This window comes from Paenibacillus sp. GP183 (genome assembly GCF_900104695.1).
In the GTDB taxonomy this organism is placed as follows: domain Bacteria; phylum Bacillota; class Bacilli; order Paenibacillales; family NBRC-103111; genus Paenibacillus_AI.
The window spans coordinates 2,537,548-2,595,218 of sequence record NZ_FNSW01000001.1; the positions used below are offsets into that span (position 1 = coordinate 2,537,548).

50 protein-coding genes and 4 pseudogenes (1 of these 54 running past the window's edge) are annotated in these 57,671 nt (G+C 43.3%); 8 read left to right on the forward strand and 46 right to left on the reverse strand.

Going from position 1 to position 57,671, the window contains the following annotated elements; genetic code table 11:
• Window positions 1-47: 47 nt before the first annotated feature.
• The 19 genes from rpoN to BLV33_RS12695 form a co-directional block, all read right to left on the reverse strand.
• Window positions 48-1,349 (reverse strand): RNA polymerase factor sigma-54, encoded by a 1,302-nt coding sequence (rpoN, locus tag BLV33_RS12610; RefSeq protein ID WP_171909132.1) that lies wholly within the window; start codon window positions 1,347-1,349, stop codon window positions 48-50.
• A gap of 108 nt (window positions 1,350-1,457) precedes the next feature.
• On the reverse strand, window positions 1,458-1,979 hold the full coding sequence (locus BLV33_RS12615) for a DUF2179 domain-containing protein (protein WP_090791752.1): 522 nt from the start codon (window positions 1,977-1,979) through the stop codon (window positions 1,458-1,460).
• The gene (locus tag BLV33_RS12620) at window positions 1,976-3,145 is read right to left on the reverse strand and encodes an iron-containing alcohol dehydrogenase (protein WP_090791754.1); all 1,170 of its coding nucleotides are present in this window, start codon (window positions 3,143-3,145) and stop codon (window positions 1,976-1,978) included. The genes BLV33_RS12615 and BLV33_RS12620 overlap by 4 nt, the downstream gene beginning before the upstream one ends.
• Window positions 3,142-4,266 carry a Zn-dependent alcohol dehydrogenase gene (locus tag BLV33_RS12625; RefSeq protein ID WP_090791757.1) on the reverse strand — a complete coding sequence of 375 codons (1,125 nt, stop codon included), beginning with the start codon at window positions 4,264-4,266 and terminating at the stop codon, window positions 3,142-3,144. The genes BLV33_RS12620 and BLV33_RS12625 overlap by 4 nt, the downstream gene beginning before the upstream one ends.
• A 97-nt stretch (window positions 4,267-4,363) precedes the next feature.
• Window positions 4,364-5,860, reverse strand: a complete 1,497-nt coding sequence (locus BLV33_RS12630) for an aldehyde dehydrogenase family protein (protein ID WP_090791759.1) — start codon at window positions 5,858-5,860, stop codon at window positions 4,364-4,366.
• A complete protein-coding gene (locus BLV33_RS12635) occupies window positions 5,853-7,151 on the reverse strand; it encodes a lyase family protein (RefSeq protein WP_090791762.1) in 1,299 nt (432 codons plus the stop codon). Before BLV33_RS12635 ends, BLV33_RS12630 begins: the two co-directional genes overlap by 8 nt.
• Window positions 7,138-8,121 (reverse strand): ABC transporter ATP-binding protein, encoded by a 984-nt coding sequence (locus tag BLV33_RS12640; protein ID WP_090791765.1) that lies wholly within the window; start codon window positions 8,119-8,121, stop codon window positions 7,138-7,140. Before BLV33_RS12640 ends, BLV33_RS12635 begins: the two co-directional genes overlap by 14 nt.
• A 15-nt stretch (window positions 8,122-8,136) precedes the next feature.
• Window positions 8,137-9,582, reverse strand: coding sequence for an NAD-dependent succinate-semialdehyde dehydrogenase (locus BLV33_RS12645; protein WP_253187052.1), 1,446 nt, complete (start codon window positions 9,580-9,582; stop codon window positions 8,137-8,139).
• 13 nt (window positions 9,583-9,595) lie between these two features.
• Window positions 9,596-10,513: an ABC transporter substrate-binding protein gene (locus BLV33_RS12650; RefSeq protein WP_171909133.1), complete on the reverse strand. Its 918-nt coding sequence runs from the start codon at window positions 10,511-10,513 to the stop codon at window positions 9,596-9,598.
• Between the two features lie 67 nt (window positions 10,514-10,580).
• Window positions 10,581-11,213, reverse strand: a complete 633-nt coding sequence (locus tag BLV33_RS12655) for an ABC transporter permease (protein WP_090791773.1) — start codon at window positions 11,211-11,213, stop codon at window positions 10,581-10,583.
• A 60-nt stretch (window positions 11,214-11,273) separates the two neighbouring features.
• Complete coding sequence (locus tag BLV33_RS12660) at window positions 11,274-11,894, reverse strand: ABC transporter permease (protein ID WP_090791776.1); 621 nt, start codon at window positions 11,892-11,894, stop codon at window positions 11,274-11,276.
• The gene (locus BLV33_RS12665) at window positions 11,894-13,024 is read right to left on the reverse strand and encodes a mandelate racemase/muconate lactonizing enzyme family protein (protein ID WP_090791780.1); all 1,131 of its coding nucleotides are present in this window, start codon (window positions 13,022-13,024) and stop codon (window positions 11,894-11,896) included. Before BLV33_RS12665 ends, BLV33_RS12660 begins: the two co-directional genes overlap by 1 nt.
• 243 nt (window positions 13,025-13,267) lie before the next feature.
• Complete coding sequence (locus tag BLV33_RS12670; RefSeq protein WP_090791783.1) at window positions 13,268-18,007, reverse strand: poly(ethylene terephthalate) hydrolase family protein; 4,740 nt, start codon at window positions 18,005-18,007, stop codon at window positions 13,268-13,270.
• Between the two features lie 170 nt (window positions 18,008-18,177).
• A complete protein-coding gene (locus BLV33_RS29340) occupies window positions 18,178-18,324 on the reverse strand; it encodes a hypothetical protein (protein WP_171908948.1) in 147 nt (48 codons plus the stop codon).
• A gap of 198 nt (window positions 18,325-18,522) precedes the next feature.
• Window positions 18,523-19,113: a hypothetical protein gene (locus tag BLV33_RS12675; RefSeq protein ID WP_090788281.1), complete on the reverse strand. Its 591-nt coding sequence runs from the start codon at window positions 19,111-19,113 to the stop codon at window positions 18,523-18,525.
• Window position 19,114: 1 nt separating this feature from the next.
• Window positions 19,115-20,161, reverse strand: coding sequence for an ogr/Delta-like zinc finger family protein (locus BLV33_RS12680; protein WP_253187053.1), 1,047 nt, complete (start codon window positions 20,159-20,161; stop codon window positions 19,115-19,117).
• Between the two features lie 114 nt (window positions 20,162-20,275).
• Entirely contained in the window at window positions 20,276-21,220 is a 945-nt protein-coding gene (locus BLV33_RS12685; protein ID WP_090791789.1) for an ABC transporter substrate-binding protein, read from the reverse strand.
• Window positions 21,217-22,527: a sigma-54-dependent transcriptional regulator gene (locus BLV33_RS12690; protein WP_090791792.1), complete on the reverse strand. Its 1,311-nt coding sequence runs from the start codon at window positions 22,525-22,527 to the stop codon at window positions 21,217-21,219. The genes BLV33_RS12685 and BLV33_RS12690 overlap by 4 nt, the downstream gene beginning before the upstream one ends.
• 11 nt (window positions 22,528-22,538) lie before the next feature.
• The gene (locus tag BLV33_RS12695; RefSeq protein ID WP_090791795.1) at window positions 22,539-24,602 is read right to left on the reverse strand and encodes a PAS domain-containing sensor histidine kinase; all 2,064 of its coding nucleotides are present in this window, start codon (window positions 24,600-24,602) and stop codon (window positions 22,539-22,541) included.
• A gap of 102 nt (window positions 24,603-24,704) precedes the next feature.
• On the opposite strand from BLV33_RS12695, the gene BLV33_RS30005 reads away from it, so the two are divergent.
• Window positions 24,705-24,881, forward strand: a complete 177-nt coding sequence (locus BLV33_RS30005; protein ID WP_253187054.1) for a hypothetical protein — start codon at window positions 24,705-24,707, stop codon at window positions 24,879-24,881.
• 36 nt (window positions 24,882-24,917) lie between these two features.
• On the opposite strand, the gene BLV33_RS12700 is transcribed toward BLV33_RS30005, so the two are convergent.
• Window positions 24,918-25,454: a DNA/RNA helicase domain-containing protein gene (locus BLV33_RS12700; protein WP_090791798.1), complete on the reverse strand. Its 537-nt coding sequence runs from the start codon at window positions 25,452-25,454 to the stop codon at window positions 24,918-24,920.
• Window positions 25,455-25,549: 95 nt separating this feature from the next.
• On the opposite strand from BLV33_RS12700, the gene BLV33_RS12705 reads away from it, so the two are divergent.
• Window positions 25,550-26,618 (forward strand): IS630 family transposase gene (locus BLV33_RS12705; protein ID WP_253187010.1). Its coding sequence is split into 2 segments (ribosomal slippage): window positions 25,550-26,059 and window positions 26,061-26,618, totalling 1,068 coding nucleotides; the frame shifts between segments, so codons are not numbered across the junction.
• A 6-nt stretch (window positions 26,619-26,624) separates the two neighbouring features.
• Here the strand turns inward: BLV33_RS12705 and BLV33_RS12710 are convergent.
• The 6 genes from BLV33_RS12710 to BLV33_RS12735 form a co-directional block, all read right to left on the reverse strand.
• Window positions 26,625-28,046 carry a DNA/RNA helicase domain-containing protein gene (locus BLV33_RS12710; protein ID WP_090791802.1) on the reverse strand — a complete coding sequence of 474 codons (1,422 nt, stop codon included), beginning with the start codon at window positions 28,044-28,046 and terminating at the stop codon, window positions 26,625-26,627.
• Window positions 28,047-28,065: 19 nt separating this feature from the next.
• A complete protein-coding gene (locus BLV33_RS12715; RefSeq protein ID WP_090791806.1) occupies window positions 28,066-28,395 on the reverse strand; it encodes a nucleotide pyrophosphohydrolase in 330 nt (109 codons plus the stop codon).
• Between the two features lie 158 nt (window positions 28,396-28,553).
• Window positions 28,554-29,423 carry a phosphorothioated DNA-binding restriction endonuclease gene (locus tag BLV33_RS12720; protein ID WP_090791809.1) on the reverse strand — a complete coding sequence of 290 codons (870 nt, stop codon included), beginning with the start codon at window positions 29,421-29,423 and terminating at the stop codon, window positions 28,554-28,556.
• A 311-nt stretch (window positions 29,424-29,734) separates the two neighbouring features.
• Window positions 29,735-30,667 (reverse strand): HNH endonuclease, encoded by a 933-nt coding sequence (locus tag BLV33_RS12725; RefSeq protein ID WP_090791813.1) that lies wholly within the window; start codon window positions 30,665-30,667, stop codon window positions 29,735-29,737.
• 349 nt (window positions 30,668-31,016) lie between these two features.
• Window positions 31,017-31,313, reverse strand: coding sequence for a hypothetical protein (locus BLV33_RS12730; RefSeq protein ID WP_139305734.1), 297 nt, complete (start codon window positions 31,311-31,313; stop codon window positions 31,017-31,019).
• Between the two features lie 435 nt (window positions 31,314-31,748).
• Complete coding sequence (locus BLV33_RS12735) at window positions 31,749-32,732, reverse strand: NERD domain-containing protein (protein ID WP_090791818.1); 984 nt, start codon at window positions 32,730-32,732, stop codon at window positions 31,749-31,751.
• Window positions 32,733-32,922: 190 nt separating this feature from the next.
• Here BLV33_RS12735 and BLV33_RS12740 point away from each other — a divergent pair, with 190 nt between their 5' ends.
• Window positions 32,923-34,116, forward strand: a complete 1,194-nt coding sequence (locus BLV33_RS12740; RefSeq protein WP_090787168.1) for an IS4 family transposase — start codon at window positions 32,923-32,925, stop codon at window positions 34,114-34,116.
• 288 nt (window positions 34,117-34,404) lie between these two features.
• Here the strand turns inward: BLV33_RS12740 and BLV33_RS12745 are convergent, their stop codons facing one another.
• Entirely contained in the window at window positions 34,405-34,986 is a 582-nt protein-coding gene (locus tag BLV33_RS12745; RefSeq protein WP_090790221.1) for a hypothetical protein, read from the reverse strand.
• Window positions 34,967-36,070 (reverse strand): ogr/Delta-like zinc finger family protein, encoded by a 1,104-nt coding sequence (locus tag BLV33_RS12750; RefSeq protein ID WP_253187008.1) that lies wholly within the window; start codon window positions 36,068-36,070, stop codon window positions 34,967-34,969. The genes BLV33_RS12745 and BLV33_RS12750 overlap by 20 nt, the downstream gene beginning before the upstream one ends.
• A 235-nt stretch (window positions 36,071-36,305) precedes the next feature.
• Between BLV33_RS12750 and BLV33_RS30695 the strand changes: the two genes are divergently transcribed.
• Genes BLV33_RS30695 through BLV33_RS30705 form a run of 3 tightly spaced genes read left to right on the forward strand, consistent with a single transcriptional unit; the run spans window position 36,306 to window position 37,305 of the window.
• Complete coding sequence (locus BLV33_RS30695) at window positions 36,306-36,752, forward strand: transposase (RefSeq protein WP_366414808.1); 447 nt, start codon at window positions 36,306-36,308, stop codon at window positions 36,750-36,752.
• Window positions 36,727-37,068: a transposase gene (locus tag BLV33_RS30700; RefSeq protein ID WP_366414809.1), complete on the forward strand. Its 342-nt coding sequence runs from the start codon at window positions 36,727-36,729 to the stop codon at window positions 37,066-37,068. Before BLV33_RS30695 ends, BLV33_RS30700 begins: the two co-directional genes overlap by 26 nt.
• Window positions 37,069-37,080: 12 nt before the next feature.
• Window positions 37,081-37,305 (forward strand): hypothetical protein, encoded by a 225-nt coding sequence (locus BLV33_RS30705; protein WP_366414810.1) that lies wholly within the window; start codon window positions 37,081-37,083, stop codon window positions 37,303-37,305.
• A gap of 109 nt (window positions 37,306-37,414) precedes the next feature.
• Here the strand turns inward: BLV33_RS30705 and BLV33_RS12760 are convergent, their stop codons facing one another.
• The 3 genes from BLV33_RS12760 to BLV33_RS12770 form a co-directional block, all read right to left on the reverse strand.
• Entirely contained in the window at window positions 37,415-39,598 is a 2,184-nt protein-coding gene (locus tag BLV33_RS12760; protein ID WP_090791821.1) for an S-layer homology domain-containing protein, read from the reverse strand.
• Window positions 39,595-40,083, reverse strand: a complete 489-nt coding sequence (locus tag BLV33_RS12765) for an RCC1 domain-containing protein (RefSeq protein WP_090791824.1) — start codon at window positions 40,081-40,083, stop codon at window positions 39,595-39,597. The genes BLV33_RS12760 and BLV33_RS12765 overlap by 4 nt, the downstream gene beginning before the upstream one ends.
• Before the next feature lie 77 nt (window positions 40,084-40,160).
• Window positions 40,161-40,541, reverse strand: coding sequence for an RCC1 domain-containing protein (locus tag BLV33_RS12770; protein WP_090791828.1), 381 nt, complete (start codon window positions 40,539-40,541; stop codon window positions 40,161-40,163).
• A 466-nt stretch (window positions 40,542-41,007) separates the two neighbouring features.
• Between BLV33_RS12770 and BLV33_RS12775 the strand changes: the two are divergent.
• Window positions 41,008-41,349 (forward strand): annotated as a pseudogene (locus BLV33_RS12775) (tyrosine-type recombinase/integrase); the annotation flags it as partial.
• Between the two features lie 6 nt (window positions 41,350-41,355).
• On the opposite strand, the pseudogene BLV33_RS12780 reads toward BLV33_RS12775, so the two are convergent.
• The 9 genes and pseudogenes from BLV33_RS12780 to BLV33_RS12820 all read right to left on the reverse strand — a co-directional run bounded on the left by BLV33_RS12780 (window position 41,356) and on the right by BLV33_RS12820 (window position 52,472).
• Window positions 41,356-41,886 (reverse strand): annotated as a pseudogene (locus BLV33_RS12780) (DinB family protein).
• A 362-nt stretch (window positions 41,887-42,248) separates the two neighbouring features.
• A pseudogene (acnA, locus tag BLV33_RS12785) lies at window positions 42,249-44,968 on the reverse strand (aconitate hydratase AcnA).
• A 194-nt stretch (window positions 44,969-45,162) separates the two neighbouring features.
• Window positions 45,163-46,425 carry a nickel-dependent lactate racemase family protein gene (gene larA, locus BLV33_RS12790; protein WP_090791835.1) on the reverse strand — a complete coding sequence of 421 codons (1,263 nt, stop codon included), beginning with the start codon at window positions 46,423-46,425 and terminating at the stop codon, window positions 45,163-45,165.
• A 52-nt stretch (window positions 46,426-46,477) separates the two neighbouring features.
• Window positions 46,478-47,806: an MFS transporter gene (locus BLV33_RS12795; RefSeq protein WP_090791839.1), complete on the reverse strand. Its 1,329-nt coding sequence runs from the start codon at window positions 47,804-47,806 to the stop codon at window positions 46,478-46,480.
• A gap of 174 nt (window positions 47,807-47,980) precedes the next feature.
• On the reverse strand, window positions 47,981-48,532 hold the full coding sequence (locus BLV33_RS12800) for an HD domain-containing protein (RefSeq protein ID WP_090791844.1): 552 nt from the start codon (window positions 48,530-48,532) through the stop codon (window positions 47,981-47,983).
• A 19-nt stretch (window positions 48,533-48,551) separates the two neighbouring features.
• Window positions 48,552-49,640 carry an isocitrate/isopropylmalate dehydrogenase family protein gene (locus BLV33_RS12805; RefSeq protein WP_253187055.1) on the reverse strand — a complete coding sequence of 363 codons (1,089 nt, stop codon included), beginning with the start codon at window positions 49,638-49,640 and terminating at the stop codon, window positions 48,552-48,554.
• A gap of 27 nt (window positions 49,641-49,667) precedes the next feature.
• Window positions 49,668-50,348 (reverse strand): GntR family transcriptional regulator, encoded by a 681-nt coding sequence (locus BLV33_RS12810; protein ID WP_090791848.1) that lies wholly within the window; start codon window positions 50,346-50,348, stop codon window positions 49,668-49,670.
• A 201-nt stretch (window positions 50,349-50,549) separates the two neighbouring features.
• On the reverse strand, window positions 50,550-51,305 hold the full coding sequence (locus BLV33_RS12815; protein ID WP_090791853.1) for a sulfite exporter TauE/SafE family protein: 756 nt from the start codon (window positions 51,303-51,305) through the stop codon (window positions 50,550-50,552).
• Between the two features lie 573 nt (window positions 51,306-51,878).
• On the reverse strand, window positions 51,879-52,472 hold the full coding sequence (locus BLV33_RS12820) for a nuclease-related domain-containing protein (protein WP_253187056.1): 594 nt from the start codon (window positions 52,470-52,472) through the stop codon (window positions 51,879-51,881).
• A gap of 536 nt (window positions 52,473-53,008) precedes the next feature.
• On the opposite strand from BLV33_RS12820, the pseudogene BLV33_RS30010 reads away from it, so the two are divergent.
• Window positions 53,009-53,194 (forward strand): annotated as a pseudogene (locus BLV33_RS30010) (IS3 family transposase); the annotation flags it as partial.
• Window positions 53,195-53,276: 82 nt separating this feature from the next.
• Here the strand turns inward: BLV33_RS30010 and BLV33_RS12825 are convergent.
• The 6 genes in view from BLV33_RS12825 to BLV33_RS12850 are tightly spaced (at most 28 nt apart) and all read right to left on the reverse strand, a layout consistent with a single transcriptional unit that may run on beyond the window.
• Window positions 53,277-53,882, reverse strand: a complete 606-nt coding sequence (locus BLV33_RS12825; RefSeq protein ID WP_090791856.1) for a fumarate hydratase C-terminal domain-containing protein — start codon at window positions 53,880-53,882, stop codon at window positions 53,277-53,279.
• Window positions 53,883-53,897: 15 nt separating this feature from the next.
• Complete coding sequence (locus tag BLV33_RS12830) at window positions 53,898-54,803, reverse strand: fumarate hydratase (protein ID WP_090791859.1); 906 nt, start codon at window positions 54,801-54,803, stop codon at window positions 53,898-53,900.
• Between the two features lie 22 nt (window positions 54,804-54,825).
• Window positions 54,826-55,188 (reverse strand): succinate dehydrogenase/fumarate reductase transmembrane subunit, encoded by a 363-nt coding sequence (locus BLV33_RS12835; RefSeq protein WP_090791862.1) that lies wholly within the window; start codon window positions 55,186-55,188, stop codon window positions 54,826-54,828.
• 18 nt (window positions 55,189-55,206) lie between these two features.
• Window positions 55,207-55,620, reverse strand: a complete 414-nt coding sequence (gene sdhC / locus BLV33_RS12840) for a succinate dehydrogenase, cytochrome b556 subunit (protein ID WP_171909134.1) — start codon at window positions 55,618-55,620, stop codon at window positions 55,207-55,209.
• A 28-nt stretch (window positions 55,621-55,648) separates the two neighbouring features.
• Window positions 55,649-57,385 (reverse strand): FAD-binding protein, encoded by a 1,737-nt coding sequence (locus tag BLV33_RS12845; protein WP_090791870.1) that lies wholly within the window; start codon window positions 57,383-57,385, stop codon window positions 55,649-55,651.
• Window positions 57,385-57,671, reverse strand: partial view of a succinate dehydrogenase/fumarate reductase iron-sulfur subunit gene (locus BLV33_RS12850; protein ID WP_090791874.1) — the end only. The gene runs 436 nt beyond the window's last position; only the last 287 of its 723 coding nucleotides appear in the window; its start codon lies off the right edge, out of view — the gene reads right to left on this strand; the stop codon is at window positions 57,385-57,387. Before BLV33_RS12850 ends, BLV33_RS12845 begins: the two co-directional genes overlap by 1 nt.

The window sequence follows — 57,671 nt, forward strand, 5'->3', positions numbered from 1 at the left end:
TATACCATGTATTTCAATCCATCTACCGCGATTACCGTGAGGCAGCCCTAAGACCGCAGCCTAGAAGAGAGGATGTTTTTCTCCTCGCGGTACTTCATAACCGTACGCCTTGAGATTTGAATGCCTTCTTTAACCAGAAGGTCAGTAATTTGTTGGTCAGACAGCGGGTGTCTTTTATCCTCCAGATCCACAAGCCTTTTTATTGTTGATTTAATGCTTTCGGCAGAAGCATTCTCCCCTTCCACTGTCGACACACCGGATGGAAAGAAGTACTTTAGCTCGCACATGCCCTGTGGTGTTTGAATGAATTTACTTTGCACAGCACGGCTGATTGTAGATTCATGAAGGTCCAATTGTACGGCAATCGATTTCAGATTCAGCGGTTTCAAAAAAGAAACCCCGTGTTCCAGATATGCTTTCTGTTCCATCATGATGATTTCGATAACACGTCTAAGCGTCGTTCTCCTTTGTTCTAAACTCTTTAACAATTGCTGGGCATCCTGAGTGTGATTACGCAAATATAGCGATCCGTCACCAGACATATTCCCTGATAAATAGGAGATGTATTCCTCATTAACCGCAACCTTTGGCAGATAGGCATCCGTGATTACTAACACATAATCTCCCTGCTCCTTACGAATGATGGCGTCGGGGTGCCTGTAATTTTGTGGTAGATGGTCAAAAGCCAGCCCCGGGCGAGGATTTAAAGTGCGTACATAATCGAGTGTGACACGTAATGTATCCTCAGAAATATGCAGCTGAGCAGCCAGACGTTTTAATTTGCCGCAGGCAAGCTCCTGTAGATAGTTCTCAATGATGATCTCGGCCCATGGATCCGGGTTACTATCTCGGCAGATTTGCAGCAGTAGGCACTCTCTTAAATCACGAGCACCGATACCGGCCGGTTCCAAATTCTGAAGGTGCGACAGTGCCTCCAGGACTTCATCCTCGGTTGCACCGCATGCATGTGAAACTACTTCAAGCGGAACGTCCAAATACCCCGCCTCGTTGAGATTGCCTGCCAAATATTTAGCAATCGCATAGGTGCTTTTGGCAAGATTTCTAAGTCGAAGCTGAGATATCAACATTGTTTCGATCGTATCCTCAGGCTTTCTTATATTGTTTAATAAGCGATCTTTTGTGTCTACCCACGCGGATTTAGGAAATGTGCCTCCAAATCGAGTGGAAGGCCATTCTATGTCAAGCAGCGGATTTTCCACTGCTTTTATTTGCAAAAAGTCAGCGAGCTCCTCTGAAGAAAATTGCAGGATAAAGAGGGATTGCCTGAGCTCAGGTGTTAGATTCAATTGGGTAGTTTGTGTATTGGCTGTTGTAAGATTAATGTACAATTGGATGACACCCCCCCAAGAATAAGTTTATTCCAGGTTGCTGTGGAATGAAAGGGAATTTCAAAAGCAGACAGCCGCTGCCCCTAAGGAGCAACGGCAATCCTAGCTTCATTTAGCGGAATGATGACGTTTTTTAACTAAAAAACCGCCGTGAAATAAATTAGGTTCATACGATACAACGAATGCTTGCGGGTCGATAGCCAATATTTCCTGATAAAGCTGATGCTGCTCTTTTCGATGCAAGACAACGGAGATAATCCACCTGGAACCTTCCTTGCCTTCACCCTGCCATACAGTGACCCCGTAGCCTTTGGACCTCAGATCATCCGTCATATGTCCGAATTCGGCATTTGTCACCGCTTGTATAGTTACAAAACCAAGTGCCAACCGCTCCTCAATCTTAGTTCCAAGGAGAATGCCCAGCCCGTAGCTTAAGCAATAGACAATTAAATTGACAGGCTCATGCAAATGATCAAGAACTATTTTGAATCCGATGACGTAAATACCGATTTCCACCGCACTCATTAAAGCAGCAATATAGCGAAATCCCTTTACCATCAGTATGAAGCGAATCGTCAGCAGCGAAACATAAGTGACCTGCAGGGCGAGAATAAAGAGCAATGTGGTCATCGGGATAAAATAGTCTGGGCAAACTGCTCCAGCTCACTAACGGAAGAGCTGCGACAGTTGTTATTTCGCATCGGAGCATTTTCCTCAGACTGCATAATGTCGGCGAACCGCATCGCATCCGTTTGACTCAGGCCTTCACTTTGGAGTGAAAGCTTGAGACCGCTTTGTTCCACAAGCTCACGGTATCTGGATGCGCCTGCTTGAGCCAAGGCCAAGATGTTCTGCCCCTGGTCTGCAACGCCGAGGGCTCGGGCAATGTCGGCGTGAACCGGAACATTAGCCTCGATGTTCCAGTCGTAAGTTTCATAAAGCGCGATAGCTACAGCGCGTCCGTGGTGGACACGGCCTAGCGTACCTAGCGCATGGCCGATACAATGGGCGATACCCGTGCCGCCCTGCTCGATTGCCATGCCGGCGAGCATAGCGCCGAGGCTAAGATCGCCGCGCGCCTGAAGGTTGGCGGGTTCTTTCACGGCAATGAGCAGCGATTGCCCCAGCAAGCGAATCGCTTCGAAGCTGAACGCACTTATCATCGAATTGCTGCGTTTGCCAGCCACGGCCTCTATCGCGTGCACGATCGCATCGAGTCCGGTTGCTGCCGTCAAATGCGGAGGCAATGCTATCGTCAGGGTGGGGTCGAGCACTGCCAGATCCGGACCCATATCTGCGTCCCAGCCCCATACTTTGCGCTTCTCCGTTGTAGAGAATACCACGGTGCTGGTCACTTCTGCTCCGGTTCCGGACGTTGTCGGAATCATGATCGAAGCGATCCGCTTAGGCTCAAACGGATTGGCCATCAATGCATAATGCTCAGCTGGATGCTCAGCTCCCGCTACGAGTGCAGCCATCTTCGCCACATCCATCGCCGAACCGCCGCCGAGTCCAATCACACAGTCTGCACCTGTTTGTCGGATAATGGCGGCTGCTTGGTCTATGGATGTACTTGAGGGATCGCTCTGCACATCGCTGAACAGATGCGCTTCGATACCTCCATCGCGCAGAGCCTGCAAAATGGGCTCTGGCACTCCGAGTTGTACCAACCCCGGGTCGGTAACAAGAACTGTCCTGACCCCTCTGCATAACCTCTTAACATCTTCTGCAATTTGTTTGGAGCGACCTTCGCCAAACGCTACTTTCGTGATTGCTTGAAATTCAAATCCATTCATGATGAGTTCCCTCCAAATTCGATAACCGTCCGTCCGACATTCACCGACGAATGATCATGGAAGCTTTCAAATGCATGATTAACCTCATCCAAGCCAATGCGGGAAAGCACCAATTCATTAAGCTCCAGCTTGCCGTCCAAATACAATTGGGCAATGATCGGGAAGTCGCGGAATGGATGCACATCTCCATAGAAGCTTCCTTTTAAGATTTTACCGATGCGATGGAAGCCGCCTGCAGGAAGCATCAGTTCCTTCTTCGGATTGAACGCCCCGATAACAACGGTCGTTCCACCTTTGCGTGTGCCCTGCCATGCCGAAGATGCGGCATTCGTATTTCCAGTACAGTCGATTGCATAATGGACACCGAATCCACCGGTTAGCTCCTTGAGTGCCTCGACGGCGTTGACCTCACCGACATTCACCGTGTGCGTGGCGCCAAACTTTTTGGCGATTTCGAGATTTTGCTCCTTCAAATCGCAGGCGATGATTTTGGAAGCCCCTGCTATTCGGGCTGCTTGAATGGCGTTTACACCAACGCCGCCAATGCCAAAAACGGCCACCGTTGAGCCGGGCGTCACTTCTGCTGCACGGACAACGGCTCCATAACCGGTGGCTACGCCGCATCCGATTAAGGATGCCTGCGCAAACGGCATTTCATCAGGCAGTTTGATGCAGCTCATCTCCGGGACTACTGTATACTCAGCGAAGGTAGACAATAGCGAGTTATGGTATACTTTGCGGCCATCTTTGCTAAGCCGTGACGTTCCATCCAGAAGTGTGCCTTCAAACATAGGGCCAAAGGCGGATTCACATAGATTCACCTTGCCCGTCTGGCAAAACTCACATGTGCCGCAAAAGGGTACCCAGCTTAGAGCCACCTTGTCTCCCGGTTTAACCGTTTTGACGTTTGGACCTACCTCCATAACAATACCTGCACCTTCATGGCCCAAAACAGTGGGGATGGGCGTCGTTTCATCAAAGAGGGCATTATAATCGCTGTGACAAACGCCGGTCGCTTCAATCTTAACCAGTACCTCGTTTGCCTGGGGAGCGGCAAGATCCACTTCCGTAACGATCAGAGGTTTACCGATTTCAATCATTACGGCAGCTTTCATTTTCATAAATTGTTCCTCCTCAGAGTTTTGCTTTAGCAAAACTGACTTCGTAAGCATTCTCTTAGAGTTTTGCTTTAGCAAAACTGACTTCGTAAGCTCTTTTTTAATGAGCAATCCAAATTGCTTTTGTTTTTGTATAAGAGCTCAAGGAATGGATGGCGTATTCCTTGCCCCAGCCGCTTTGCTTAAAGCCGCCGAAGGGGCTCGAATAATCGTAACAGCCATATCGATTAACGAAAACTTGACCGGCGTCCAGCCTCTTGGCTACTCGATGGGCCCTAGCCACATCGTTCGTCCAAAGGCCTGCTGCCAATCCGTAAACGGAGTCATTGGCGAGTCGAACCGCTTCTTCTTCCGTGTCAAAAGGGATGACAACAAGTACGGGTCCAAAAATTTCCTCTTGTGCCACGATCATGTCATTCGTCACATCAGCCAGAATTGTTGGCCTTACAAAATAGCCCTGTTCATTATTGCCTTGAACGTCGCGATAACCTCCCGCTGCAATGCGGGCTCCCTGCTCCACGCCTTTTTGGATATATCCTAGGATGCTTTCCATATGCGACTTGGACACTTGCGGGCCTTGATCGACGTCCGGATCAAACGGGTCACCCAAACGGTAGCTCTCTGCGTACTCAGCAAGCTTATTGACGACCGATTCATAAACGGACTGTTCCACGAACAGCCTTGTCGGTGCGGAGCACTTCTCCCCTTTATGAGTGAACAAGCCGTAGAAGGATCGCTCGATGGCTGCGTCCAAATTGGGCGCATCAGCAAATATGATGTTTGGCGACTTCCCGCCAAGCTCCAGCGTCACCGGCTTTAAATTGGAATCGGCCGAATCATGAACAAGCTGCTTACCCACTCCGGTGCTGCCGGTAAAAGAAACCTTGTCCACGCCCATATGGCGAGTAATATAAGAACCGATCCGGCCCTCACCGAGGATCAGATTGATGGTCCCCTTCGGGAGCAGACCCGAATCATGAATGATTTCAAATAATCGGATGATCGAATAACTCGTTGAGCTCGAAGGCTTGAATACGACTGTATTGCCCATAGACAGCGCTGGTGCCAGCTTCCAGACTCCCATCACAATCGGGAAGTTCCACGGTACGATTTGACCGCAGACGCCGATCGGATCCTTCGTTGTAAAACTGGTGAAATTGCCCTCTACCGGATTGACCTCACCGTACAATTTATCGACCCAGCCTCCATAATACTCGAAGAGCTCGGCTGCTTCCGTCACATCATCGATATAAGATTCTTTGTACAATTTTCCGTTATCCAAGGACTCCAATGTAGCCAGTTCCGTATGGTGCTCGCGGATGAGCGCGGCGATTTGCCACATCACACGACCCCGCTCTTTGCGGGACATGGTCTTCCACTCGCCTTCCTCAAACGCTTGTCGGGCGGCAGCAACAGCTGCATTCACATCTTCTTCATTTGCTCCAATGAAGGTCCCCAGCACCTGCCCGTTTACAGGATTGATGGAGCTTAGAATCGAGCCTCCGCCTTTCGTCCATTCCCCGCCGATGTAAAGGGATTTCGTTGTCTTCAACCACTCTTGGGCCCATTCCAATTGGGCCGGATGGATCTTACTCATGCTTCTCACTCCTCCCAATCTTTTCTCTGATTTGCTCCGGTCCCCATTGTTTCAGCCACAAAGAGACCTGTTCATACCCATATGTTTCCTTCAAATCGACAATAAACGGAATGGAGCTGTCCGCATACTGCCTGCAGATATCTTCATTTACGGTAATGCCAGACAAACATCTGGATTCAAAATGATCAACCGTTCGTGTGAGCATCTGCAAATTATCCATCAGCAAAGTGCCCATCAAACCGTCGGCCAGATTCAAATGCACTTCGCCAAGCTCAACAGCCGCTTGGATGGTGTAATCGTTGCCATTGATCAACAATCCGCACTGGATGACGGTTTCCGGAATAACCGGATTCACTTTGCCGGGAAAAAAGGAAGATCCAGCCTGCACAGCCGGAAGCACCAACTCGGAAAGACCAGCTTCCGGTCCCGAGGCTAACAGCCGTAAATCCTTGGCCAGCTTAACTAGCACAGCCGAAGTAAGTCGAACCTCAGAAGACAGGCGCCCCAAGTCGTCCGGGTACTGCGCCGCATCAAAAAGATCCGGTCGAAGCTGCAAGGGAAGTCCCGCAACCTCCGTCAAAATTGGAATAACAGCCTCGCGGTATTCCCTGCTTGCTCCAACACCTGAGCCGATCACGGTGCCTCCCAAATTGATGCGGTGAATGCTGTGTACCGCCTGAACTACGTGTTCCATGCGGCGATTTAGAGCAGAAGCTGCAGCCCGAAATACCACTCCCGCCGATACCCGCATGCCATCCTGCCAGCATGTTCGCGCGATCGTCGGCACAAGCTCCAGCTCATCCGCTTTTAGCTCCAATGTCCGGATAATCCGAAGCAATCCTTGCTCCAACGACTTTGCCGTTTCAATCAGCGCAATACGAATTGCTGAATGGCACACATCTGCCGTAGACTGAGAAGCATTCACATGTTCTGTTGGATGCACATGATCCCCCGCCAAGGTGGCAACCACTTCATTGATGTTCATATTGATACCTATGCTGCCGCCCCCATGGAAAGCGTCAACAGGAAATTGTTCCAAGTATTTTCCTGCGATTAATTCATCGCAAGCAGTTATAATCGAGTCGCAGACGAACTCATCGATCACACCGGCCTTTGCATTGGCGAGTGCCGCTGCCTTCTTTACTGCAGCAAGAGAACGGATGTAGACCGGATACTGCGACAGGCTGTGACCGGAAAAACTCATATTTACAACGGTACGAGCCGTTTGCACCCCATACAGGGCGTTATCCGGAAGCTCCAGTATGCCGAATATATCTTCAACTTTTCGCATAGTTACGTCCGTGCTCTTCCATTTGATCCAGAATGGTTTCAATGTTGATAATTCCGACCCGGCAGTTCATCTGATTAACCACAATCAGCTCCTTGCTTCTTGTTTCCACCAATCGTGTAAACACGTCTTTCACCGATTCAGTCAGATGCACGACAGGATTAGTACTGACAAAAGCCCCTTTATCCTCGTCTCTAACCACTATAATGTCGCTGATTTTCAACAGGTTCATACGGCGGTAGATATCGCGGTCACCCACCAACTGGCTGACAAAATCGTTCGCCGGGTTCGTAATGATGGCATAAGGAGTATCGTATTGGACAATTTTCCCGCTTTGCATAACAACAATTTGGTCTGCAAGACGGAACGCCTCATCAACGTCATGGGTAACAAAAAGAATTGTTTTCTTGGTCCGCCGCTGAATGCTCAGCAGTTCATCCTGCAGGCTCAAGCGGGTAATGGCATCAATCGCCCCGAAGGGTTCATCCATAAGCAGAATATTGGGATCGGCCGCGAGTGCACGCGCAATACCGACTCTTTGCTGCTGTCCGCCTGACAGCTGACTGGGAAGTCGCTTACGAAAAGACTTGGGATCTAGACGCACCATTTCAAGAAGCTCATCAATCCGGTCTGAAATCACTTTTTCATTCCATTCCAGAAGGCGCGGCACGACGGCAATATTATCTTCGATACGCATATGTGGAAACAGCCCATTTTGCTGGATGACGTAACCAATCCGACGGCGCAATATCTCCGGCTGCATGTTGGAAATGTCAATGCCATCGATCTCAATTGTCCCCGATGTTGGATCATACAATCGATTGGTCATCTTAAGCAAAGTTGTTTTACCGCAGCCCGAAGGACCCAGGAAAACGATAAGCTCGCCTTCCTTGATCGATAAGCTCACCTTGTCTACAGCTGGAACCGGAACACCTGGGTACTGCTTGAGGACATGCTTGTATTCAATGCTCATCTGCGGCTCACCTCACTAGAAATTCAGATTCACATATTTGTATTCCAGGAAATCATCGACACCGTGTTGGCCGCCTTCGCGACCCATTCCGCTTTGCTTGATGCCTCCGAATGGGGCTTGAACATAGCCAAGTGCGGATTCATTAATACCGATCATGCCATACTCCAGAGCATCGGCGACCCGCATCGTCCGCGCCAGATTTGTTGAATAAAAGTAAGAGGCCAAACCATAGGGTGTTTTGTTGGCGAGCTCGATCGCTTCTTCTTCAGTTTCAAAAGTAATAAAAGGAGCCACAGGCCCAAATGTTTCATCATTAAAAATTTGCATGTCCGTAGTAACATCCGCCAGCACCGTGGGAGCAAAAAAGCTGCCTTTGCCAAAATCCCCTTCTGTTAAAGGGTGCCCTCCGTAAACAAGCGTCGCTCCTTTATCCAATGCGTCCCGCACATGCTCCTGGACCTTGGCCACCGCCTGTGCATGAATAAGCGGACCCATTTGTACACCAGGCTCCATCCCGTTGCCGATACGCAGCTTTTTGATGTGAGCCGTGAACTTTTCGATAAATGCTTTTTTAACTGATGCCTGCACCAGGATACGGTTTGCGCAGATACAGGTTTGTCCTCCGTTTTGAAACTTGTTGTACATCAATCCCTCAACCGCTGCATCGAGATCAGCATCATCAAAAACGATATACGGCGCGTGGCCGCCAAGCTCCAAAGATACCTTTTTCAACTGTTTGGCTGATTGCTCAAGCAAGAATTTCCCGACCTGTGTGGAGCCTGTAAAGCTGATTTTACGAACTTTTTCATTGTCCAAAAACTCGCGCCCAATGGCTTTCGCATCACCGAGAACCAAGTTGACGACTCCTTTGGGCAAGCCAATTTGATCAAATAGTTCAAACAATGCAATAGCCGAAAGCGGTGTGTCTGGTGCAGGCTTGATGATTGTCGTGCAGCCTGCGGCCAATGCCGGAGCCAGCTTGCGGGTAATCATTGAAGTTGGAAAGTTCCACGGCGTAATAGCTGCGACAACACCAATGGGCTGCCTCTGAACAAGTATCTTTTGTGTCGTGCGTGAGGACGGAATGATCTCACCGTTGATCCTCTTCGCTTCTTCGGAATACCAAAGCAGAAACTCCGCGCCCCAAAGCACTTCACCCTTGGCTTCTTCGAGCGGTTTCCCTTGCTCCAGCGTCATGATTTCCGCCAAACGGTCGGCACTCGCCACAACGGCGTCGTACATTTTGCGCAGCCAGACCGAACGCACTTCTGCTGCTGTTGTGGACCAGATAGGAAAAGCTCGGTATGCCGCTTCTACAGCAAGCCGCGCATCTTCCTGTCCGCCATGGGCAACTTCCGTCAGTACTTCTCCCGTTGCCGGATTATAGACAGGAGAGAGGAGGCCGGATTCGGCCTCCGTCCACTCTCCATCCAGGTAAAGCTTTGTTTGTATCGATAGCATAGAGCCCTCCATGTTATTTGATGAGTTTATTGTCTTTGAGGAATGCTTTGGCTACATCCTTGATTTCTTTTTTATCCGGACCGTCTACCTGCCAGTTCATTTTTTGAACGGCTTCGTCGGTGAGCAGCTTGGATAATGCATTCAGGCGATCTTTAATGGCTGGAGTTTTCGTCAACGCATCTGATCTAATCAGCGGAGCAACGTGATATATCGGGAAGAAGCCGATGTCATCCTTGAGCAGCTTGAGGCCCATACCTGCAATTTGTCCGTCTGTGCCTACCGATACGGTTACGTCTGATTGCCCATCTTTCAATGGATTATAACGAAGACTGTAATCGATTTGGAATTGCTTTTTGAATTTGAAGCCGCCCTTATCCTTATAAGCTTTCTGCAGACCCGGTAAAGAATCATCACGTACGTCAAATTCTTGCGGGTAGGAAAGGGTCATCTCACTGCTGTGTGCAGCCAAGTCTGAAATGGTTTCCAGCTTTAGTTTGGTTGCTGTATCCATCTTGGTGGCAAAGCCATAAGTGGCATTTTCCGGAGCCGAATCCAGCCATTCCAGATTCCATTGCTTGAAACCGTCTTTTAAAGTCTGCTCAACCTTCTTCTGATCTTTCTCTACTGGCTGCTTCAGCATTACCGTCAAACCTGTTCCGGTATATTCCGGGTAAATGTCCAAATCGCCCTTCTTCAAAGCTTCAAAGGTAGGTGCCGTACCGCCGAGACTCAGCTTGCGCGTTACCTTCATACCCATGTCCTCGAAAATGTCCGCATACATTTCACCAATCAGATGGTTTTCCGTGTTATCTTTGGATCCAACCGTTAGCGATGCACTCGATTTCCCCGAAGATGCTACGCTGCCGCACCCTGCCAAAACTACTGCTGCTGAAATTGCAAAAACAGATAATGCGAAAAAACGTTTTTTCATGTGAAAATATCCCCTTTTCATTGGATTAAGATATATCAATCGCCCTTAAGGCAAGATTGAACATGGATCAGTTATAGCTCAGTCGTTTTTGAATATAAGCGAATATGAATTCGCTCATAATGGCTAATATAGCTACCGGTACTGCGCCTATGAGCAGGTAGCTTTTGGACATCATGCTGACACCATTGATGATGTAGCTGCCCAGACCTTGGCCGCCGATCAATACGGCTAATGTCGCACTGGATATCACCTCAACGGAAGCGGTTCGAACACCCGCCAGCATGACCGGCAGCGCCAACGGAAACTCCACCTTGAGCACCATCTGCAGCGGCGTCATACCCATTCCTTTCGCCGCCTCCTTAATGCCGGCATCAATTTCCCGAAATGCAACATAGGTGTTGATGATAATAGGCGGACAAGCCAGTACGGTTAAGGCAAGCAAGGCAGGTTTAAACCCAACCCCCAAGATCGGCATGGCCAAAGCCAGGATGGCCAAGCTTGGCACAACACGGAACATGTTAATGCCGTTAATGATGTAGTTGGCTATAGCAAGCCTCCGTGAGATCCAGATACCTAAAGGCACGCACAAGATTAGGGCAACACCGATGGCAGCGAGGCTAAGCTGTATGTGGCTGAATAAGTTGCTCCAAAAGACAGGTGCATTCGCATGAAAATACGTTTGAATTTCATTCCAAACCAATGGGGATCACCTCCTAAGAGTTTTCCGAAGGAAAACTTTCTTCGTAAGCATGAGCTGGCATTACGCTATTTTTGGACGAAGCAGCCATTCTATAAAACGGAACAAGACATCCGCTGCAACAGCCAAAATGGTGATTGCAATCGTTCCCGCGATAATTTTACCGGTATGCTGGTGATTTAAGCCTTGGAAAATCAATGTACCCAGTCCACCGCCGCCGATCCACGCTGCAATAGTTCCAATGGAGATTATGGAAACGGTTGCAATTCGAATTCCTGCCAGGATGACAGGAACGGATAACGGCAGCTCGATCTTCCAGACGATTTGCCATTTTCCCATGCCCATGCCCTTGGCTGCTTCCAGCATCAGGGGGTCAATTCCTTGAATGGCTGCGACAATATTTCGCACCAAGATCATCTGCGCGTAGGCGACAAGCCCTATCATAGCAGTCTTCACGCCTAGGCCTGTATATGGAATCAGCGTCGCATAAAGCGCCATACTGGGAATCGTATAAATGATGCCCAGTACACCTGTAATTGGGGTGTAGAGCTGCCGGTAATTGGCTACCAAAAATCCGATTGGTACCGCGAACAACAAGGCAATTCCGAGAGAAGTAAACGTAAGCATCACGTGCTGTCCAAACAACGCTCCTACATCACTGAGGTTATTGAACAAGTAGCTCATCAGCTTTCACCTACATACACATGCTTATAAGCGTATCGATCAAGCGCTTCTTCATCGAGTTCAATACCCAGTCCAGGCGCATTTGAGAGCTTCAGATACCCATCGGAATCGACCTCTAATTTGTTAGCCATCACGAAGTCTCGGCGATCGGCTGTCCAAGAAGGCGGATCATAAGGGAATTCGAGATACGGACATAGGCTGACGGCTGCGGCCAAATGAAGATTCGCCAGAACGCCGATGCCATTTGTCCACGTGTGAGGGCTGAACCAGGCGCCGTCGGCCTGAACAAGATCGGCGATCTTCTTCGTGTAGGTGATGCCGCCGGATAGGGCTGCATCCGGCTGGTACACATCAAGCGCCCCAAGGCGGTTCAGCTCGACGAAATCATGCATGCGGCGGTTCATCTCTCCGCCAGCGATACGGATGCCCGTCATCTCGCGAAGCTTGGCCAGACCGCGGAAATCGTGATGCGGCAGCGGCTCCTCGAGCCAGAACACGCCTAGCTGCTCCAATTCCTTAGCCACTTGATAGGCTTTCTTTAAGTCCCATGTACCTTCTGTGTCCCAGGGCATTTTCCAGCCTTGGTTGGCATCGATCATAATTTCAATCCGGTCTCCAACCGCTTTGCGCACTTGCTCGACAACTTTAATGTCATCACGAACATCTTCATGATGAAAGCGGATCTTCATCGCTTTATAACCCATCCCGATAAACATCTGAGCTCTTTCTGCGCGTACGGCCGGTTCAACGATTTCGCCATTGGAGGCGTATGCAAGAAGTTTGTTATTACGACCTCCCAACAGCTTGTAAACAGGCTGCCCGGCTGCTTTGCCCATCAAGTCCCACAAAGCGAGATCAAGACTCCAGCACCGTCCATAATGAAAATCGATATTATATATTACTTGCGCATGCCGTTCAATTTCAAATGGATCTTTGCCGATAAATAAATGCTCATGCCCTTCAAAACCAGTCATTAAATCTCCGGAACCGATTCCCGTAATCCCTTCGTCGGTATGAACCTTAACAATGGTGGATGCGAATTTCTTTCTCGGGTTAGGATCCCATGCCGCCTTAAATGGCGGATCCAGGGGAAGTAGATAATGTTTGATATCAATTGCTGTAATTTTCATCTCTTCACCTCTTTTGGCTTATAGTTATTTATAAAGCAATAATCGTGCCAATTGATAAAAGGCAATGAAATCAACAAATATCTCTCCACGTATTTTAAAAAAGAAAGCGATTGCACAAAATATTTACGGTAAATTGTAAAACTACTGCGCAATTCCCTTCACTAAATTAGCTAAAAAAAAGAACAAGGCGTCAGCCGTGTTCTCTTATCTTTTTAAAATATGCTTTTGCAACATAGTTGTTTATTATTGTACAGAAACCGTAATGACGTTGGAATTGCCTGCACGGCTTCCGCCTGTGACCGCCAGCATGAACTGGTAAGTGCCAGTATTCAGGTCGGTTACAGTCGCTGACGTAGAAGCTTCGGTCAATGCTTCAGTCTTCGAAGGTACCCATTTTTTACCATTATCACTTGACTGCATCAACACTATGGAGGTAGCACCGATTGGTTTTCCGAAAGTCAAACTAGCGGTGGTACTTGTGATTTTTGACGATTTTAAGTCGATAATTGGAGCTGACAGTACTTCTGGAGACTCACCATTATAAGTGCCTTCTTTGACTCGAAGCTTGAATTGGTAAACTGTGCCTGGAAGCAGTCCTGTTATTGTAGCGGTCGTTGAAGCGGCGGTTAGTTTCCCAGTATTTGCAGTTCGCCACGTTAAGCCGCCGTCTATGGAACTAACGACCTCTACTTGGGTGGCACCCGTGGGTGCAGTGAAGCTAAAGCTTGCCGTGTCGGGTGTTTTTGCAGTTTGAACAAAGTCAAGAATGCCGCCTTGTCCTGTGACTCGTTTATGAAGCTCAATTCCACTTAATCCATAGTTTTTGAAGCCCTTCCAGCCGGATCCGGTTGCGCCCCACTCGTTGAGTGCCTGCTCGTTTCCAATAGGTTTAGGCACATCTAGAAAAGCCTGCTTTGTCGTATCATTTTTGAGATATAAGTCAAGGAATGCGGTTACAAAGTGCTCGTTGATATTGTTGGTGTGTGCATTTTCCCAAACCGGTTCATAGTAGAACATATAGTCACGCCAGGTTTGCCAAGCTATTTTCTGTTCTTCTGGACTTTCCGGTCTGACGGGGCTGTTGGTATAAACATTTGTATAGGTAATCCACGGCTTGATACTGCTGCCAACCTCGTGGTCACCGTTCTGATAGACTAACATGTATCGGTCGGCATTTCTGGTGCCTTCGAACATTCGCTTAACATTGTTGAACGGAGCTGTTTGGTCTGCAGTTCCTGTGATAAACAGTGTCGGCAGGGTTAAGCCTAGCAAACTCTGATTATCGAAAACCTCTTCTGAAGAGCCTGCCCAAGGTGAAATAGCAACAACGGATTTGATACGCGGGTCAAGAGTCTTTGCGTAATTCGGATACGTACGTTTTCGGTCATCGCCAAATGATCCCGGAATTTTGACAAAGGAAGGATTAAGTCCTACGCCTGTCAGATTAAGTACCCCATATCCACCCATGGAGTAACCGACTACCGCAGTACGATCCACATTGACAATGCCGCTTAGAAAGCTTGATGATGTATTGCCCATTCTTTCCATTGTGTCTATGGCAAACCGGTCGTCTAACGGTCTGTTTAATAAGGTTTCAACCGAATTGTTATCCAGCTTTGTTGAGCCTGTATGTTCGATACTTACAACCACATAGCCTTTGGAGGCGAGGTTTTCCCCAAGGTAGGACAGCAGTAATCTTGAACCTCCCGCACCGTGCGACAATACCACCAGCGGAAATTTGCCGCCAGAAATATCGGGTGATGCCTCTCTTAATGCCCGGCCTGTACGTTCAAACGGAACATTGGGTCTCGTAGGATCAGGATACATTCCGGTCGTATCATAATAGGTAGTAACCTCCTTTTTGCCTTCAGGTATGATTGCTGGATACCAAACCTCCATTTTGAGAGGTCTGTTGTAAATGGGTTTCGGATTGGATGCTTTGTCAAATTTGCGAATATCAATCTGATCCAGATTAATGGTATTGATAGTCCGCACGCCTACACCATACTTGCCTCTATAAGCCAACTCAGGTGCATCGGTTCTTGGATCACCGAACATAAAGTTAGGCCCATAAATGGAGGAATTGAGGTATCCATTTGCCTGTGGGACGAAGTTTTGTATGGCAGGTGTATCTTTGAAACCGGTCATACTGTTGGCTGTATGGCTAAGATCCTTTTTACCATCATAAACAGGAATTAAAGGCTTTACCGCATCTGAATGGTACAGTTCCAGACCTGCATTGGTCCAAGGTTGAAAACCCTTCCAATTAGGGCTGGCAAGTCCATACAGTGAATTGATTGTCGATATGGGATAAGGTACATTCAAGTAGTCCCGTTTTGCTTTGTCACCCTTCATGTAAAGGTCAAGGAAAGCTGTCACAAAATGCTGATTGATATTGTTCATGTGCTGCTGATCCCACGTTGGCTCATTATAATAGATGAACTCTCTCCACTTTTGCCATTCGTCTTGAAGCTGAGGAGGAACAGCAGAACGGGTTGTGCTATTAACATAGACGTCTGAATAAGTCGTATATGGCGGTGGGTTAACGGGGATTTCATGGTTCCCGTTTTGATAAACAAGGAAATAACGATCAGAGTTTACAAAATTATTGTATTTGGTTTTTATAGTATTAAAATTTGCTGTATCATCCATAGTGCCTGCAACGGTTAATGAGGGTATAGTCAGCTTTGCTTCATTTTCCGGCTTCGATTCGCCATAAGGTGCGAAGGCTACCAAGGCTTTAACTCTTGGGTCAGAAGAAATGGTATCATCAATTCCTGCTGCTCTAAGTACCCCTTGCCCGCCGAAAGAGTATCCAATAAGAGCCGTATGGGATGCATCAACAACACCATTTAAGAAGCTGCCTGGTTCCTTGCCTGCGGCCTCCAAACAATCAATGACAAAAACATCATCTCGCGGGCGTTGATCCGCCATGTTTCTTTGATCGAACTTGGTATTTCCTGTATGCTCAATTGCAACGACAACATATCCCTTAGAAGCAAGGTTCTCCGTTAAGTTGGTCATCATTGTTCTTGTGCCAGGAAATCCATGAGAAACGATTACCAGCGGCAACTTGCCAGCAGATGAATCCGGTGCGGCATTACGCAGCGCTCGGCCGACAAAGGTAAAGGGTTTTACCGGTCTGTTAGGGTCACTGCTAATTCCAGTAAAGTCTGTATACCATGTCATTTCCTTCATGCCACTGGGAATAACTGCAGGATACCATATTTCAAGTGGAAGCGGTCTCTGACCTTGTGCAGGGTCTGTTACCGTGATGGTACGTACTCCCACACCAAATTTGCCTCTATGTGCTAATTCCGGAGCATCTGTACGCGGATCGCCGACAACAAAGTCAGGTCCATACTCCATCGAATTTGAAAATTGACCTTGATTGTTCTTTGCTCTGACATTAACTGTACAGATATTAGACAAGGTTCCATCATCAGAATAGGCCAAAATGATGGCTGTTCCAATCGACATTGCTGTCACCAAACCACTTCTGGATACCGTTGCAACACGTGTATCGGAAGAATACCAGTAGATGTTTTGGCTTTCTGTACCGGCTGTTTTAATTGCCGGCATCAAGGTCTCTACTTGGTCTACGGGTAAGTTCAAAGACGGTGTAATAGCAATTTCGCTAAACGATACCGAGGTATTTTCTTTATTGGAATCTCCTACGGGTTTAACGGTTTGACCGGCAATGCTTGCCCCGTTTACTACGCTCTGAGCGATGATTGTTTGAGAAGGCGTTTGCTCCGTTTTAATCCCTTCGGCGTTCACTTCAAGCTTTCTTATCGAACCCAATCCTGTGATTTCTGTCCGTGCGTTGGTCCTGATACCGCCTATAGTGGATCCGTTAGCGACAGCAATCGTTGTTGTGCCGGCGCCGGGTTGTACCAACACATGATCTATGGTTCCGCCTGATAACCGAAGAGAAACTTGGGTAAAAATACCAATATTGTTAACATTTCCTATAACATTCAAGGAAGTGTTCGACCCGGTGTCTGAAGAAACGGTGACGTCTCCAAAACCTGTGCCATCTAAAATAGCGTCTGTTTTCAATTCGATGAAAGGAACTTTACTGTTGTCGGAGGCAGTTATATGTACCTTGTTGATAACGGTTAATTTACCATTAACACTGGAATTAATAAGCTTAATGGAGCTCTCGCCACCGCCGCGCACAACAATGCGCCCACTAACAGTGACACCCTCAAGGGTGACTACTCCTGTACCGACCCCATCACCAATAATCAGGTCACCGGCTATAGTCATATTCTTAAGAACAGTTCCAGGCGCGGTGATCATTATATTTCCTGTGGGTGCAGAAGAAGATGTCGTGGCTGTTTTATAATAAGCTGCTACAAGTTTGTCAATGATAACGGCCAATTCACCTAGCGTTATTTTATCTTTAGGATAGATCTTGTCGTTTGAACCGATAATGTAGCCAGCTGCTGTAAGGGCAGCCATGCCGGGTTCAGCCCACTCATCGATAGCTGTTGAATCACTGAATTTTTTTAGTGGAGATATATCGGTTGTGTGTAAGCTGAACGCACGTGCAAGAATTGTGAAAGCTTCTTCACGGGTAATAGCATCCATCGGACGTATTTTTCCATTTTCACCATTTATGACGCCCATTTTCAGAGCTTTCGCGATGTCTGATGCATATGGACTCCCCTTCGGCACATCCGAATAATCCGTCAGATCAGCGGATTCTGAGGCACTGAATATACGATTCATTACAGCGGACATTTCGGCGCGACTTACTTCCCTAGTTGAATCCATTGCTGTAAGGCCTTCTTGAAAGACACCGTTTTCAACTGCTTTTTTCATGGAATCCTTGAACCAATCTCCCGTTGTATCGGAGTTCCCCATTGCAAAACCGGGGAGAGACAACGATAAGATCATTACAATTGACAGTACAACTGCTATTAGTGTTTTGACGAACCCAGCTTCAAAAAAGTGACCAGTTTTCTTTTCAGGCATTCATCTTACCTCCTTCATCTTGTTTAGTATGTACAAACGTTCATTACGCTCGCTTTGTGACAGTCCCCCATTCGTTCACCTACTCGAGTACGCTTGTAGTATAAACATTGCGAACTTTCAAAACCACCCCGACGATTTCGCCATTGGAAGCGTATACAAGAAATTTGTTATTACGACCTCCCAACAGCTTGTAAACAGGCTGCCCGCTGCTTTGCCCAGGATGCGAATTTCTTTCTTGGGTTAGGATCCCACGCCGCCTTAAATGGCGGATCCAGGGGAAGCAGATAATGTTTGATATCAATAGCTGTAATTTTCATCTCTTCACCTCATTTGGCTTATAGTTATTTATAAAGCAATAATCGTGCCAATTGATAAGAGGCAATGAAATCAACAAATATCTCTCCACGTATTTTAAAAAGAAAGCGATTGCACAAAATATTTACGGTAAATTGTAAAACTACTGCGCAATTTCCTTCACTAAATTAGCAAAAAAAAAACTACGACAGCATAATCAACTAACTGTTCAATAAATTCCATTTATGCTCTAAGTCGTTGAGGTAGCCTTCGGTATTGCGATTAAACTTTTTACGTAATATGACACAGGTTAAACGCTGGTCCCACTGTGCTTTCCGTGCTTTATAACGACTAAAGGAAACGGAACGCAGTCGTGAAATCACATGCTCTTGACGAAGCGCATCGTTCACCAATACGATCATTTCACCATTGCGTACGATGTAGCTGTTCCAGTTACGAAGTCCTGTAATTCGACGGTGACTAGCCTTCGTCTGTCGAAAGAATTGCTCCAAGTCATTATTTGTTCTTGGAATGTAATAATGATCATAACAAGTGAATAGACCTCTCCAAAACCCTTTGGAAAAGTTGAGTAAATTGTTAACCATGAGTTCGTCATTCTCAAGCGTGTAGGTTTGTTTTACCCAATTCAGTAACATTGATAGCTCCCATTCAACCGTCTCGCTAGTTTTATCTTCACCAGGGGTAAGGATAATGGCGATATAATCCATCGGTTTCATTAGCCGCGATACGGCTTCATAAACAGGATTCATTTCATCTATTTTGCTGAATATTCTGATAATATTTTGAAGCAAACTAGGCTCTTTTTTTACTCAAGCATCTTTGTAAAGAAGCCTGAATCGCTTGTGCACGTTCATAAATCATTAATCCAGGAAGCTCCAATGGTGGATCTCCGTCTTCTAGGAGCAAGGCTCGGACAGCTGCCACATATCCCTTGGCAATCTGCGCTTCGGTAATTTCAGCAGTTTCCGAATCTGGCTGTTCCGTTTTCCCCGTCTCGGATGCTTGGATCTCAGCCTGTTCTATTTTTCGTTCGATGTCCCGAATCCCGCGCATGCTTTTTTTGAGTTCCATTTTTAATTTACGATCGGCTTCGATAATGGGTTTGGCTATGTCCTTCAGATAATGGTACTGACAGTATTGGTAAGGCACATCCGGTAACAAGGTCTCAAATGCCAGCCGAATGGATTTTTGCCCGTCACTTACAATACCTACAATTGGATAGCCCAACTCCATGATGGGTTCAATGAGCGTCTTCAGCTCTTCTGCCGTTCCGCTCTTCATGTTTTGTGCAGCGAGTACCGTGCCGCTGAATACTTCGCGTAGGACATATAGAGTTTCATTCCCTTTCTCAGGCTGAACGCCATCCATCGATAAGATGACGCCGCCATTTTGTTCGGTAGTCTCTGCAAGTACTTTGTTTACATGATCATCCAAACTCGCAGAAAGCAACGTCTGATAGCGTTCGTACAAATTTTGAGCATGCCTTTCACTCGTTGGAATACCTCGTTCATTCAACGCATCAGCAACTTCTTTAACTGTTCGATGCTGCTTAAAGCGCAGTTCTCCAACGAGAGCAAGCACATCATATCCATATGAGGAATGCTTCATGCTAAGCATCTCAGCTTCAGCAGATTTATACGCAACTCCTGTATGTGTACAATCTAGATTTTTGCAAGCATAAGCCATACTCCATGCATGGATGATTCCGTTTGTTGTGACAATCTTTTTCTCCCATGCTGTATGGGTTCTCCGCAATTTTGACTCACAGTGCGGACATTTTTTAAACTCAGGTCTGAAGTAAACTCTGGGCGCAGCACCCAATCTATTTTTCTCAAGCATTAAGGTCATCTCCTACAATAAATTCTGACCTTTATACTTTCGATAAAAGATTGGAAATTCCTGCTAGTCAATCTTGCTGTCGTAGAAAAAAAACAAGGCGTCAGCCTCGTTCTCTTATCTTTTTAAAATATGCTTTTGCAATAAAAACTCCCGTGCGGTTTGGGTAACATCCTTATGCTGGATATCGACCTTATACATCAAATCCCTCATATTGTCATTATTGATGACTTCCGCAATCGGTCCGATGATATCGCTGATTTCTTTATTAGATTCGAGTGTTTTCTTTAAAATAACCGGAGCTGCATGATAGGGCGCAAACAAATGGCGGTCATCCTCAACAATCACCAGATGGTGATCCTTAATTCGGGAATCCGAAGCGAGCCCGACCGCAACTTCAACACGTGATTCCTTGACGGCTTGCGGCAGCAGGCTTGTGTCCATAGCAACCATTTGAGTTTTGGGAATGACGAAATTATAAATATCCTGAAGTCGTTTAATGCCGTCTTCTCTTTGCTGGTATTCATCATTGGTGGCAAATTTCATGGATGGACGTTTTTCCTTGAAAACGCGGGTTAGATCCGATATGGTGCGTATCCCCAATTGATGAGCCAGATCCTCCCGCATAAGCAGTGCCCAGCTGCTGTTAAATTCACTCCTTGGCAGCCAAATTATGCCTTTGCTCGCATCCGCTGCCGAAACTGCACGGTACACTTCATCCGGATCAAAAATAGGTGTCTGCTTCTGATAGTACTCCCTGGCCGTCGTTGTATATTCCCAGTAAAGGTCGATAACCCCAGCTTCCATGGCGGATCGAACCGCATCGCTATCGAGTGTTACCATCTCATTCACAGGGTATCCGTGCTCTCGCAGCACCAGTGAAGTCATCTTCAATAGCAAATATTGCTCTGTCATCGACTTGGATCCAACCGTTATTTTCGTTTTATTCAGCGGAAGCGGTTGATTCAGATCGCTTGGCTTTTCCAATGTTCCCGAGGAACATGACGTTAGCAGTATCATGATGAACCCAATGAATATCCAAGTCCATTTACGTTTCATCATCGTTTGATCTTCTTCATTTTGTGAATTAATGTGTTTCGGGAGATACCAAGCAGATCTGCGGCCTTAGTCTGATTTCCTTTGGAACGAATCAGAGCATCCTCGATCATTTTTTCCTCAACCTCCTCGAGAACATCCTGCAGCTTGCCTGCAGGCGTTTCTAGTGGTTTACGATCCGCTTGCACGGACAAGTTATTGGGGAGATCTCCGATATGTAAATGCCCCGTATTTTTAAGAATATGCATTCTTTCAAGCACATTGAATAGCTCACGAATGTTCCCCTGCCATGGAAGGGATTCGAATGCTTTCTTAAGCTCCTCGCTGGCGGTAACGGATTTACCGTATTTCATATTGAGATCCTGCAGCTTTTGCCCGACAAGCACGGCAATGTCTTCCTTGCGCTGACGCAATGGAGGGATCACAATTTCCACCAGATTTAGGCGGTAGTATAAATCCTCACGGAATTTCCCAACACGGACGAATTCCCCAATATTCCGATTCGTTGCTGCAATGATGCGGACATCCACATAGCGCTCCTGATGGCTGCCCAGCCTTATGATCCGCTTTTCCTCAATCACGTGCAGCAGCTTCGCCTGCGTAGCCAGAGACATCTCGCCAATTTCATCAAGGAAAATGGTCCCCTGATTGGCCGCTTCGAATTTACCAATGCGTGTATCGGCAGCACCGGTGAAGGCACCCTTCTCGTAGCCGAACAATTCACTCTCGATCAAATTCTCCGGAATTGCCGCGCAATTCAGCGAGATAAACGGATGCTCAGACCGGTGGCTCTCTTGATGTATCCACTTTGCCAATGCTGTTTTCCCGACACCGCTTTCTCCAAGCAGCAGGATGCTTGCTTCCGTTTGGTTGACCCGCTCCAGCATCTCTCGAATCTGCTTCATCTGATCGCTCACGAAAGATATCGTACCTACGACTTCATCCGTTCCCGTTAAAGGCAGTGCGGTTTCGATTTTCTCGGCGAGCAGCTTTAATTCTATGGGTTTGTTTAGATAATCAACGGCGCCCAGCTTCATGGCCATCACTGCATTTTCTACATTCCCATATGCCGTAAGCATGAATATCAGCAACGAAGGATGTCCTTGTTTAATGGCCTGAAGTACATCCAATCCGGTCATATCCGTCAACATATAGTCCAAAATAACCGCATCATAAGCCGTCCGTTCGCTCAATCCGATTGCCGTCTTCCCATCATAGGCGGTATCTACTTTATATCCGCGTCGTTCCAGCTTTATCGCAATGTTGCGGCAAAGCTTTACTTCATCATCCACTACCATTATTCGGTATGTCATGCTGCCACCCCCTATCGCCCCGTTGGAAATTTGCAAATTACGGTCGTCCCTTCGTGAAGCACGCTTTCGATCTGGATTTCTCCCCCATGCTCACGGATGATTTCACTTGCAATCGTCAAACCTATTCCCGTACCCTGTTCCTTAGTGGAAAAAAACGGATTGAACAACCACTGCATATCGCTCTGGGAAATCCCTTCACCGGAATCTTCAATTCTGACCTCCAGATAAGGATCTTTCCCAAATATACTAATGGTCAAAACACCGCCGCCCGGCATGGCATCAATGCTGTTCAGAAAGAGATTGAGAAACAATTGAATCAACTTGTTGTATTTTCCCAAAATCAAAGGCAGCGGAGACACATATTTCTTATTCACCACTACCTTTGATTCATTAAATTTGATGCGCAATAGATGCAGAACACGATCGACAAGCTGATCAATTTCTATGGGGTTATCGTGCTCATCCTTTGCTTTGGCGAACGATAAGAATTGATTTACAATACCGCTCATTCGCGCAACCTCTTCGTCAATATCTGCCACCAGCGTGCGAACCAATGCGGGATCCTGCTGCTCTTCCATCATTTCATCCCGCAATAATTCTGAACTGCTGGCAAGTACGGCAAGCGGATTTTTTAACTCGTGTGCCACACCTGCCGTTATTTGACCCATCTGAGCAAGCTTTTCGCTCTGATTGAAGTGCTCTTCCAGCAGCTTGATTTGGGTCACATCCTGCAAAACAGCGAGAACTCCGTTTTGGAAGGGGGCCGTCACGATGCGAACTATATTCCTTTCTCCTCTTGAGCCAAGGATGGTAAGCACCGTTTCCCCTTGCAGCGATGAAATATCAGACAGCTCGGGAATGACGGCTATTTGCATTTTTGCGTGGTCGTTCCAGCTGATTTGAAACAATTGATAAAACTTTTCATTTGCATGTGTAACCAAGCCTTCATGATTGATGGTAACGAGCGCATAGGGGATTCCTTCAATCACGTCGCGAAGAAACCTCTCCTTGAAATCAAGCTCGCGTGTAAGTGCCTTCATTGTTCCAGTCAGCTCGCTCAGTTCATCTTTGGCTTCAATTCGGTCCGCCTGAACTGCTTCCAGCGTATGCTCCTGTCTGTATTTCTTGGCAAAACGGGTTAGATGAATGATCGGGTATAGCAAATCCCTCATTCCAAATAAAATAAGAAATAAAGTCAGCATGAAAATGGAAAAAAAACTGATGGTCAAAGCCATACCGAGCGTCTTGACCGGTTTAAAGGCAATCTCTTTGGGTATCCCCAATGCAAGTCCCCAATTATCCCTGATTTGCTGATAAGCGACGATGCTTTCTTGACCTTGATAAGAACTTGAGATGAGACCCGAATCGCCAATCATTAAACGTTGTCCAATAGCATCATGACCGAAATCTTTTCCAAGAATGGCAACATCGGAGGATGCTATGACTTGGCCGTTCAAATCGAGCAGATAGCTGAACCCCTCTCGTGTCGCGCTCATCGTACGCAGCATCTCCGACAAATAATCCCGGCTAAGTTCAGCCACCAGAGCTCCATGAAAGGTCCTGTCTTTATAATACACCGGCACTGCGATCGTCACTGTTGTTTCCTGGCGATTATTCTGAAGCAGCCCCGAAACCATGTAAGTATAGCTCCAGCGCACATGCTCAAGTCCCGGATAAGCATAGGTTACCGCTTGCATTTTTGGTGAAAAAGGCGCCTCAAACCTCATTTGCGAGCCGTTGTCCACATAATAAATGGAGTGAATCATAGAGCTTTTGGCAATCGTTTGCTTGGCGTTCTCGTACATCGTTATTTCATCCGTCGGCAATGCGAGATTCTGGCCGGCAATAAGCTGGAGCTGCAGCACAACGTTAGTGATTTCAGCATTCAAGCGTTTCACAATGGAATCCGCCCCAATTAAATTGTCTCGGGCAATCTGCCCTTCCATTACATTCTGTGCATAGCTCACAATCAAACGATATATGACAATTGTGGGTATGATCAGGACCAGCGAAAAAATCACTAAATATTTGCGGGTCAGCCTACTTGTAAACGCTTGCATCAAGAAGGCCATCATCTCTATCACCTCTCTTATGACAAAATCATCATATTCGAAGCTTTCTTAATCGTCAACTGGAAAGAGTTTACCATGCCTCTTATGCCGATAAGGAGGATGGATGTGTACGGGGGCGAGTCCGTGAAAATACTCCTGCTGTTTAAGAAGGTCGGGGATATCTCGAACTTTACCTATCGGAAGGACCTCAACATGGCGATCGTTTTGAATCATGTGTCATTGAACTATTCGTACTTTAGCCAGGCCTTCAAGGAATACACCAGCCAAAGCTTCGTTAACTAGCCTTTCCCTTGTCACTACTTTTGTTTAAGCTTAGCTTTACTCTTCATTTGTTACATAGTATGTAGCTGATTGTTCCGCAGCAATTGGTTGTTCTGAATATGGTATATAAACTAACTTACTCTTTCTAATCATTCTCTGAATAAGATACTTCTTCAAATCAGGGTCCATGCAATAAACGTAGCACCCCTTCATTCCTCGTGTCATTAATGTCCGATAGGTATTTTTAATGATTTGGTCAGCAATTCGAAGTGCCTCATCCTTGTTCTTCTTATAAAGCGATTTAAACCCTGTAAGTGATTTGTCAGTTTTTGCACGATTAAATGGGTCTGTCATGATTCGGCCATTCTCATAACGTAAATCTTCGCCTATAATGACACCAACATAATCGAATTCAAGCCCTTGAGATGTGTGAATGCAACCTGCTTGCTCTACTGATTCGGGATCAATGGCCCAAGTAGTTGTATTATTTAAATTCCAACTCATGAAAAAATCATGATCTGAAATGGAGATATCGTAAACATTGTTGTTTCCTTTTCCTTCTGTCTTCCAATCCCAGCAATACCCTGCAACAATTCTATATAAGTTGAACTAGACACTTTCCTTTTCTAATTGAAAGGATTTCTACCCATCAACCGTCGAATAAGTGAAGACCACTTAATGGACGGGTGATGACGATGGAAGCAGTTAAGTTACAGGAAGTTGAGAAACGGTTAAAACAAGAAAAGAACCGTCGAATGTTCGAGCGATACCAGACAGTTCGCTTACATTTACTGGGGCATGACAAGCAGCAAATTGCCACAATCATCGGGAGGTCGGAGCGTACGGTAAGAACGTATTTACAGCAATATCACGAATCCGGTTTAGATGGATTACAGATGAATTTCTCCCCTGGTCGCCGTGAGCGAATTACTAAAGAGCAGCAAGTGAAGCTTAAGAAGACAATCATAGAATCACTTCCTCATGAGGTTGGATTTACGGCAAAATTCAACTGGACGCTTCAACTGATCGGCGAGTATATCAAACGTGAGTTTGGCGAAAGTTACTCCATCCGGGGTGTGTCCAAGTTGATGCACCGTCTTGATATGAGCTATACCAAACCAACCTATACCTTAGCGGCAGCTGACGAAGAGAAGCAAAAAGAGTTTGTCGAAACAACCTTCCCAAGGTTAAAAAAATTACGAGAATGGCGAAATTGATCATTTATTGTTTGAAGATGAAGCCATGATCCGTGATTATCAAGCTCTTCAACGCACCTGGTTTGCTAAAGGCAAACAGCGAATCATAAAAACCACAGGCAAACATCGAGGCGTAAAGCTGTTTTCTACAGTTGATTACGGCACAGGCCAAATCGTATGGCAGGAAGATGAGGAATATACAGCTGAAAAGTTTCTGGTGTTTCTGCATCGAGTCGTTGATGCTTACCCCAAAGGCAAAATAACAATGGTATTGGACAATGCTCGAGCTCACCACGCAAAATTGCTTGAACCATTTTTTAAGGAGCAGCAAGGTCGGCTTAAACTTGTTTTTCTTCCTCCGTACAGCCCAGAACTTAATATCGTCGAGGGATTATGGAAATGGTTAAAGTCGGATGTGATTAATAATGTCTTCTATCACACCGTCGTCGAAATACGAGGAAACGTACATTCCTTCATGGAACAAATCATGAAAGATCCCTTAAACATCATCGATCGTCTATGCATTAGGATGGAATCAGGGGAGCTACCGGAAAACCAATAGTTCAACTTATATAGCTTTATTATTTATCTTATTTTTTTCAAATATTTGATTTCGAAGCTCATTAGGATCATCAAATATCTTGAAATCATATTCGAAATCGAATCCATCATAATTCGCAGTCTCACGTATGCCTATAACATCATCCAACCAAGCTAGATATCCATCCGAACCGTTGCAACGAAATTGTGATTCTAGCTCCATTTCAACAACTTCTGCATCAAACAACATCGCATAATGTTTAATCTGTTCTTTATTTCCAATATCATGCATCGAGATCTTCTGATACTCATCAATAAAGAATACTGAGAACTTTGATGCATATATGATTTCTTTCATTTGGTTTTCACCTTTATTTTTAAATAAACCCGATTTTTCATTTAATCGATGAGCCTCATCAACAATTAAAACATCAAACTCATTTTTCAACGCCTCATAAAAGACACCTGAACCCTTAAATAAATTATTAATATATGATTTTTTATAGTTTTTTTGTAATTTTTTTGTATAGACCTCTCTGGGAGCACTGTTTTTGGTTACATACTGGCAAACTAACTCTTTTGCGGTAAGTTGTACCAACAAATTAATTCCCAAAACTGATTTCCCAGTTCCAGGTCCACCCTCAACAATCAAAACTTGTTTTTTTCCACCATTTTGAGCCTTCTTTGCCATTGAAAGAGCGGTTTCATACACCACTTTTTGCTCGTCAATCATGATAAACTCTTCATTTCCGTCCAGCATTTTCATTAAAGCATCCTGCAAAGATTTTGAAGGTCTGATTTTCCCATGTTCAATAAGATAGAGTGATTTTTTTTGATCTGACTTCTTAATATATAAATGAATGAATCCCCTGAGCTTTAGAACATCGCCTTTAGTGAAGACGGGAGCTTTAGTTATGTAATTATTGTATAAATTATTTGTAAGAGGATCATTCTCCGTATGCATATAATTATGTAAATAAGCGCAGGGGCGCAACGAGATCTGATCATTCTGGACAGATTCGTTGTACTCAGAAATTAATTTCGCATATGACCAAGCTTGATAAGAGGGATGAGCCGTCTTAACAAGTCTTTTCCCAATAAAAGTGCGAACCATTCCATCCTCATCTTCTACCAGATCAAGCTTGTCCCATTGTTTCAGTTCAATAATAACTATTGAGTATTGGCCATTCTCATCTAGCCCGGATATGATAAAATCAATTCGTCTTGAATTTGCAGGCACTTTATATTCGATTGCAACAGAGATATCATCAGGTATCTGAGTTGTATTAAGAACTTTGTACATATAGTTCATAGAATTATTCCATGAATTAATTTCGCTTTTTGATGTACCGCCAATTTTCTCAACAAATGCCTGATGGATCTTCATGGCGATACTATCCTCAGTTACATGGTTCATAAATTCTTCTTTTGTGGCTTCATAGATGATCATCGAGATCAGACCCCAATCTTCAATTCTCTGAGTACTTCCTTGAACTTCCCTTGTATTTTTCTACAGAATACTTTGCCTCGTTAATCTTTAATTTATTAAGAATTATTGTCTCTACGTCGATCTCTAAATCATTTGCCATCATCAAGGCATAAATCAAGACATCAGCTAATTCGTTTTTAATCTCGTCCATATTTTCAATCAAAGCCGTTTTACTATCTTTCCATTGAAAGTTCTCAAGTAGTTCACTAGCTTCCAAAGATAAAGAAATTGCTAAGTCTTTAGGGTTATGGAACTGCTTCCAATCTCGTGCATCTCGGAACTCTATAATTGACTTGATTATGGCTTCCATGAACATCCTCCTACAACTAAATTAAACTCTTACATTTCAGTTAAGCCCTCAAAATTTCTGAACAATTCTATAGGTAAGAAAATAAGCTGATCCTTCGTTAGTTTATTGATCAATTGCTTGTACAAGCCTTGTTTCTTGTAGCACCTCGTCTGCATTTTTCATTTCACCAGATACCTTCCCGGTCCTCTAAACACTTCCCTAATATGCCATTCGAGAAAATTATCTTTGGGCTGATAAAGCGGATGGATCGGATACCGAATTCGCTTCCCATGGAACCGCATCAGCCACTCTTCGAAGCCGACAGTCCCATGCGCTTGCTCTGTAACGAGCAGCTCCCGTTCATCCGTGATTGTAAATACGCCGCGATCGAACAGTTTATGGTGCAGCGAGCATAACGCAATACCATTCTCTTCTATATCCGGTCCGCCTGCCTGATGCCATTGAATATGTGCCGCGTCGATGCCGACCAGATTATTGCCAAGCCTGACGTTGAAACCGCACACTGCACAGCTATATTCATAGGCCCGAAGAATGCGGTCTCTGAAGTTTGGATTACGGCGCATTTTTTGCTGGGAGGCAAATGAAAGACCAACCTCCTCAATAATATCCTGGTGAATCGTATCCGGAAAATGCTCATGAAGCAATTGCTCTGCAAGCTCCTGAATGAGCTGATCGTTATTCGATAATAGCGACAGGACTTCTGGAGTAAAACCACCTGCTACATCTTCCGCAACTAACTGTTTATCTGAGAACTTTCTTTTATCTAAGGCGTTGCTTAGTATCCATATCCCTTCTGTACTCAGCCGTACGAATGGCTCTTCCGGATGATAGGATTTTCTCACCGGACCGAATTCGATAAGCAGTCTCTTCAATTTTTCCCGCACTTGTTTATAGGGTAGAACCGTATCTCCCCGTTGAAGCTGAGCTAGGGCATAAAGGATCAATAGCGGCTTGTGTGGTGCTCGCTGCCCATTCTTTTTCCAGATGGTAAGATTTGTGAAGATCTCCTTCAGCTCGCTTGAAATCATATTGAGTAAGCCTCCAGTGTTCTCCACGTTACGACAATCTTTATATATTCTCGATAGCGCAGGAATTCTTTCCTTCTATTCCATGTGGAAGCAAATAGAAGAGCGATGCCATTTAAGGCATCGCTCAGATTGTCCATTCTGCTCGATTGGCCGGTATGTGAAAGCTATCTATACATAAAAGGTTAAAGGTTTTGGTTTTGATGAAATATCTATCACTGAGGAACAACAAGATCAGATTGCTCCATTGATTGAGAAACCATCAGAATTGTGATTCTCGATTTTCATTAATTATTTCTTTTAGCACTGATACTCTATGCTAGATATACATTCTCATTGTGCCATCTTAAAAACTGTGTGGATGGTCTTTCATTATGCTGTTCAGGAATCTCGGCTAGTCTCTTCCCATGAAATGCATAATACTCTTTACCGTTTCCATAATCCTCTTTAATTCTCTTACTTACTTCAATTTGGAGTTCTTCATTGATTGTTATATAGCCTCGATCAAATAACGTATGCATATCTTTCCTCAATAGCAAGCCATTAATGGTCAAATGTGGACCGTTTTGAGAATACGGTTTGATATGTGCAGCTTCCAAGACTGGCAAGGTTTTTTCTCCTGTTATTGCACAGCGGCGATGATAAGCTTCAGTCACTATAACCTTGAATGTGCCCTGACCTATTCTCGGATAAATAATTTGTCCCGAACCATAACGATTCGACTCGCCGATTTCCATTATGGACTCAGAATCTTTATATGACAATCGATTAAGCCTTTCATGAACATTTCCATATAGGGCAAGCCCGAGCTCTGTATCAGTGTCATACGTTTTACCTTGTACAATATTGGGCTTCCAGTCTACTGGCACAGGAATCCAATCACGTTTTTCAAAGAAAAATGGCAGTGCAAGTATGATGCAACCAATCGTTGGATCAGGCTCCGAGCGAAAATCACTCTTTCTGTATTTATGAATGCCATTTCTAAAACCTATATAATCAGCCATTCCATTTTTAATTCCGAAAGCTTCCCATGCCAGAGATACTGGTAAGAATGAATGTCTGACAAAAAAACCTCCACCGACAATAAAGTTATGTGGACTGTGTAGTTTAAACAAAAACAGATCATTCGTCTGTATGGCTTTAAACGTTTGTTTGCCACCTGGTTGCCAGAAGTTCACTTCATCCGGTTGTATATTCGACAAGTGATGAAACCAACTATGATCTGTAACTCCGATATAGAATTTCAAGCAACATCACTCCGATAATCCTATCATTTATAGTCCTTTAGACTTATTCCACAATCCAACTGGAAATTCCTTTATTCGACAGATTATTTCCATCATTATACACAACAGCAGAGACACTAATCTGTCAGCAAGCGTATGTTCACATGAAAAAACCTCCCAATTGAGAGGAGATTAGTAATTATTTTTCCTGAATAAATTATAAAGTTTTTATTGAATTAAAAATTTCTTCTACAAACATCGCATTTCTTGACTTTGGAAAATTCTAATGCCTCTAATAAATCAGATGTAAAAAAATATTGACCAGTTCCTCTTTGATTTTGTGTCACCTTCACTTTAAAATTAGATACTTCTAATGTTCTACAATTATTGATATGTACTTTATTGCCATTTGCCGAATCGGTGAATTTTGTAATTTCCCATTATAGATTTTACCTAAAAACTCATTCTGAATATTTTTTTGAAACTTATTTAATCGATCCATTGTTTCAAATGAATATGAATGAATCTGTCTCAATACTTCATTTATTTCAGGATCTGTTCTTCCAACTTTATCTGAATGCCAACTAATAAGAATATTTAATCGCAAAATAGTTTCTCCACCTAAACCGTAGAAAAAATCAACTTCTTCCTCAAACTTTTTAAGCACAATCTCTCTTTGTTTGAATTTGGCCATTAATAAAAAAGTGGTACTGTGTTGATCTTCTCTGCATTTCTCCAAATACTTATGTAATGATTCTAACGAAATTTTTCTGCGAGAAATAATTTGTATATCCCACCAATGCCCATTAATTCTCTGTAATTCTGTTTCACTAAGTTTAACGCTTCGATCATTTCGTCAGCTGCCTTTAAATTTAAGTCCCTAAGTATCAACCTACTCTAACTAGCCTATTTGATATTGCAAGAGCATTGAAAATGAAGCCATCAGATTTGGTTCACCTTGTGGAAATAGAGTTTGACAACCAAGAACCATTAGACCAACACAAAAAGACGCTCAGGATTAATCCTGAAGCGTCAGTTTTCATTGTATGCACAATCCTGCACTCATAGATATAATAAACATTTCATTATAGGCATCAAAAACTTAACCTGCAAATATATTCAATATCTCCTTACCATACTTCTCAACCTTTATTTTCCCGAATCCTTTAACTTCTAGCAGTTCTTCTTCTGATATGGGGTGTCTAGCTATGATTTCTTCCATCTCACTATTATTGAAGATGTAATATGCCTTAACATTTTCTTCCCTTGACGTTTTAAGCCTAAAAGCAGTCAGTTCTTCTCTTAGTTGTGCTTCGTCTTTTCTTTGAATTTGACTGTCATTACTTGAAAGTTGATACTTCGCTACAAAATCCATATCTATTGGAGTATTTAACTTAACAAGCAAATTAGCAATATCATTCATTTCCTTTTCCGCTAGATCATATGTATTTACCTTATCATTTTGGTATTTTTCCAGTGTAGATTTAAGTTGGTCATACTTAATAATACATCTATCAATCTCAGCTGGACATTTATATTTTTTGATTATAGTTTTGGGATTAGCCATAACTACTAAGGACAGTATGGGCATGTTATTGATTTTCAACTCTTTAGAAAGAACATGTCTGAGTATGTCAACGTGCCTTTTGTTTTGAGTAACAGGGCTATAGATGCCTTCTTTATAATCTTTTCCATATTTATTCTTCATTGTTCTTACGAAATTACCATCTGAGTCAATGGATATATTACCGCTTAATTTCTTCGTTTCCAATATACAAGCAAACTTGTTCGAAATCACAACAAAATCAAGTTGAGCAACATAATCACCATATTCCAACCTAACATCATGAAGGCAAAGTATAGGTAAGAATGAATTTTTCAATTCAAAGTAGACATTATTCTCGCCGTCAATTCCGTATTTAAGGAGTTTTATATCCTTCTCAATGTTGTCCTTCGGTTCGACTTCGACTACTTGGCTGTAAAGTTCATTCAGGGCTATGAGTTGATGATTATCCTTAGTGAAGTCTTTTACGAATGTTGGGCTTAGAATAGTTTTCTTCCCAAAAATCTTGTTTAAGATGGACATTACGTAACTCTCCTGACTTTTTTGTTAATTTATACACTAAGCTTGCATCAAACCTGACATGAAAATATTGTTCTCATTAATTCCTATTTATGGAATAAATTGATGTTATTTCGTGGATAAAAAACAAAAAAGCCCTTATTGTTGAATTGACGGCGTGTTATCCATCATTTCTCCAATAAGGAGCTTAACCATGGATAACGTTAAAGATATTCGCGTCATTTGTCAATGCCTACGTACTCTCAATGTTTCAGGTTATCGTTCTGTACTCGACGATCATCGAACCCAAAAGTTGTTTTCAGGTACGGCTATCGAGCTTCATGTGATCGCTCAATTGCTGCAGCTCCCTACGTATGATGTCATTACCGAACAATTGCGTGCGCATCCGCAATTGCAACAAGCGATCGGCCTGGAGTCCATCAGCAGCGCACAGCTTTCTCGCAAAACGAATAGCTTATGCACCCAAACCCTACAGCAGATCTTCTTTCAACTCATCAGCCAAATCGACCAGAAAACGAAGTCGGGGGCTGGAATTACGCCGAACATTGGGCGTCTGCATATCATCGATGCTACGGACATTTCCCTTCCCGCTTTATTAGGCAGTTGGGCTCGCTGTGGGTCGCGAAAAACAGGGGTTCGTCTTCATGTTCGTGTGGTTGTTGCAGATCCTGACACCGTATTCCCGGATAAGGTCATTGCTTCTACGGTCAATGTACGGGAAAATAAGGTCGTGCTAGATATGGTTGTGGAAGATGATGTCACCTATGTCATGGATCGGGGTTATGAAAGCCTCCCTAATTTCCAAACCTGGATAACGGACAATAAGCTTTTCGTGGTGCGTGTGCGGGATCGAACACATCTATATCCCATTAGCGGTAGTGAACGTAAGAGTGTGGCAAGCGTTGGGCCACTCCGGCTGCTTCAGGATGTGGATGTACTTACAAACAAGACCACAACTCCATTACGTCTGGTTGAATTTGAGGATGACAAGGGCCGCCGCTACCGGTTAATAACAAGTCGATGGGATTTAACTGCAAATGAGATTGCCTACATTTACAAGAATCGCTGGAAAATTGAGCTTTTCTTTAAATGGATGAAACAGCATTTGAAGCTAGTGAACCTGCATGGCTGCCAACCTGATTCAGTGTGGAACCAACTCTTTTTGTCCCTGATTGCTTTTGCTGTGAGTATGCTTGTAAAGCTAGCTTTGCAAACAGGAAAAAGTCAGTGGAACCTTTTACAACTGCTGCGAACGTACATGTACCACCCGTGGAAGGTGTTTAAGCAGGAGCTGAATCGACCACCCACGCGCCAGTCAAAAGGAAGACAAAAAGTGGACACGGCGGGAAGAGCCAAGCAAGAGTCGCAACGAATGATCTTACTTTAGGCCAAGATAAATGAATATTCCATTTTATGGAAATACGCGCTGTCTTAACTCCACTTTCCTTTTTTAGCTGTTACGGAAATTGAGTTACTGTAAAATTATTACTATTAAGTATTTTTTAATCAAAAACAAGCAAGTTAAGTGGTTAATGTGAAGTTTGATGCAAGCTTAGTGTAATTTATATCGTTATTCATTAGTTGGAATAATTGGCTTATTAGATAGACGAATTATACCATAGTTTACACTCACTATTGTTGCCTAAGAACCTTAAAAAAAACTACGACGGCACAATCAACAAACTACCACTTGATCCCATTGATTCTCCAGTTGTTGCAGAAAATTGTGGGGATTGCGATTAAACCGTCTTCGTTGAACGCTTTCGGATAGTCGTTCGCTCCATTGTGCTTTGCGCATTGTATAGGTTTCATAGCTCACGGTTCGTAAACGGGCGACGACGTGCTTCTGACGAAGCGCATCATCAACAAGTACAATCATTTCTCCGTTACGTATGATGTAACTATTCCAATTCCGAAGACCTGTGATCCGACGATGGCAAGATTTCGTCCGCCGAAAAAATTGCTCCAGATCGTTGTTCGTTCGCGGGAGGTAATAGTGGTCGTAGCAGGTAAACAACCCTTTCCAGAACCCGCGAGAGTAGCGGATCACATTGTCGACCATGGGAGCATCGGTCTCGTCGGAATACGTCTGTTTGAGCCAGTTCAGCACATGAGTCATTTCCCATTCAGCCGTTTCGCTGGTCTTGTCTACTTCCGGCTCCAACGCCGCCGCTATATGTGAAATCGGCTTTGCCCAGCGACATACGGTTTCATAAAGGACCCCAAGTTCGTCTAGTTTACTGAAAATTCTGACCATACCCTGAAGAAGATGAGGCTCTTTTTTTAGTCAAGCATCGCTGTAGCGACGCCTGTATGGCCTGGGCTCGTTCATAGATCAGCATACCGGGCAAATCAAGTGGTGGTTCGCCATCTTCCAGGAGTAAAGCGCGCACTGCAGCGGCATAACCCTTTGCCACCTGGGCCTCCTTGTACGAGGGCGCTTCTGGTGCATCGCTCAATGCAAGGGGACTCGCTTTTGCGCTTGCCTGTGCTTCCGTGATTGCTTTTTTCTCGGCTTGCTCGATTTTTCGCTCTATATCCCGCAGGCCGCGCATGCTCTTTTTCAGTTCCATTTTGAGTTTGCGATCGGCATCCACAACAGGCTTTGCGATGTCTTTCAGATAATGGTATTGGCAGTACTGATACGGTACATCAGGCAAGAGCGATTCGAAAGCCTGCCGGATGGAAACCTGCCCGTCGCTGACAATCCCTACGATGGGATAACCCAGTTCAATAATCGGATCGATAAGTGTCCGTAATTCGGCGGCGGCTCCGCTCTTCATGTTCTGAGCCGCTAGAATCGTGCCGCTAAATACTTCTCGGATGACGTATAACATCTCGTTTCCTTTTTCGGGTTGGACGCCATCCATGGAAAGGATGATGCCGCCATTCTGTGCTGTGGTTTCCGCCAAGATTTGTTTGACGTAATCGTCAAGGCTTGCAGCTAGCAGTGTTTGATACCGTTCATATAAGGTTTGTGCGTATCTTTCACTCGTCACTATACCGCGCTCATTTAGCGTATCCGCAATCTCCTTGCAGGTGCGATGCTGTTTGAAGCGCAGTTCGCCGACGAGACAGAGCACATCGTAACTGTATGAGGAGTGCTTCATACTCAGCGCTTCCGCTTCAGCCGATTTGTACGTGACACCAGCGTGCGGACAGTCTATGTTGGGACAGGCATAAGCCATGCTCCAAGCGTGAATGACGCCGCTGAGTGTTGAAATTTTCTTGTTCCATGCAGTGTGGGAACGCTTTAATCTGATCCCGCAATGCGGGCAGTTTTTCATTTCGGGTCTGAAGTAAATTTTCGGCGCGGCGCCGAGGCGATTTTTCGAAAGCAAAAGGGTCAACTCCTAGAGAAATTGTTGTCCCTTATGTATTCGACAAAAGAAAGGAAAATCCTGTTTGTTAATTGTGCTATCGTAGAAAAAAAATACATCCTATTGAAAATGAGCATTTTGCATTAACCTATGCCCTTGATACGCAAGGATTTTCAGGCATAAAAAAGGGACTTCACCCCAACTTGGAGAAGTTTTCAAATGACCAAACTAGAAAACCCAAGGGAGTGAAGTCACTTTGTATATTCTCCAAGAAAGTCTATTTTCCTTCGATGAACTGCTAAAAATGCAATCAAAAGATCGATTACCTTTCTTTTTTAGTGTTCTTGATTTAAGACCTTACGCCAAGAAATATTCACCCCGAGGCGCTGAGGGCCACTGTAGAGAAGGCATTTTACGTGCACTCTTAACTGCACCGCTTGAGCACATCCATACGTTTACCACCTTACATCACCGCTTGGACACGGATCTTCGGTTTCGCTATCAGTGCGGACTACCGCTCGACCGCGAAGCTCCGTCTATCTCCACGTTAAGCCGAGTCTTCGCCGAGTTGACCGAGAAAAACTTGGCCAAGCAGCTTTTTGAGGATTTGGTCAAACGCTGTCAGCAAGAAGGCATCATCGACGGCAGCCACGTCGCGATCGATAGCGCCGCCATTCATGCTTACGAGAAGAAGCAGCCCTAGCGCAAAAGCGAGCAAAATCGGCCATTCGAACTGGGGCGCAAAGTTCGACGCCTTCGGCAACAAAATCACTTGGTTCGGTTACAAGCTTCATCTGGCTGTTGACACTAAAAGTGAGCTTCCAATAGCTCTGGAAGTCACACCAGCGCATGTGAATGACGGGGAAATGGCGCCGGGTCTGATTGAGAAAGTAGCCACTAAATCAAACACGCGATTTTTTATGCTAGATGCGGGCTATGACCAAATGAAAGTTTACGAAGCCGCACGGAACGTGAAAGCACAGGCCATTATTCCCCTCAACCCTCGAGGAGAGAAATAACCTCCTGCTGGGATGACAACAAACGGAACGCCTTGCTGCTCGATGGGATTCGCGATGACCTACTGGGGTGTTGATGCCGATTACTTGAAGCTTCGTTGTCCGCACGCCACGGGCAAAGTGGATTGTCCACTAGGCATGGCCGCTTGTTCGTCTTACAACTATGGCATGGTCGTCAAAGTAGATGCAAAGGACGACCTCAATAATGATTTCTTTATTGATATTGACTTGAGATTGTAATTTATCTAGATTCAACCTCAAGGCAAAACCATTTTTTGTTATTTTTTTATTATCATTTAGAATAAAGAAAAAAGCTACCCTAGTTACGGATAGCTAAAAATTCAAGCACCTATTTCATTTGATCCAAAATAAATTTAATTTCTGGATTTAACTTCAATGCTCTTAAGATGACTGTTAAAGACTCAGCTCTCGTAGAAAATTCATTAGGTGCAAAAATTGAATTATCTCGACCCTCAATCAATCCCACTTCAGCCGAGGCTTTAATCTGTTGAACATTCCAAGTTCCTGTAACGTCTCCGAAGGTAACATTGTTTAACTTTTGTGTTGTGCTTAAGTCAATTATTCTAGAAAGAATTACAATGATTTCTGCGCGTGTAATACTATTGTCTGGTTTAAAACTTCCATCTTCGTAACCATTTATTATTCCGTGTGAAGCAAGTGCTTGAATTTCATCTTTAGCCCAATGACCTTTTACATCAGAAAGACTTAACGTATTTGAACTACCTTCAATATTAAAAATCTTAGAGATAATCGTCGCAAACTCTGCACGCGTAATTTTAGCATCAGGATGGAAACTGCCATCCTCATAACCTGATACAACTCCAAGTTTCACAAACACATTTATATTTTGACTTCCCCAATGAGTTTTAATATCAGTGAAAGCAGCTGATGATTCTTTTGCTGTGAGGAGATTTCCTTTTAATGAATTTATAACTTTCACAGTATCAACATTTTTTGTAAAGACATTTTTGGTTGTTGGCTTCGTAGGCTCGGTATTTACTGGCTTTCCTTCGGTAGGTATTTCTACAGCTGGAGTTCTACTTGATATATCTCCACTACCTGATGAATGGTCTGATGATGAAGATGAAGTGTTTGTATAACTCAAAACTGATACAGTTGTTACTCCGCTTACCTGACCATTTACATCAATTGCAATTATGCTTAATTTAGTTCCAACAGACTGTTTATTAATTTTTATTGAAAATGTCCCTTTATCATCTGCTTTACCTGATGTAATCACAGTAGAACTTATTGAAATCTGCACATGAGCGTTTGGAGTTGTTATTCCATTTAAATCTGTATCATTGCTTTTGACTTCATTAACAATAGGAAAATTAATGCTTATGGGATTAGGGTTAGGAGTAATATTAGTTGCCCCTAATCCTAGTGCATAGAAATCATTTGATCCCCATGACCATAATGTTCCATCACTTCTTATTCCAAAGGAACAATCACTACCAGCGGCTGCTTCTTTCCATTTATTACTATCAATCAGTAGTGGGGTACTCGTACTTTCTCTATTACCAATACCTAATTGTCCAGAATCGTTTCGCCCAATTACCCAAAGAGTACCGTCTCTTTTTATCAATAAAACATGTTTATTACCCGCTGAAATTTTCATCCAATCTGAATCAGTACCGATACGTTGTGGTGCATTTATTGTTTTTATTGGCATACTAGGAAGATAACTATTTAGTAAGTCATCACCCCAAAACCATAAGCTACTATCTTTTTTTATCCCCACACTATAAGAAGAAACTGCAACAATTTGATCCCAATCACTATCATTTCCAATTCTTTTCATATCAATATTATTTAGGGTATTACTTGGATAGTTATTCCCACCTACCCAAAGTGATCCATCTTTTTTAGTAGCCAGTACGAATACATTTCCAACCGATATTTTTTCCCAATCACTATCTATTCCAATTTGAATTGGTTCCTTAATTATCTTCCAAGGGTACCTGGAACCAAAAAAGCTTCCGTTTGAATCAGTTCCCCAAAACCATAATGTACCGTCTTTCTTCAATCCAAAAGTACTAGCATAGTTACTACTAACCGCTTTCCAATCTTGACTAGTACCGATCAACTTTGGCTCGTAAATAGTATTATTTGTTCCATCACCTAATTGATAATCTGAATTAATTCCCCAATCGTATAGAGCATTGTCTTTATTAATTACATAATTTGAATACCAACCAGCTTGAATGTATGTAACATTTGAAACTGTACTTATCTTCCCAGGTGAATATTTTGTGTTCCACGTACCATCACCAAGGTATCCAAAATTTTGCCCCCATGCCCATAAATCCCCGTAGGTGTCTGTTGCAACAGTGTGTTCTCCTGATGAAGAAACCTGTGTCCAGTTATTTTTATTTCCTGTTTGAACTGGAATCAACTTATCAGTCTGAGTTCCATTCCCTAATTGTCCATATTTATTATAGCCCCATGACCATAGAGTACCATCTGTTTTCAAGCCAATTGTGTATCCTACTCCTGTTTGTACATTCATCCAATCTGTATCATTTCCAACTTGTTTAAAAATAGTTCCGTCATCAAAATTTGCCCTGTACCATTATCTCTACCCAATGTCCATAAAGTTCCATCTACTTTAACTCCCACAGTATGCATTGAAGTCGATAAACTTTTGAAATTCATGCTATCAGCAATTTTTTTTGGAGAGAGAGCATTTATATTATTACTGTTAGCACCCCACTTCCAGATGCTATTATCTTTTTTTTGTGCGATTGAGAATGCAGACCCTGCTGATATTTTTACCCAGTCATTGTCAGTTCCAACTTGAACTAGTGTTTTACTACTATTATTAGTACCTATACCTAATTCGCCATTACCGTTATTTCCCCATGACCATAATGTTCCATCTGGTTTTAGGACAAGTAAATGGTTACTACCTGCTGATAAATCTGACCATACATTGTTATCAATTTTCTTAAATAATGGTACATCATTAGAGTTTCTTATTTGACTCAACCACATAGTACCGTCTTTCTTTAATGCAATCGAAAAATTTTCTCCTGTATCAACTTTAATCCAATCATTGTCTGTGCCAATTTTTACAGGTGTCTCTTGATCAATCGTATTGCCTGTACCAAGTGTCCATATGTATTGTTACCCCATGCCCAAAGTGTTCCATCTTTTTTTATAGCCATAGAGTAATTTGAACCTGCGGAAATCTTATACCAGTCGGTAGCTGTTCCGATTTGCACTGGAAGGGTCTTATTTATATTTGTTCCATCGCCCAATTCTCCATGTCCATTACTTCCCCATGCAATTAACATCCCACTTTCTGTAATAGCCAATACGTGTGATGCACCTGCGGATATTTCAACGACTTTATTAATCAATTGTTTGGGTGCCTCTCCAGCAAAGCTCAAATTAGGGACAGATAAAAGCGTTAATACTACAATTAGAAAAATAGTTACATGTTTCTTCATTCTAGTCTCCTCAAGTGATGTATTTTAATTATTGGTAACTAGTTCATTATAGCTAAATTGGAAGGGAGTTACTATTGATATTTGTCGTTTTTTATCACATATGTCTAGTTCTAGAAGTGCTACCACCATTCCTGAAAAATGAGTTGCCGAAAAAGGTTAAAACTATTCCCCCTCCCTGTTTCAGATAAAACTATGATTTCATATAGCGTTCAGCACGCCTAGAATGCATGGAACGCTCATTTCACACTCTTAAATGCATTTGCTTAACGAAGCCCATCTAAGAGCCTTATACGCTGTCTGGTGATGGGTGATATACAATCCGCTTACCTATCTTTATTTTTTTGAATGTATGTTCTTACATTAAATCGTACATTCATTCCAGTAGTAGCAGACATTTTCTTAGTTATGTGATTTATTGGTTACATCTATAAAAATCGTACATTCAAAATGTTGATTTTACTGGAGGATAGCAAGCTATAATCAAATTAAAGACGTAAAACCGATTCGCTCCAAGGATAAAATAGAAGACCTCAAATGGGCACTACGCCGCCACTGTTCGGAACGTGATTACATCCTGTTTTTGCTTGGGATTAACACGAGTTTACGCGTAGGAGATATTGTAAAGCTAAAGGTCAAGGACATTCGACGTAAGACGCGGATCGTGGTAAAGGAAGGTAAGACAGGGAAGCCAAGGGAGATCAAACTGGGGAACACCTATGATGAGCTGAACGCGTACCTTGATACCGTAGACAGTGAATGGGTGTTTCCGTCCAGAAAGAGTGATGGAGCGATTACACCAACCCAATCGTCCCCTTTAATTTGAAAGAGAATTTTCTTTATACCACTTTCTAAGCTGATTAATATTAGCCTGATGATAGCGGCTATGGTCAGCCATATGCCATAATCCCCAGCGAATGGTTGCCTGCTTTTCGTTTTCATGTCCAAAAGTGACAACTTTATCAAGATCAGCATCTGTTAATTGTGTACATGTATCTTTCAACATTGTTAGTACACCTTAATAGTCAGACATAAGTGTGTTCAAAGACTTCCCTTTGATCATCGGAAGCCTATTATTTGCATCTATCATGGGGCCATATTGCTCTTTTAAAGAATGAGGAAGTGGTTGTCCTTTTATTCTATAAACCCAATTAAGATCAACATACATGATATGTTTGATTAACTAAGCGGTACTATTAAAGTTGTTATTTGGACCCTTATAATCTACTTCTTCTTGCGACATGCCATCAGTGATTAATTGTAGTCGTTGGCTGTTTTCTTTCACAGCGGAATATAATATTCCCACAATTGGTGACATATTTGCTTCACCTTGTAAATCGTAAAACATCTTAGCTTTTCCTCCTTTAAATGTATGACCTTCAATATTAGTTTATAGTTCAGAAATTCATTGTTAAAGCACTCCACATGTGTCGTATGCGGGTTCGTCCGTGGGTATGATAGAAACTGTTCCAGTCCGTTGAAGCCTTGATTTAACTGGGTTTTTGATGATCCCATTCTGTTCTTATAGGCTCATTTAGAGCGGTTGGTGATACGTTTTAACACCAACTCAGCACCAATTAGCACAAGTATATCACCAATTTTTTTGCTGAAAGATTTTCAAACATTAAGGTACTGCCTATGACACGCCTGTATTCTTAGGAATAGGGTAGGGAACGGTCCGTTCATCTCTACCCTATACCAGCCATTTCTTTATTTATTCATTAATTGGCGAATCACCGTCTGCATGATACCACCATTGCGATAGTATTCGATATCTACCACACTATCAAGACGGACGATCACTTCAAAATCAAAGCAGCTTCCATCTTCACGGGTAGCCCGAATCGTAATCGTTTGCCCCGGGTTGATCTCATTGCATAAGCCTATTGTTTTGAATGTTTCAGTTCCATTGAGACCAAGAGAGGAAGTGTTCGTTCCTTCTACAAATTGTAAAGGGAGTACGCCCATTCCCACCAAATTACTTCGGTGAATTCGCTCAAAGCTTTCTGCGATAACCGCTTTAACTCCAAGCAGGTAAGTGCCTTTTGCTGCCCAGTCCCTGGAGCTTCCCGTACCATATTCTTTGCCCGCAATCACGACAAGTGGAGTACCGATCTCTTGATACTTCATAGCTGCATCGTAGATTGACATGATTTCACCTGTCGGCAAGTACTTGGTTACGCCTCCCTCCGATCCGGCAACCAATTGATTACGGATGCGGATGTTGGCAAAGGCACCTCGCATCATCACTTTATGGTTACCGCGGCGGGAAGGATAAGAATTGAAATCTTCAGGTTTGACTCCGTTGGTTTGCAAGTACAATCCGGCAGGACTATCGGCCTTGATAGCGCCCGATGGAGAAAGGTGATCGGTTGTTACTGTGTCTCCCAAGAGCGCCAAAGTGCGAGTACCTTTAATTTCTTGAATTTCTGTAGTTTGCTCATTAAGATTTCTCAGGAATGGTGGTTCTTGTATATAATAGGAGTTTTCATCCCACTGATAAAGCATACTTTCAGGTGCAACGATTTGATTCCACTGTTCATTCGCCTCATACACCACTTCATAACGCTTGCGAAACAATTCTGGTCGAACCGCATTGCCCAAACAGTGTTGAATTTCTCCTGAAGATGGCCAGATATCTTTTAAGTACACGGGTTGTTCATTTTGATCGTATCCAATTGGATCATTGGTCAAATCGATATCAACCGTACCCGCTAAAGCATAGGCGATCACAAGCGGTGGAGAAGCAAGGTAATTCAATTTCACTTGTGGGTGTACGCGTCCTTCAAAGTTCCGGTTTCCTGAAAGCACGGCAGCTACTGTAAAATCCTGGTCGTTGATAGCTTTGCTCACCTCAGGAGGAAGCGGTCCTGAGTTACCGATGCATGTCGCACAACCATAACCAGCAATATGGAACCCTAGAGCTTCAAGATAACCAAGTAGCCCAGATTCTCTTAAATAGTCGGTCACAACCCGTGAACCGGGTGTGAGCGAACTCTTCACATAAGCCGGCTTTTTTAGTCCTTTTTCCACCGCGTTTTTAGCTACAAGTCCTGCGGTGATCAACACAGCAGGATTGGAAGTATTCGTACAGCTCGTAATCGCGGCGAGAACCACCGATCCGTTCTTAATGACCATTTGTTCTCCGTTAGCCTGTTCAATCAAGACTGATTTTTTTAAATGCTCCTCGGACAACCCATAGCCGCCTTTATCGAACGGTGTTCTAATCGCCTCATTGAAAATCTGCTTCATCGCTGTCAACTCAATACGATCTTGTGGACGTTTGGGCCCGGCAAGGCAGGAAACAACCGTGGATAGGTCAAGCTCAACTACCTCCGGATAGTAAGGGTCCGGACTATCACTCTCCCTGAACATGTCTTGGGCTTTATAGTACGCTTCAACGAGAGCGACTTGCTCCTGATCGCGGCCAATTAATCTTAAATAATTCAACGTTTCCTGGTCTATAGGGAAAAAGCCCATGGTTGCCCCGTATTCAGGCGCCATATTGGCAATGGTCCCACGGTCAGCCAAACTCAGTGTCCCTACACCAGGTCCGAAGAATTCTACAAACTTACCGACAACACCCTTCTTGCGAAGGATGTTGGTTACTGTTAGAGCAAGGTCCGTTGCGGTTGTCCCTTCAGGAATCGAACCGGTTAGTCTAAACCCAACCACATCAGGAATAACGAAATACAAAGGTTGTCCCAGCATGGCTGCCTCTGCCTCGATTCCGCCGACCCCCCAAGCCACCACGCCAAGTCCATTGATCATGGTCGTATGGGAATCCGTTCCTACAAGAGAATCGGGATAGATAATGGTATCTCCATCCACATTCTTTCTAGCCGCAACAGACGCCAAATACTCCATATTGATTTGGTGCATAATGCCAGTTGCCGGTGGAACCACCCGGAAATTATCAAAAGACTTTTGCGCCCACCGAAAAAAACGAAAACGCTCCATGTTCCGCTCAAAATTGATCTTTTCGTTAATTCCATCGCATCTGGCCTCCCGTAATAATCTACTGTAACAGAGTGGTCCACCACCAGATCTACCGGGATAAGCGGATTCACTTTTGAAATATCCCCTCCCATTCGCTGCATCGTCTCGCGCATCGCCGCCAAATCCACTATCGCAGGAAGCCCGGTGGTGTCATGGAGAAGAATGCGTGCCGGTTTGAAAGGAACTTCTTGGTTCGGATCGCGTTCCACCGTCCAATTTGCAAGCTTGGTAATGTGTTCTTTCGTAATGGCAATACCGTCAAATTCACGGACAGCTGCTTCCAGAAGGACTTTGATGGAATAAGGAAGCCTTGAAACATATCCAATTCCCTCTTCCTCCAAAGCTTTGATTCGATAAAAATCATATTCTTTTTGATTTACGGTAAAAGTTGATCGTGTCCTGTATATACCTTTTAATATTTTGTCTTTCATAGGTCCATTACCACCCCGTTGACTTTGGTAAACTCCACTGTGTCTAGTTTCATTTCATTGCAAAATGAAGTATTCAAGCCATTTTTGAACATATAGTTCACGATGCAAAAGAAACCCAACCTATTCTGTGAAAACAAACGAAAATCCGGTTATTCCTTCGTCGAGGGGCCGGATTTTCGTTTGTTTTTCTGTTATTATGAAACTATATTGATAATGCAATCCACCGCATAAGGTATGAAAGATACTCTAGGAGTTTCCTCACATTTCATCTTGGCGTTGTTATATGCAGCATTAATGGATGCTGACGGAATAAAGAACATCTTTTTTAATTCCAATGGATCAATTTTGTCTGTCAAAAAATACACATCATGCGTTTGTAGCACACGAGCATACATATACGCCTTGGAAGAATGATTTATACTGTTGAAGCCTTCTCTTTTGAAACAATTAATAACCTCTTGTGGATCACGAGATTCAATGAGCAATTGAGCAAAACTCCCAATCCCGCCAGCACATTCTGCGACAAGTATGATGGAGCCTCCTGCCTTTGTAATCATTTCAGCAGTAGCTAAAGCTTTTTGTGCCTGATGCATATCAAAGTCCTTAGGATAGCCTCCTGGAGAAACGATCGTAATATCAAATTTCCCTTGGATTTGTATTTCCCATGCTTTTTTACAATCGGCGACGCCTTTCTCATGAGCCTCCACTAGATCGCCGGCAACAACGGTCGTAATATCGCCGTCACTGTTTTTGACGACATTCACAATAAAGTCTACTCCCACTTTTCGAGCGGCTTCCACAGCCTCCTCGTGAAACGTGTTGTTTTCCAATTTACCCATCACGGGATGTTCGGATCGAATCGGTAGGGAATGATGTTGTTCTAAACTTTTTACTCCTGCTACCCCAGGAACGATACTTTTTCGACCGCCGCTGAAGCCAGCTGACTGGTGGGGAGTAATGATACCCGTGAGAATCGTAAGATCAGATTCTACCACTAATCGGTTAACTACAACGGCCAAACCGCGAGTTGTTTTCCCCAAATCGATCAGTTGATCTGGATCCGACGCATTATGGTTTATTATCATGAACCGTTTGTAAGCCTCTTCACCCACCATGCTGATGAGTTCCTCTTCCGTATTTGTTCTATGATTGCCGGTCGCCACAAGCAAAGTTATCTCCGAGTCTCGAATCCCTGCCTCATTCAGTTCTCGACTAATTTCTTCAACGAGTAATTGGGTCGGAGACGGACGTGTTATATCATTAATGACGATCACTGCGTTCCTTTTACCGATAGCGAGCTCGCAAAGCTTAGCTGAGCCGATCGGATTTTCCATAGCTGCTCTGACAATTGCTCTTTTGTCAGGTGCTTTTTCTATTTTTTCGGCAATTAACTTTTCTACAGGTACATCCAGTTCAAATTCTATGAATTCTTTCCCATAGGGAACTTTATGTTTCATCTAATAAGTCACTTCCGATTTTTGAAGAATAGGTATTTGAAAGGTAAAACAGTTAAGCATGTTTGGTAAGACTTTCACTCTCTTGAAGAGTTTGTTTTTGTTTTTTTTCTAATCGTATAAATAATGTCATAATGAAAGATATAAACAACAGAGCACTTAAGAAAATTAAACCTCCCTTCGTACTGCCTGTTATACCTTTAATTAATCCCAATGCATAGGGTCCAACGAATCCTCCTAAATTCCCAAAGGAATTGATCGAGGCTATAGCTACGGCCGCAGAGGACTGAGCTAAAAACAACGGTGGCAATGCCCAGAATGGAGACTTAAAGGCGTATAAACCCGTGAGAGAAATGGTGATGAAAGCCATCGCCAGATAAAGATTGGTCGTCATTCCAGCCAATATCATACCAATCGCTGAAACAACAAGTGGTATGGCCGAGTGTAAACGTCTTTCATTCTTACGGTCCGATCGACGTGACCAATAAATCATGCCAATCGTAGAGACGATATAAGGAACCGTGGCAATCAATCCAACCTGGGTATTTGTTAAAACTTTAGAAAATCCCTTAATAATCTGTGGCATCCAGTACCCCACACCCAGGTTACCGGTTTGATACACAAATTGAATAAAGCAAAGGTACAACACTTTAGGGTCGCATAACACTTTCAGCGTACTTAGATGTTTCACATTTTTAATTGATTTTTTCTCTTGTTCTAGCTCCGTTAACAACCAATTCTTCTCTTCACTTGTCAGCCACTTCGCCTTTTCCGGACGTTCGGTCAAGTAGAAGTACGTCATGATTCCTAAAATAACGGAGGGTAACCCTTCCAGAATCAGCATCCATCTCCATCCATTGATGCCCATAAAATGTATATGATCCATAATCCACGTACTAAGTGGCGCTCCAATCACATAGGACACAGGGATGGCTGCGGTAAACATCGCAACCGTGGTTGCTCGCTCTTTAGACCTGAACCAATTAGTGTAATAAAAAAGAATTCCCGGGTAAAATCCAGCTTCGGCTACGCCCAGTAAAAATCTCAAAATATACATATGCGTAGTGTTTTGAGCAAATCCTGTGAGGGTTGCTAATATCCCCCAGCTCACAAGTATTCTAGCAATCCATACTCTCGCCCCGAATTTTTGCATCAACACGTTACTTGGTACCTCAAAAAGAAAATAACCAATAAAGAAAATACCGGAAACAATCCCGAATACCTCACTGGTAAGAGCAAGATCCTTATTCATCTGCAATGCCGCATATCCGATATTGGCCCGGTCCAAATAGGAAACAATATACAGAAGAAAGGTAAATGGGATAATTCTCATTTTAACTTTTCGAATCGTTTGCTTTTCTAATGTTAGCGCATTCAAGTTCATGTCTACCCCTCATTATTATTATTTTGGAAACGCATTCAATGCTTTGAAAAGATGAAAATATGAAAAAAAGCCCCTAACACAAAAAAAGAATAATGTATACATTTTTTGTTATACCAAACCAAAAATCAGGCAATCGACATTCGTGTTGGATCGTTATATGATGATGGATACGAACTACTTTTTTAGAAATAGCGGTTTATTCAAAACATGTAAAAGTACATCGGAATCGAGATAATCTACATAATGTAAAATTAATGCTTCCACAGTCTGCGGCATAATCTTTGATAATCCTGTATGAGTAACGATGAGATGTTGAATTTCCAACGGAAGATCATGTTCTATTGCTTTTTGAACAGGATAGAAACCGTGTTGCATCAATTTTCCATATCTAGTTTTCATTCCCTCTTTGGTATATTCGAAACACTTACCAATATCATGAAGCAATGCAGAAGTGATTAATATATCTCGATCCACGTTAATCTGATGAATGCTTTGAATCACGTCTGCACAAGCAATGGCTTGGAGAGTGACACTTCGGGAGTGTTGTAAATTGCTATACTCTACGACATCACCACTTTTAGGAACATCCTCAAGATTTTCCCACCCACTAGCGCTATATGCTTCTTCCCAAATCGAAATGACAGCTTTTTTATAGTGTTCGTTTTGTATTAGCTGTAACTCCGGTAATGCTTTGATGATTAATTCTCTTAAGATATTTCCCTGCATGTAACGTTTCCCCTACTCTCTATTGTTTCTGCAATACTAATTTTTCTAACTCCTTAACTAGACTATCTCCGTATTGATCGGTTGATAGACTACCTCCTAAATCTGGAGTCTTAAGATTTTGTTTAAAAGCTTCTTCCACGGCCTTTTGTATTAATAATGCTGCATCAAGAGCGCTTTGATCGTTATTTCTTATTCCTAGCCACTCCAACATCATTTTTGCTGATAAAATTTCGGCAACGGGATTCGCTATATTTTTACCGGCGATGTCCGGTGCAGAACCATGGGTAGCCTGCGCAATCATAAAATGATCACCAAGATTTAGACCTGGTGCTAATCCAAGCCCTCCAACCAAACCAGCTGCTTGATCCGATAAAATATCCCCAAACATATTTGTCGTTACTACTACATCAAATACCTCTGGCTTTTGTACTAAATACAAGGCAAACGCGTCCACATGATAATCACGGATGGATACATCTTTATATTCAGAGCCGACACTTTTGCAGCTATCATAAAATAATCCGCATCCTTTTCTTAGCACATTCATTTTATGCACCAATGTCACGGATTTTCTGCGAGTGTTTGCTAATTCGAAACCAACTTTAGCTAAACGTTCACTAGCTTTTCGAGTAACTACTCTTAACGAAAGCACGGTGTCAGGATCCGGCATAAACTCACCTGAACCGAAATACAGATTCCGATCAGAATACATACCTTCCGTATTTTCTCTTACAATCACAAGATCTACATTTTCATATCTTGTATTTACACCTACATAATTCTTAGCGGGACGAATATTAGCATATAAATCAAATTTCTTTCTCAAAGCACCGCTTGGATTTATCATATTAGGATCGGTTGTTTCATAAATGTGTGTCGTTACAGGTCCCAATATTCCTGCGTGGCAGTTTTTTAAACCTTCAATCGTTTCATTCGGTAAAGTCGACCCTTTGCTTTCATATCCAGCTAATCCCACAGGAAAATATCTAAATTCAAGATGAAGCCCTTCCACGATCGAATGAACAGCATTTAGCACTTTGATCGTTTCTCTAACGATCTCTGGGCCTATTCCGTCACCTTCCATTACTGCAATCTTATAATTTCCCAAAGCTAATCCTGCCTCCTATTTCTATCATCATAGTAAAATCAGATTTTCTGACAATTCTGTTTGCCCAATATGACTTAACAGAGTATTTCTAGCGATTTCAAGATGCTTCTGAATAAGATTACTTGCTAATTCTGCATTTTTTGCTAATGCAGCTTTTAATATTTCATCATGCTCTTCTATCGCCTTATATGATCGCCCGGGAATAGAAAGAGTAGACAGTCTGATGAGACTGCCGACCTGATGCAATTGATCAATCATTGCAAAAAGTCGATCATTATCTCCCCCTGACATAAGCATGCTATGGAATTCCTTATTTAATAAATCCACTTCTCTCCAATCACTTTGTTCTGTCGCTTCTCTTATTCTTGTTTGAATGTCGTGAAGTTGACTTAATTCAATTTCAGTTAAATGCGGAACGGATGTTGCAGTTGCTAAACTCTCTAGGTGAATGCGTAATTCAAATACATTAATAACATCTTTTCGAGTCAAAATCTTAACTCTAGACCCTTTTTGTGGAATACTCTCAATTAAACCTTCTACTTCTAAATTTCGAATCGCTTCACGTAATGGAGTTCTACTAACACCCAATTTTTCGGACAGTTCCTTTTCAAGTAGCTTTTTCCCCGGCTTTAAACTTCCGGATAATATTTCCTCTCTCAAAATGGCGGCTATCCGATCTTTAGCGAGTAGAAAATTTACTTTCTCCATACAGTATTATTCAACCACCTTGTATACTTTTTATATAAAGAATAATGTATACATTTTTAATTGTCAATATTTTTGGTTAGCATAATTCGACAAATGTTCTCTTTTTCTTACTTTTGAACGCTGATTTCGACGGCTATATTATTACAATTTAGCAACATGTTGATTGACGTAATGCAACAGGAAATGTGACATCCAATCATTTCATTGACTAAAAACTTTCCAGCCAATTTGAATAATTAAAATGCCGGTAATTACTAACAGGAAGCGTTTGGCTGTTGTCTGCCGGATTTTGGGCAAAATAACCAGCGCTATTTGTGTACCCACAACAGAAGCAATTCCCATGGTAATAGCAAAAAACCAATTGATATAACCTGCCCACTCGAAGACCACAAAGCTGCCTAAAGCGCTTCCCAACACGAGCATGCGGGACCGCTGAACCGCTTCTATATATGCTTTACCAGCCTTAATCCAGAATATCATAATCAATGTTGCCGAACCTGGACCGAAGGCGCCATCATAGACTGATATAAACGTATTAATGAACTTATCGACTAACGGCTTCCGTTCCTCCACAGGCTTGACAGATACTGCGGTCCCCTTTCCTAATATGGTTACCATGAAGGCAAACAGAAGCAACACAAAAGCAACTATATTCATGATCCGCGTGGACAAATGGGTCGTAATAGCCGCTCCACAGCTACCGCCGGCAAGTCCCAAGAAGATTGTAATGCATAATTCTCGTACGCTCATATTTTTATGCTTAAGCACAAATGGAATTCCCGATAAAGAAGAAACAAACCCGCTAAATTTATTGATACCGATAGCCGACTGAATGGGCAGGCCAATCATAAGTAGACTCGGTAATGTCAGCAGTCCGCCTCCTCCAGCAAGGGTTCCCAGTATGGAGGCTACCAAACCAATAACGAATAAAATGATGAGCTGTTCTAAGCTGAACATTATTTTTCTCCCTTCGATACAACTTTATCTGCTTTCACTCGAGTCTATCTGTTCTGTAAATGGTTTATTTAAATTTTATGCCTCAATTCTTAAATCCTCTTCCCCAAAGAAATAGCTTGTCCACAATGAATAAACCCTTGCTAAATAACCCCCCGCCATGCACCGTTTTATCGTTCCTTGCGTAAATAAACTCTTGCTGCAGATCGGTCATTTCCCCCATTTTTGATTCGGGCCTATCTGGCACAGCTTTATTAGTGAATGAATAATATCGTGATAGAAAATCGGGGGAAAGGAAAGGCTTGAGGGATAAGGGGTTGTCCCTTGCTACACTCTTCGACAACTAGTGTCAATAATGGAATATGCTCCATTATATAAGCCCTTTCCCACTAAGTTGAATTATCAATAATCCCACTTATTATAACTTATTTTACAGGAAAATAGATCATATGAAAATAAAAGTATACAAATTCCGACATCTCTTTCTTCAGTTACATTGTATGCCAAGATTTCACTATGACTGGGATATTAGAGCATTTAGTTATATCGGCATTAATGGAACTTGAATGTATAAATTTAAGAATAAACTCCAACGCTTTTCTGCTTTTTATCACTTGCCTTCTCAACATGTTCAATTCTAATTTTCGGATCCATAATATTCGCTTTGACCAACAAATTGTAAATTTGAATAATCTCTTCATTTTTTAAAAAAGGTTCAGGATTTTCGGTTGATAAACGAATCAGTTTCCTACTAATAAATTCAGTTAACTCAACATCATAAATGACTAGTTCATTAGAGGAAATTTGTCTCAACTCAGGATCAATACTAAAGCGGCACCTCATCGTAAATGAAATCATAGAGATGAAGTTTAACTTCTTATATGACTGCGTGATACTTTCAATAGCCTTCACATGACCATAATTCTGCCTTAGTGGATTAAATATTTTAAACCTATTATTTACGAGCCAATTCTTGTCATCTTTCTTTCCTTTAATCTCGCCGCTGTAATTTTTAGTTTCAATTACAAATAATCCATACGGTGAGATAACCAGATGATCTATCTGAGAATAGCCCGTTCTTGATTTCGAATTTGATACGAGAAGATCACTCAGAAATTTACAATCCTTCGGCAATTGATCAAGTTGAATATTAATTTTATACTCACCCAATTCACCGATACGTGTTGGTTCAACTTTTTTACGTTGCTTGGGTAGTATTGAGGGTATAGACGTGGGGGAATTGGGGATTTTTTAAATATCGCGAGAATTTTTCTGAACATTATTAGCCTCCAGCTAGTCATTGAATGACGTAAACTTATTCCACAATCAAACGGGAAATCCCTTTTTCCGACACTAATTCCCACAATTATACACCACACCACCGACACCAATATGTCAGCAAGCTTAGGTACGAAAAAAAGAACCTCCTCTTGGAAGTTCCTCGTATGCGGGTTCGACACCGAGTTTGATCCAATCTGTTGAAGTCGGCTGAAGTCTTAATTTTACTGGGGTTTTGTCGTTCCCATTGTGTTCGCTTAGGCTCGATTTGTGTGGTTGGGGATATAGTTTATCCCCATTTTATCCCCAATATTATGATGCCTGGACACTCGTTCATCGCTAGTATTAGACTAATACACTGATTTCTTCATTTACAGGACAGAATATTGTAACTTCATTACGTTCATCATTTGCCTCTTTTGAGAGCGAGTATGTCCAGAAAGGGAAAATGTTTGGATAACGCCCGCATGGAAAGTTTCTTTGGACACTTCAAGTCCGAATGTCTCCGCCTTCATTCCTTCCATTCTGAGGACATAAGATTCTTTTACTATGAAAGATTCCAGGCGAATTTAAGCAACCTTAGTCCGGTGGAATACCGAACTAAGGTTGCTTAGAGAAGACTCTGTTTTTAATACTGTCTACTTGACAGGGGTAAGTTCAATGTGCGGGCTCCGTTTTTGTCTACCTATCCCTGCTTTATTTAATACCCAGTCTCTCATAAACCTTATCCAAATTATTTACTGCTTGAGTTTTCACATCTTTATACAGATTTTCTCCATAGCTATCCACAGAAACGAGCAGCGGTCCGAAGTTTTTGACTCGCAGCTTCCAAATCGCCTCCGGCATTAAATCTTCCCACCACACATCTTCTATTTCTTCAATTTGTGTGGTTTCAAGTGCGGCAGCTCCACCGACGATCGAGAAGTAAACGCCCCCAATATCGACACAGGCTTGCGCCCCGGGCTCCAGCATACCCCCTTTTCCGGTAATCGCTTTCACACCGAACCGTTCAAACAATCCTCTTACGAAGCGATCCATACGCGTACTTGTCGTTGTTCCGATACATACCTTTTCATACTTTCCATTATCCAGTTTCTTGACCCCTGGAGCTGTATGGATGCATACGGCTCCTCTCAGTTGCGGGATCAAATCGTCCGGGGGATCTATTTTATGGTCAAAAATGCGAATCAGATTGGCATCGCGAATTCCGAAGATGTGGCCGTCGACCGTAACAGTGTCTCCCGTACGTAGCTTCTTTAAGAAATCGTCCGTCATGGGCGTTTGTAAATAATGATGTGCCATGGAAATCTCCCTTCTTTAATAACCGATTACAACCGATTTTCCATCTTCAAAGGTGGCTCTTATCCGGCGTGCAGGCCAGCACATCATATTGACGGCAACCGGATTCATCGTAATATGCGTATCAGCCGTTTCAATATGAACCGCGAGCGCCGTAACAGCTCCTCCCAATCCGTTTGGACCAATTCCAGTCAGGTTGATCGCATCCAGCAGTTCTTCTTCAAGGGCTGCAATAGTCGGATCGGGGTTAGGCTTACCTATCTCTCTAGCCGCTGCTTTTTTGGCCAATGCTGTACAAAGGTCTGCCGTACCACCCATTCCCACCCCTACTAAGGTTGGTGGACATGGATTCGCTCCTGAATTGATTACGCAGTCAATAATAAACTTTTTCGCACCGCTAAGCCCTTCAGCCGGATATAACATTTTGAGATAACTCATATTTTCAGATCCGGAACCTTTGGGCAGCGCCATCAACTCGATGGACGATCCTTCAACAAATTCCCAATTGAGTACTGGAACTTTCTTACCAGTAGCCGTTCCTGTATTCTTGCGGGTGATCGTATCACATACACTGGAGCGTAAAGGATGCTCCAAAGTTGCCCTTTTCGTTCCTTCCCGAATGGCTTCTTCCAGTCGGATCCCATCGAAACGAACATTTCTGCCAATTTTAATGAAAAATACAGGTATGCCCGTATCCTGGCAAATGAGCATGTTTTCTTCGTCCGCCACATCAATATTTTTTAAGATCGTACTCAAAATTTGTTTCCCGGTCTCATACGTTTCCTTATCATAAGCCCGTTGTACGGCTGCCCTAATATCAGGAGGAAGATCCTTTAAAGACCGAATATAGATTTCTTTACATGCTTCCTCCATTTCCTTATAGATTTTTTCATCGACTTGCCAGATCGTTTGCATGGTACTCATTCCAATAACCTCCCCAGTTTTGTTAACCTATGGTCATAATTTTAATTAAAGCGGCTCCACCCCAAAGGGAAAATACAATTCCCACCACCATCAATACAATGCTCCAACGTTTAATTACACGACTGTTGCTTGTATAATCAAGAACAATATTGCGGACTCCGTTTAACCCATGAAATAACGCAAGAGCAAGCAAACTAAAATCCAAGGTGATATACCCAATCGTACGTAAACGTTCTAATAAATTCGGATAACTCGGGTGCACATCGGGATGAGCATAATGCAGGGTCCACATATGAATTACAATTAAAAAAATTAGGGCGACACCGCTGACTCTTTGAAAAAACCAGGTAAGCACATTTCTTTTTATTTTAGACGTCATATCCATGGTTAAATCTCCTTCCTATTAAAGGAACGCTCGAATAAACAGCCAAATAAATATGCCCGCTGAGAAACAACAAATTACCACAAACAACTCTTTTTGTTTTGTCATAAAAAAACCCATATCCATCAATACCAATCGAATTCCGTTTAAAGAATGAATAAGAACACCGGCAAGAATGATTAAATCGATAAAGAGAAAGACAGGATTATGAAACAGAATCTGAAAGACTCCTGTAAAAGCTTCCTCCCCCATGAACATAGCTGTTCCCATCGTGCCAATATGGGCTAGCAAATACAATAATAACCCTACACCGGAAATGCGGTGAACAAGCCAAGCTTTCATCCCTACGGAATGGCGTCTCAATACATCTACCCTTGAAATCCGGGGGTCAACTTCAATTAACTTGTGATCTTTCGTTATTTTTACTTCCTGCATCAGATTCACCCTCCTAACATCTGCTGAATTAACTTGCTGCGACCTTAACTCTGGCATCTTCCCCAAAAATTTCTTCAGGCTGCACATGAGTAAATTCAACATGTTGAATCTCTGTCTCAGGCCTATCCTGACCTTTTTTCATGAAAATATTTTTGTACCAATTCTCATTATCCGTTACCGGGCAATCTGTACGGAAGTGAGAACCCCGGCTTTCTTTCCGCAAATAGGAAGCTATGGCGATCATTTGTCCGATTTGTACGATGTTTTTAACATTCAATACTTCATGCCATGCGAGGTTATAATCTCGTACCCCAGCGACACTAATTTGATCAACACGTTCAGCATATTCCGCTAACTTCTCAATAGCAATTTTGAGATCGGGGCCATTTCGTACGAGCCCCACCTTTTCCCACATCAAGTCGCCAACTTCTTTGCGCAATTGAAAAGGGTTCTCACCCTTTTCCCGTTTAAACGGCAGCATCATTTGGTCAACAAACAGATCAACCAGGCTTTCAGACACTTTATGACGTTTCACCGCCATCACATATTCAGCAGCAGCATCTCCCGCGCGTGCTCCGAAAACCGTGGAGTCTGCTACTCCGTTACCGCCAAGGCGATTGGAGCCATGAATCCCTCCTGCATCCTCACCGGCAACAAACAGTCCGGGTATTCCGCTAAAGCAATCCTTATCAATGGTGACTCCACCCATGTGAAAATGTCCGGTAGGACTTACATCAACGGGCTCCATACTTAGATCGCGACCAACATCTTTGCATCGATCAACCATACCTGGAAACATTTTTAACACTTTTTCACGACCCAAATGAGCAACCGATATCTGCACGCCGCCCAAACGAGTACCGCGCCCGGCCATAATTTCCATGTAGGCTGCTCGCGCTACACGGTCACGCGTTGAACGTTCCATCCGTTCCGGATCATACTTTTGCATAAATCGTTCATTGAGTGAATTATAAAGGTGGCCGCCTGCTCCCCGCAGCCCTTCCTCCAATACACCGCCATTCAGGCGCGAGTTTTCGGCGAGCAGTCCCGTAGGGTGGAATTGCATCATTTCCATATCTATGAAATTAGCACCCGCCCGATAAGCCATTGCCATGCCGTCTGCGGCTTTTTCCAGGGATGGAGCAGCAATCCTATACATACTTGCTCCGCCGCCTGTACCGATAATGACAGCCAAAGACTCTACCACGATAAATTTTCCCGAACGCAGATTTAACATTAAACACCCTGCCACAACACTTTGATCGTCGTTATATAAAAGCTCGACAGCGCGCACTTCATCCCAACATATGACACTTTCCTTAGCATAGAGTTGATCCCTTAGACGGTTAATAATTTCTATCCCCGTTAAATCGCCTCTATGTACCGTGCGGTCAAACGATTGTCCGGCAAAAGCCTTCTGATGTACCGTTCCATCCGGATTGCGGTCAAAGAAGCAGCCCATCTTCGTTTCTAACTCACGGATTCGTTTGGGTGCATCGCTGACCAAGGTCCAGGCCAATTCTTGGTTGTTGATCATACCGCCACCCTTAAGGGTATCTTTAAAATGCTTATCAATGGAATCGTTAGGATTCAAAACGACATTATAACCGCCTTGAACCATACGGGTGCATCCGCTTTTTCCTACCAGTCCTTTTGCAGCTACAATGATCTTCAATTTCGGATTGCGATCGTAAGCATGATGGGCGGCAAATAGACCCGCACCTCCGCTTCCAAGTATGAGAATATCACATTGGGCACGTTCCATTATTTGCTCCCTCCCTTTAATGCAGCGGTAACCGCGCGCGATTTCAATTTTTGTATGGACCATGTGGGAGCTAGCTTTTTCGGGCAAACTTCCATGCAGTTGAAAAGGGTATGACAACGGAGAACTCCATCTTCACCTGCTGCCACCTCCATCCGCTGCCTAGTCCCTTGATCCCGTTCATCCGCTACAAGTGTATAAGCACGATTTAATGCAGCAGGACCGATATAGCTGTCATCCAAAGATACTAAAGTACAGGCGGAATAACAGGCTCCACAGGTAATACAGT

What these genes read in the sequence shown, in the direction of transcription:
- BLV33_RS12615 (WP_090791752.1), bottom strand. Translation starts at nt 1,979, where the DNA reads ATGACCACATTGCTCTTTATTCTCGCCCTGCAGGTCACTTATGTTTCG.
- BLV33_RS12620 (WP_090791754.1), bottom strand. Translation starts at nt 3,145, where the DNA reads ATGAATGGATTTGAATTTCAAGCAATCACGAAAGTAGCGTTTGGCGAA.
- BLV33_RS12625 (WP_090791757.1), bottom strand. Translation starts at nt 4,266, where the DNA reads ATGAAAATGAAAGCTGCCGTAATGATTGAAATCGGTAAACCTCTGATC.
- BLV33_RS12630 (WP_090791759.1), bottom strand. Translation starts at nt 5,860, where the DNA reads ATGAGTAAGATCCATCCGGCCCAATTGGAATGGGCCCAAGAGTGGTTG.
- BLV33_RS12635 (WP_090791762.1), bottom strand. Translation starts at nt 7,151, where the DNA reads ATGCGAAAAGTTGAAGATATATTCGGCATACTGGAGCTTCCGGATAAC.
- BLV33_RS12640 (WP_090791765.1), bottom strand. Translation starts at nt 8,121, where the DNA reads ATGAGCATTGAATACAAGCATGTCCTCAAGCAGTACCCAGGTGTTCCG.
- BLV33_RS12645 (WP_253187052.1), bottom strand. Translation starts at nt 9,582, where the DNA reads ATGCTATCGATACAAACAAAGCTTTACCTGGATGGAGAGTGGACGGAG.
- BLV33_RS12650 (WP_171909133.1), bottom strand. Translation starts at nt 10,513, where the DNA reads ATGAAAAAACGTTTTTTCGCATTATCTGTTTTTGCAATTTCAGCAGCA.
- BLV33_RS12660 (WP_090791776.1), bottom strand. Translation starts at nt 11,894, where the DNA reads ATGAGCTACTTGTTCAATAACCTCAGTGATGTAGGAGCGTTGTTTGGA.
- BLV33_RS12665 (WP_090791780.1), bottom strand. Translation starts at nt 13,024, where the DNA reads ATGAAAATTACAGCAATTGATATCAAACATTATCTACTTCCCCTGGAT.
- BLV33_RS12670 (WP_090791783.1), bottom strand. Translation starts at nt 18,007, where the DNA reads ATGCCTGAAAAGAAAACTGGTCACTTTTTTGAAGCTGGGTTCGTCAAA.
- BLV33_RS29340 (WP_171908948.1), bottom strand. Translation starts at nt 18,324, where the DNA reads ATGAAAATTACAGCTATTGATATCAAACATTATCTGCTTCCCCTGGAT.
- BLV33_RS12680 (WP_253187053.1), bottom strand. Translation starts at nt 20,161, where the DNA reads ATGCTTGAGAAAAATAGATTGGGTGCTGCGCCCAGAGTTTACTTCAGA.
- BLV33_RS12685 (WP_090791789.1), bottom strand. Translation starts at nt 21,220, where the DNA reads ATGATGAAACGTAAATGGACTTGGATATTCATTGGGTTCATCATGATA.
- BLV33_RS12690 (WP_090791792.1), bottom strand. Translation starts at nt 22,527, where the DNA reads ATGACATACCGAATAATGGTAGTGGATGATGAAGTAAAGCTTTGCCGC.
- BLV33_RS12695 (WP_090791795.1), bottom strand. Translation starts at nt 24,602, where the DNA reads ATGATGGCCTTCTTGATGCAAGCGTTTACAAGTAGGCTGACCCGCAAA.
- BLV33_RS12710 (WP_090791802.1), bottom strand. Translation starts at nt 28,046, where the DNA reads ATGATCATCTATGAAGCCACAAAAGAAGAATTTATGAACCATGTAACT.
- BLV33_RS12715 (WP_090791806.1), bottom strand. Translation starts at nt 28,395, where the DNA reads ATGGAAGCCATAATCAAGTCAATTATAGAGTTCCGAGATGCACGAGAT.
- BLV33_RS12720 (WP_090791809.1), bottom strand. Translation starts at nt 29,423, where the DNA reads ATGATTTCAAGCGAGCTGAAGGAGATCTTCACAAATCTTACCATCTGG.
- BLV33_RS12735 (WP_090791818.1), bottom strand. Translation starts at nt 32,732, where the DNA reads ATGTCCATCTTAAACAAGATTTTTGGGAAGAAAACTATTCTAAGCCCA.
- BLV33_RS12740 (WP_090787168.1), top strand. Translation starts at nt 32,923, where the DNA reads ATGGATAACGTTAAAGATATTCGCGTCATTTGTCAATGCCTACGTACT.
- BLV33_RS12745 (WP_090790221.1), bottom strand. Translation starts at nt 34,986, where the DNA reads ATGGTCAGAATTTTCAGTAAACTAGACGAACTTGGGGTCCTTTATGAA.
- BLV33_RS30700 (WP_366414809.1), top strand. Translation starts at nt 36,727, where the DNA reads ATGCTTACGAGAAGAAGCAGCCCTAGCGCAAAAGCGAGCAAAATCGGC.
- BLV33_RS30705 (WP_366414810.1), top strand. Translation starts at nt 37,081, where the DNA reads ATGACAACAAACGGAACGCCTTGCTGCTCGATGGGATTCGCGATGACC.
- BLV33_RS12760 (WP_090791821.1), bottom strand. Translation starts at nt 39,598, where the DNA reads ATGAATGTACAAACAGGAGTAGGATACACAATTGGCTTGAAAACAGAT.
- BLV33_RS12765 (WP_090791824.1), bottom strand. Translation starts at nt 40,083, where the DNA reads ATGTGGTTGAGTCAAATAAGAAACTCTAATGATGTACCATTATTTAAG.
- BLV33_RS12770 (WP_090791828.1), bottom strand. Translation starts at nt 40,541, where the DNA reads ATGAAGAAACATGTAACTATTTTTCTAATTGTAGTATTAACGCTTTTA.
- larA (WP_090791835.1), bottom strand. Translation starts at nt 46,425, where the DNA reads ATGAAACATAAAGTTCCCTATGGGAAAGAATTCATAGAATTTGAACTG.
- BLV33_RS12795 (WP_090791839.1), bottom strand. Translation starts at nt 47,806, where the DNA reads ATGAACTTGAATGCGCTAACATTAGAAAAGCAAACGATTCGAAAAGTT.
- BLV33_RS12800 (WP_090791844.1), bottom strand. Translation starts at nt 48,532, where the DNA reads ATGCAGGGAAATATCTTAAGAGAATTAATCATCAAAGCATTACCGGAG.
- BLV33_RS12810 (WP_090791848.1), bottom strand. Translation starts at nt 50,348, where the DNA reads ATGGAGAAAGTAAATTTTCTACTCGCTAAAGATCGGATAGCCGCCATT.
- BLV33_RS12815 (WP_090791853.1), bottom strand. Translation starts at nt 51,305, where the DNA reads ATGTTCAGCTTAGAACAGCTCATCATTTTATTCGTTATTGGTTTGGTA.
- BLV33_RS12825 (WP_090791856.1), bottom strand. Translation starts at nt 53,882, where the DNA reads ATGGCACATCATTATTTACAAACGCCCATGACGGACGATTTCTTAAAG.
- BLV33_RS12830 (WP_090791859.1), bottom strand. Translation starts at nt 54,803, where the DNA reads ATGAGTACCATGCAAACGATCTGGCAAGTCGATGAAAAAATCTATAAG.
- BLV33_RS12835 (WP_090791862.1), bottom strand. Translation starts at nt 55,188, where the DNA reads ATGGATATGACGTCTAAAATAAAAAGAAATGTGCTTACCTGGTTTTTT.
- sdhC (WP_171909134.1), bottom strand. Translation starts at nt 55,620, where the DNA reads ATGCAGGAAGTAAAAATAACGAAAGATCACAAGTTAATTGAAGTTGAC.
- BLV33_RS12845 (WP_090791870.1), bottom strand. Translation starts at nt 57,385, where the DNA reads ATGGAACGTGCCCAATGTGATATTCTCATACTTGGAAGCGGAGGTGCG.